This is a genomic window from Proteiniphilum sp. X52, from assembly GCF_003712195.1.
Classification (GTDB): Bacteria; Bacteroidota; Bacteroidia; order Bacteroidales; family Dysgonomonadaceae; genus Proteiniphilum.
The window spans coordinates 1-42,193 of sequence record NZ_RDSD01000030.1; the positions used below are offsets into that span (position 1 = coordinate 1).

The following is a 42,193-nucleotide window of genomic DNA, read 5'->3' on the forward strand; positions in this document are numbered from 1 at the left end:
AGGTTCAGCATGGACGGCAAGGGCCGCGCAATCGACAATATCTTCATCGAGAGGTTCTGGCGGAGCCTCAAATACGAAAAAATCTATCTGGAACCATCCGACAATGGATTGGAGTTATATCACAAAATAAAGGATTATATGGAATTTTATAACAGGAACTATTCGAGTAAAGGGTATTAGGGTGAGGATGAAAGGTAAGTAAATGGAAATGAGAGAAATTTGCGCCATATTTCGGTGATTTGTACAGAGGGATTAAGTGCAGAAGATGTGGATTTGTGCAGAAGTTCCGTTACCAAATCGTTAGTCTATTCCTCGAATGGTAACGAAGAGGTAAGAGAAGGTAACTGACGGAAGGCTATTCGGCAACTCATCTTTCTGTAATTATGGTGCTGATGCTCTGTACCACAATGTTTTGCGTAGCTGAAAACGCTTCGGTAACGGGTAACTTTGCCCATAAAACAGAAGCGTATGCAAACAGACAAATTCAAGGTGTTGCTCTACCTGAAAAAGAGCGGATTGGACAAGTCGGGGCAAGCCCCGATAATGGGACGAATAACATACGGGCGAACGATGGCACAATTCAGTTGTAAGCTGTCGTGTGACCCTAAGTTGTGGAACGCTCGTGAGAGCAGGCTGAACGGCAAAAGCCGTGAAGCAGTGGCTACGAATGGCAAGTTGGAACGCTTGCTTCTCTCAGTGCAGTCGGCTTATAGAGTGCTTTGCGAGAGAGGTGTAGTCTTTACGGCAACAGACATCAAGGAGCAGTTCCAAGGAAGTATGCAAACTCAAATCACCTTTTTGGAGCGATACGACCGAATGGTCGAAGAGATGGAACAAAAGGTGGGCATCGAAATAAAGGCTACAACTATGAGTAGTTACCACACTGTTCGCAAGCACTTACAAGCCTTTATCCGAGAGAAGTACCGCACGGCAGATATTCCTTTCGGACAGATAGAAGAAGATTTCTTGGAATGCCTGCAACACTACTCGGTCGGGAAGCTGGGACATTCGCAAGGTCATTATCGTAAGATGGCTTTGGCGGTGAAGAAAGTCTGTCGTTTGGCGTATCGTGAAGGCTTGACAGAGCGACAATTGTTCGCTCACGTACAGATAGAACGAGGAGAGAATAAACAACCTCGTGCGTTGGATAGAGCTTCGTTGGATAAGTTGCAGGGCTTGACCTTTGAGCCGTATGAAGTGGAGTTGGAGACCGTTCGCAATCTCTTTCTATTCTCTTGTTATACGGGTGTCGCTTATTGCGATATGGTTGCCCTGAATCGGAAACATCTCTTTACGGATGATGAAGGGGCATTGTGGCTGAAGTTCCACAGACAAAAGACCGATACCCTTTGCCGTGTGAAACTCCTATCCGAAGCGGTGCGTTTGATAGAGCGGTATCAGTCTGATGAACGTAGTACGCTCTTTGCTCCCATAGCCTATTCGGCTTACCTCGTCCAACTCAAAGCCTTACAACTTCGGGCTGGTATCTCTATTCCCCTTTCGGCACACGTCGGTCGCCACACTTTTGCAACCTTGATAACCTTGGAACGTGGTGTTCCCATCGAAACGGTAAGCCGAATGCTGGGACATAGTAGCATCCAAACGACCGAGCGATACGCCCACGTCACCCCGAAGAAGCTCTTCGATGAGTTCGAGCGATTTCTCTCTTTCACCGAAGATTTACAACTCTCTTTGTGACATTCAAGAATATGCCCTCAAAAGCACCTAAGCTTTTCCGAGAAAGCATACAAGCTTTTATCCGAAAGCTTAGGAGCTTTGGGAGATAAAGTAATTACCATTCATACAGCAGACGAAAAGATTATGCGCAGTACCTTCAAAATCCTATTCTATATCAATAAGAACAAGACTAAAACGGACGGCACAACGGCAATCCTTTGTCGTATCACCATAGACGGAGCGAACGTGGTGATAACCACAGGCGAAAGCATCACTCCCCACGATTGGTGTGTGAAGCGAGGGGAGACAACGAACAAGAAGACCAATCGACGCCTGCAAACCTTTCGGGAGGAAATCGAACAGGGGTACAACACCTTGCTCTACAAATATGGAGCGGTGAGTGCCGAGCTTCTGAAGAACTATTTGCAAGGCATCGGGAGAAATCCGACGACCCTTCTTGCCCTTAGTACGGAGGAATTGAAAGCCCAACGAGAAAGCAAGAGCGAGGGAACGTATAGCAACAATCGAAGTTCCGACAGACAACTCAATTCCTTTGTGAGGAGTCGTGATGAGGAGGATATTCCTTTAACGGCTCTTACGATGGACTTTTTTGATGATTATCGTTTCTATTTGAAGAAGGAGGGCTATGCCCCTGCAACGATAAACGGGCATCTCTGTTGGTTAAGCCGATTGATGTACCGAGTCGTCAGTCAGAGAACGATTCGTTTCAATCCGTTTGAAGAAGCGAAGTACGAATCCGTGGAGCGTAAACCTCGTTTCCTAAGCAAAGGCGATGTGGCAAAGCTCTTGGCATTCCCATTGCAGGACGAAGGGGCAGAACTAAGCCGAAGAATGTTTCTTTTCTCTGTCTTCACGGGTTTGGCGTTTGCCGACTTGCAGAGCCTGCGAGCTTCGCAAATCGAAACGAACAACGAGGGGAAGCGATATATCCGCAAAGTAAGACGGAAAACGGAGGTGGAGAGTTTGATACCCTTGCATCCGATAGCGGAGCAGATACTTTCGCTTTACACAAAGGAGGAGAGCAAGGGGGATTATAAGATATTCCCCGATACGATGAGCAAGGGCAAACTACTAACCCATCTCAAAGCCGTGGGCTTGGCGTGTGGCATTCGCACTCCGCTGGGCTACCACGTCGGTCGCCACAGTTTCGGCACGCTGACTTTGGAGGCAGGTATTCCGATAGAAAGCATCGCCAAGATGATGGGACACGCCTCCATCTCCAGCACGCAAATTTATGCCCAAATCACTGACCAAAAGATTGCAATGGATATAGAAAGATTAATACGGAAAGGAGGTCTGTAAATTTAGATCAATAAAGAAGTACTGCTTCTACTTACTTAAGCATGGAACAAGCCTCTTTCTCTTATTTTGCAGTCCTTGCTTAGTAGAGACTTGAATGATTCTAAAGAAATAATTTGTTAGCATTGAAATTCCTTTTTTGTGCTAAAATTCGTATCTTTATACCCGCAAACGTAGATTGGCGACGGTGTAACACTACACCTTTGTTTTTAGAGGAAAATTTATCATTTAAGTCTAACTAATATCGCCTGACCGCTAGTAGCAATTGTAGCAAACTATTCATAGATAATGGAAAAGATGGAAATCATAAAGACAAATACTTTAACGAAACGCTTCGGTTCAACCGTTGCAACAGATAACATTTCCATTCACGTTAATCAGGGCGAGATTTACGGTTTCTTGGGACTAAACGGTGCGGGTAAGACAACCCTAATTCGTATGCTGTTAGGAATGATAAAACCCGATAGCGGAACAATCACACTTTTTGGCAACGAACTTACACCGCAATTCAGACAATGGAATGACATCGGTTATTTGGTTGAAACGCCCTATTCATATCCCAATCTTTCGGTTTACGAAAACCTGAAAGTGATTTACAAGTTGCGACAGCAGAACAACCCCAAAGTGATTGACGAGATTATTGAGAAACTAAAACTCACAAAATACAGAAACACCAAAGCCAACGCCTTATCTCTTGGCAACCAACAACGGTTAGGACTTGCAAAAGCACTCATACACAAACCTAAACTTCTGATATTGGACGAACCAATAAACGGTTTAGACCCGGAAGGAATTGTCGAAGTTCGGGAGCTTTTAATCGACCTTGCTAAAAATGGTTCAACCATTTTTCTTTCAAGTCACATACTCGGCGAAATTTCCAAAGTTGCAAACCGTATTGCCATCATTCACGAAGGAAGACTGATTAAGGAGTTGACGACAAAAGAATTATCAAGTCAAATCATCAAGAAAATTCTGGTGCAAACAACAGACAATCAAAAGGCAATTCAACATTTACAAAATGCCAATTATTCAGTTAAACCAATAGAGACAAACGAAATAGAAATTACAAATAGCGAAGCATTGGAAAAACCGGAACTCATATCAAAACTATTGACAGAAAACGGACTTCCCCCCAAACAAATTTTCCTATTTACGGAAGATTTAGAAATGTATTTTCTACGGACCATAAAAGGGAACAAACTATGAAACAGCAAATACGTGCATTACAAGCAGAACTGATAAAAATAAAATACTCGAAAATTATTTGGGCAACTTTTATCGCATTTGCATTAGCACCAATTATGGGTGCTGTTTGCATTTTTATCATTCAAGGTGGCGAAGCATTGGGAAAAACAGGCGCACTTGTTGCCAAAGCAAAAGCAATGAACTTTGAGGCAAATTGGGAATCGTATTTTGATATACTAACACAAGCCGTTAGCGTTGGCGGTATTTTGGTTTTCGGGTTCGTGGCAAGTTGGATTTTTGGTCGTGAATATTCTGACGGAACAGCTAAAGATTTGCTTTCACTCCCTACATCACGAACACAAATTCTGAACGCAAAATTTAGTCTGTTCGTACTTTGGTGTTTCCTGCTTGTGCTGTCAAATTTGTTGCTGGCATTTGTTTTCGGAGCACTTTTGCAACTCCCACCACCAGGCAGTGGTTGGCTGCTCCAATCGTTAGGCGACTATTTCTTTACGACCGTTTTGACAATTATTATTGGTTTTCCGATTGCATTTTTCGCTCTTTGGAGCAAAGGCTATCTTGCTCCTTTGGGCTTTGTTGCATTGACATTGGTATTTGCACAAGTAATTGCAGCGACAGGTTACGGCTCATATTTTCCTTGGTCAGTCCCCGCACTTTATAGTGGTGTAGGCGGCGAATACAAAATCTTACTTGACAATTACAGCTACGGAATTTTAGTACTGACGAGCATTGCAGGGTATATAGCGACAGTGATGTATTGGAACTATGCAGACCAAACGAAATAGAGAGAAACAACTATCGCCAACATGCGCTTTCCGTCAGGTGGAGTTACACGTAAACTTAAAGCTTTGTCTCCCATACCGTTGTGTATAGTGTGAATCTGCGTTACTTACATTGTCTGCTTCGATTTCGTGTCTCTGAAAATAATTCCGCGAGGTGTTGACTATACGATGTAGGCGGCATTGGATATTGTACTGGGTATAGTATTTAAGCAACAATTTGATATTCCAGATGGAATCGGCATTGCGCTTATCGTGGCAGGTGTAATAGTCATAAATCTCTTTTCAAGTACATCAGCACATTGACAGGGTGGCATTCCTATTTACAAAAGAAAAAGTCGTTTGTCAATCCTCTTGATTCTTTAAGGCACAACAAAATATCATAGCAAAAGAATAAACAGTTATCTCCGATAATTCTCTTGCAGTAATCGGTTGATGTCTGAGAGGCGGTAGAGGATTTTCCCTGCGATTTGGGTGTAGGGGATAATGCCTTTGTCCCGATAGTCCTGCAAAGTGCGAGGACTAACGAAAAGGTGTTCGCAGACCTCCCGCCCCGCAAGGTATATTTCTCCCCCGAAGAGCGGACGGTGCGTTTGGGCAATCTCCCGAATACGCTTGCTTACTTCTTGAATGCCTGAAATGACTTGTTTCATTTCGGGCGTTTCTTTGTTTACGATTTCGTGTTCCATAGTCATTGTATTTTTCGATTTGACTTGGCAAGGAGAGCTTCCACATCCTCACGCTTGTAATAGCACTTATGCCCGATTTGGATAAAGGGCAGCACGGACGTGTCCCGATAGTGTTGGAGCGTTCGCTTGCTGATGTTCAGTATTCGGCACACGTCCCCGTTGTGCAACAGGTCGGGGACTTCGGGCTTCGTCCCGAAGTGTTCTCTCATACAAAGAGCCAGTTCTTCGATGCTCTTTTTCAGTTCCTCCCAAGCGGAGGTGTCGATGGCGGTAAATCTCATATCAATATCGTTTTTAATTGTCGTTTTTCTCTTTTCGGTGCAAATGTATGCGAGCGAAATCCTTGTCCCAAGAACCGATGAAATCAAGGGAAACAGCAGGAAATCGCAGGCAAATGTACAAGCACCAACCGCCTGTTTCACTCACCTTTCTCTAAGTGCGTACTTGTGGCTCTGATATGGTGTGAAATGTCCGCACGACACAACGGGAAAAAGATACCGAGCAATCTCACGGTCGCTCGGTATCTTTTCTTTGATTACTCGGCATCTTTTGGAGGTTCTCTCACCAATGATAATTCTCGCTTGCATATCCCTCGAAGAAAAAGGGTGCAGGTATTAGCAATCCGATGAAGTCGTTTACAGAGCCTTTCTCCTCTCTGTTCTTGCTTTTTGAGCCTTTTCGTTCTGTTTTCTCCCATTTTTACTACTCATTTTCGGAGCATTTCTCTGTACCTCGAAGCAACAGACACACCAGCCTTGGGACTCTGTGTTCGCCTCTGTAACTTGGTTTCAGCATCCGTTTTCGGATGAAAGTTCAAAACCAAGCAATGAAAGGAAGAACGAACAATGAAAAGAAATAAGCGAACGAAAAATGCCATAGATACTTTCTTCTTTCACTGTGAAAGAAGATATACAGTGAAAGGGAAAAAGCAGGGAATGGCTTTTTGCTTTGCGTGCGACAAGGTGCGTCCTCCGTGAGCCGACAGCCTTTCCCTTTCACCGTTTATAACTCAAATCCCATTTATTCAATGACCACTTATGAAACCAAGATATTACGATTTAGAACATATCAAAGCGATACCGATAGCCGACTATCTGCACGCTTGTGGCATTGAGCCTGCGAAGCGTTACAATGGCTACGCCCTCTATCACGCTCCCTACCGAGAAGACCCCAATGCCAGCCTGAAAGTGGACTTTCGGCAAAACCTGTGGCACGACTATGGGACAAGCCAAGGCGGAAGCATCATCGACCTTGTGATGCGGATGCAAGGATGCAGTGCCTACAAAGCAATGGCACATCTTGCCGAAAGAAAAGCGATAACCCTCGCTTCTTCTTCCTTTCATCGTGAAACTCACACAGAGCAGATAAGAGGTGAACAGCGACCAAGTAATGTAAGGTGTATTCTCTTCATCAGCGAAGAGTTGCCCCTGTATCTGCAAAACTATCTCCGAGAGGTGCGCAAGATAGACCTTGCCGTGGCAAGTCCTTATCTCCGTCATATTCGTTACGAAGTGGGAGGACGAGAGTACTCTGCCATCGGCTTCCCAAATCGCGCAGGAGGGTATGAGCTTCGGGGCGACAAGACATTCAAGGGAACGATTGCCCCAAAGGATATATCCGTGATTGCAGGAAAAGCGAGCAACGCTCCTCTCTGTATCTTCGAGGGCTTTGTGGACTTCCTTTCCCTTCTCACGATGAAAGGGGAAGAAACCATTTCGCCTTCCATCGTTCTGAACTCCGTGAGCAATATCCATAGAGCCGTTGCCTATCTCCACGAGAACGGCATCGACTCCGTTCGGGCATTCCTCGACAACGATGAAGCAGGACGAAAAGCCCTCCAATCTCTTCGCTCAGCAGGCATCAAGGTAGAAGATATGAGCCGACACTATGCCCGATACAAAGACCTCAACGAGTACCACATTTCTCGCCAACAAGCTATGGAACAGAAACAGAAGAAACCTCAATTGGTCGTTAAGCGTGGATTTCGCAGATAAGGCAAAAGAGTGCAATCAAAACCAAATATCAACTGGGCATCCTTAGGGACTAAAAGAGAACAAAAGCAGACAGATTGCTTTGTTTCGATAGCTACGGCAGTTCATTAAACTGCAAGTTTCCTTGATGAAAAACTTAGAAACAAAGCCTTCTGAGCATTCAGAGAATGCAGCTCTCAAAGGCAAACTTCGGAAAGGGCGGAGCGGACATTTCAAGAAATGCCATAGCTCATTAGGGTATTTTCTTCACGCTGCACTCCGTTATCGCTAAAAATACCCTCCTGAGCCAAGGGAGTCCGCCCCTTTGGATACCCCTAAGTCTATTTTCAAACAATGGGCTACGCCGTATTACATATAGACAAGGCGAGAAGCAACGACTCGGGAAATACCGCTCATATAGCACGGACATATACCCCGAGTAACGTCGATCCTTCTCGCACACACCTGAACAGGGAATTGGTGCAATTCCCTGCAAATGTCACCAACCGTAGCGAAGCGATAGAGCATCGTATCGCCACGGCCGGTATCTACCGAAAGGTTGCAAAGAACCAAGTTAAAGCCTTACGCTTTATTCTGTCAAGCTCACCAAAGGATATGGCTCGTATAGAGCAGGAAGGACGCCTGTACGAGTGGTGTGATGAATCGATGGATTGGCTTCGCTCCACTTTCGGGGCGGACAACGTGGTCGCTGCCACTCTGCACGCAGATGAGGAAACGCCCCATATTCACGCTACGGTCGTCCCGATTGTCACGGGCGAAAGACGGAAAGCCAAAGAGGAAGCCGAGAATGGGAAGCGGAAGTACAAGACGAAGAAGAACAAGGTACGGCTTTGTGCCGATGATGTGCTTACGCCCAAGAAACTGGAGCAGTATCAGACGGACTATGCCAAGCGAGTGCAACGGTTCGGGTTGGAACGGGGCGTACACGGCTCGGAAGCCAAGCACCGTACCACTATGGAGTATTACAAGGAAATACTCAAATCCACGAAAGAGAAGGAAGCTCGAAAGGCGGAACTCACAGCCAAGATAAAGGAGCTGGAGAAGCAGGCAGGCAAGCTCCGAATGAAAGGCTCGCTGTACTCCCTCTTTGGGAACCCCGAACTCGACAAGGCAGAGAAGCGTATTGCAGACTTGGAGCAAGAGGCCGAACGACAACAGCATCTTTCGGAAAAGGAGAAGAATGAAATCCGAAAGGAGGTGGTACTCTTGCAGGACACGATCAAGGGAAGAGACAGAGCCATTGCCGAATTGAAAGAAACCGTGCAGGTTTATGAGGAAGAGCGGAATTGGATAAAACGTTTTTTCAATGGCTTCTATCAACTGCTGAATATTCGTCTGATGCTCCGAAAGATGAATTTCTCTGATGACAGGATAGCAGAGATGTATCGCACGGAGACGCCCCAGCGAGGTACGGCTAAAGCCTATTCGGGATTATACAAGAGAGAGTTTACGGAAGAGGACAGCGAAATCCGTATTATCAAGGATGAGAAGAAGCGACCGCTCCTCACCATCAACGGGCTTCCCATTACCGATTGGTGCGAGCAGAAATGGAAACAGCTAATCAATCGCAACCGCTCGCATCGGTTGTAAATGAATACGCATACTTTTTCCTTTCATAGTTGTATTTCAGTCCCGATAAAACTTTTTAAGAAGAAAATCACGCAAAAACGCTCACTTTCCCTCGCAAATATGTACCTTTGCAAGCAGTAAAAGTGAGCGTTCTTTGGCTATTCAAACCAATGTGCCTCAATGCACTCCGCTCATTTCTAAATCGTTACCTGTGCATCTACTCCAAAATGTTAACACTCTATTATCCAACGAGATAGTTCAGAAGCGAAAAATCTATTAGGAAAAGACCCCATCAGTCATTGGGATATAAAACCCCGGAAGAGATGTTCCGGGTGGCCGCTTAGTTTCCTGGTACCGCCCCGCGGGGCGGTACCAGGAAACTAACTTATCTGATAGTAATAACTGTCTAAGAAAGGGGAGAAGCTTACACCGCTAATAATTGCACCATTCTGGAATTGAAATCAGCAAAAGGCGCTTCATCCGTAGCCGACACACCATCTAATAATTGCACCATTCTGGAATTGAAATATGTAAACGGACTACCAGTGTCCGGGATGCGGTTCTAATAATTGCACCATTCTGGAATTGAAATACCGTCCACCAGCCGTTCCCGGATATGACCAGGTTGACTAATAATTGCACCATTCTGGAATTGAAATGCATTACTATGTCCTCTAAAAACGAACCTGACGGAACTAATAATTGCACCATTCTGGAATTGAAATTCGGGTATTCCCCCGTTTCAGGGTTCACGGGGGCCTAATAATTGCACCATTCTGGAATTGAAATTTGTTTGTTTTCACCGATGATGGTATTTGGGCATTACTAATAATTGCACCATTCTGGAATTGAAATTTTCCCTTGATTTTTGTGGCGACAATACTGTTGTCCTAATAATTGCACCATTCTGGAATTGAAATAAGTGCAAAAAGCACTCAATTTCAACTTGCGCAAACTAATAATTGCACCATTCTGGAATTGAAATACTCGTCTTCGGTTAATTCAGATAACTGCTTTTCACTAATAATTGCACCATTCTGGAATTGAAATGTTGAACGCCCGCACTGGTGCCACTGTGCCGGGCATGCTAATAATTGCACCATACTGTAAGCATTCGGTGTACCCCGTATTGTTTGTACCTTTTATAGTTTATGAAAGTGGACTTTCATAAACTTGCAAAACATTCGGAGTCGATTTGGAGTTTTTAGGAGTTTGCTTGTATCCTGTTGCGAGGTAGCAGTTCGGCCAGATCCTTCGAGTAGTCGTTATCGTAATCGTGGATATGGGTAAGGACATGCACCCTCCGTAAGCATTCGATAAACTACAGGTATTAAACCTTTATATATAACAATAGCGACTGTCACTATGAACCTAATAGTTGCAGTCGCTATTGTTTTGTTGTACCTATATCTTGCAGCTTGGGTTAGTTACCGGATTCTGCAGTTTGTCTGGTCAGCAGACTTTCCGGATGTTGCAACTTCCATTTGTGCGGAAGCAGATTCAGGAGTTCCTCATGCGTGGCCTTTTTATGATAAGGCATTCGGGCAATGATGTCATTCAGGTAATCCCTCGGATTCACATCGTGTGCCTTGCAGGTAGCCAGCAGGGAACAGATTACAGACATGTTGACAGCCGCCCCGTGGTTACCGCGGAAGAGGTAATTCTTTCGTCCCAGTGTGATGGGGCGGATGACATTTTCCGCCAGATTGTTGTCCCAAAGCAGGCGTCCGTCCTCCAGACATCTCATCATGTTGCCCCATCGGGTATAGGCATACGTGATGGCTTTGCCGGCCTGTGAGTTGGGGCTGTACCCGATGCCTTCCGTTTCCATCCATGCCTTCATGGCTTCCAGGATGGGACGGGCCAGTTCCTGACGCTTCATCTTGCGCTCATCGTACGACAAGCCCGCTTCATTGCAGCCATGCTCTATCTGATAGACGTGCTGTATCCGGGTCAGCCCATGTTCGGCCATCTCCCTGTTTTCATCAAGCGCCTGTTCAAAATGACGGCGGATATGCACCAGGCAGTTGACCGGCCGCACGTCGGGGTTGGTCTTGAAGGCTGTCTCATAGCCTGCAAAACCGTCGCATTGAAGATATCCCTTGAAGTGGTGTTGATTTGCCAGGGATTCGATGACCGCTCCGGCCCTTGACCCCTTGTCGTAATGGAAGATGACCAGTTTCTCCATGACCGACCTGACCATCCAGAGGTATTCCTTGTCGGCCTTGTGCTTTTCCCTGTTGATGACCGGAACGGTGGTCTCGTCCGCCTGCACATGGTCACAGGAAAAGACTTCTTGCTTAAGCACCTCATACAGAGGCTGCGGCAGCTCCACCGTTTTCTTGAACCATCCGTCCAGCGTGCTTTCCGTAAGTCCCTTCATGCCAAGGTGGCGGTATTGCTGTATTTGACGGTGGAACGGGACGTGATATTCATACTTCTGGAGCAGTATCTCGGCAAGCAGGGTGGCATCGGCGATGCACTTGTCGACAGGCATCGACGGCATGGGGGCAATCTCCACACCTTTCCGCCCCCCGGGAGGAAGCTGCGTGTTGTCCTTGAGCGCATATTTGGGGCGGATGATTTCCTTTACATAGAGCATCCCCGGCTTGTGTTTGACAACACGGGTTACCTCTTCACCCATTCCGCGGTATAAGGACAGGTCCACGCCATCCGGTTCAATCACCTCGGTTTCAAGCACAGGCAGGTCTTCTATCATTTTTCGGTTCTGCCGCTTCTGTTTCTTTTCCTCAGCGGATTCCTTTTCTATCTTTTCCACAGCCTCGTCGCGCTTTTCTTCCGCCTGTCGTTGTAGACCGGCAAATTCATCCGCAAAGAGATCGGGCATATTGGGATCATATACTCGAAGCTTTTCCTATTTACGCCCAAAGAGTTGACGGTTCAGCCATGCGACCCGGGCCGTCAACTCCTTGACACGTTCCTGCAGTTTCTTGATCTGTTCCGATTGATCTTTATTGGTGGCGGACAATGAGGCAATGGAGGCATTCAACCCTTCTGTCGTCTTGAGTAATATATCCTTTTCGTCCATTGCCTGTCTCTTTTTTATTGATGTAAAGATACTAAATATTAGTGGATTACACAAATATTATCCGTACTTTTGTTCAAGAAAAAAGCAGGTCACACATGGTACTCCTTACGCTCAGCCCTGAGTCGCCGGAGCCTCTGCCGCGGATTCTCCTGAATGCCCTCGACCATCATCACCAGGTCGCGCCATTCCATGGGATAGCTGTTTGATTCAGGGTCGTATTCCGGCAATTTGAAGCGCCCTGCCTCCAGCCGTTTGACGTACATCACCATGCCACCGTCTTCGGCATGAGGCAGTTTCATGAGTTTGCGCCCGGAGCCGACAAAGATGAACACGTCGCCGTTCTTCACTTCGCTCCTCATCTTCTCATGCACCAGCCCGCACAGCGAACTGATGCCCTTGCGCATATCCGTCCTGCCGGGACACAGAAAGTGGCGCATCGTGTCGTTCAGGCTAAACATGGCCGCCTTCGAGACTATGGGTTAACAGTTCCATCAACAGTTTCTCTGATCCGCTCCCGAAGTGGGCACGGAGTCCGTTGGGAAACAGTAAGGCCACACCCTGCGGCACCTGTTCACCCAAGGTCAATTCCGCGGTTGGTTGTTTGAAGCTGATGGGAGCCAATTCCTGTTTGAGACTGTCTTTTTCGGCAGAACATTTTTTACGCCAGTAGTGATAGGTTGAATAACTTACACCTATCTGTTGCAGGTACGACTTCAATGGCAGGTCGCTTTGTTGAACCTGCAGTTCCAATTCTTCAAATTCGGATCTGTTCATTACAATTAGAGTTTGATTGTTATTGCGAGTGCAAAACTACAATCAAGCCCCAGGGTGTGCAATGTGTATTTCTTCGGATGCTTACACCGAATGCTTACTATGATTTACTTTACTTGTGGAAAACCCAAGTTTGATCACCCACACTATTTCATACAGCACCATCCCAACTATTTGCCTGTGAAATAGCCGGGGCAATATTTTTATCGTATTCAGCGAAGGTGACTCACTAAAAAGTTCAGACCGGAAGTTGGTCAGAGTAATTATTTTATCAATGCGATAAATTCTTCACGCGTTCTCTGTTCGCGGAAAACACCGGTGAAATCGGAAGTAGTGGTAATGGAATTCTGTTTCTCCACACCCCGCATCTGCATGCACATGTGCTGTGCTTCGATCACCACCATCACTCCCATCGGATTCAATGTTTTCTGAATACATTCTTTGATTTGGGTAGTGAGGCGTTCCTGCACCTGCAAACGTCGGGCGAACACATCAACCACCCGGGCAATTTTACTCAGGCCGGTGATATAACCATCAGGAATGTAAGCCACATGGGCCTTACCGAAGAATGGCAGCATGTGATGTTCACACAAAGAAAAGAGATCGATATCCTTCACGATCACCATCTGCCGGTAATTTTCCCTGAATAAAGCAGAACGCAGAATCGCTTCCGGATCCTGCCAGTATCCTTTTGTGAGATATTGCATAGCCTTTGCTACCCGTTCCGGCGTTCTCATCAATCCTTCGCGGTTCCCATCCTCACCTAACAATGAGAGAATATCCCGCATATGATCAGCAATTACCAATCTGTTTTTTTCTAATTCTTCGGAAGACATTTGTTCTTTCTATTGCAGGCTATTACCACCTTAATGTTCACCATTGTATTGTTGGTTAACGGGGATCTTCACCTCATCCACTACGATATACATCTCTTTGCCGAACGAGGGAAACGATTTCACCATCTCCTTCAATGTCTCTTCGGCTTCGCTTCGGGTCTCAAAATTCCCCACTCTTAAGCGCCAGAAGGGCGATTCAAAAAGGACAACGGTTTCAAGTTGGGGATATATATTATTGATAAGCTGCTGCTTTTGGTGCGCCTCATTCTTGGAAGTACGCTGGTTATTCCCGGAAAAAGCCTGTATCTTGTATCCTCGCACCCGGTAATACTGCGTCGACCCGTCGGCATTGGTATATACCGTCCTGGGCGGGGCCATAGGGCGTCCCAGCACATGCGCGATGCTTTCATCCTCATAAACAGAAACACGCCCCTTGCCGGGCACCACGGAATTCAATTCCCGCAGTATTTCTTTCTTTTGTGATGATGACTGGGCATAGGTTCCGCCTGCAAACACAACTAATAACAGAACGAGGATTGTATAGTGAAAGAGATCATTCATTATTCAAAATTACTAATTACAAATAATTAATTACTAATTACTAATTACCAATGACTATTGACTGTTGAGTGTTGACTATTGACTATTGACTGATTAACAATTAACCCAATATTAAGCCATCAGTAAATCAGTCGCATTCTGTCAACTCGGGGATCTTCACCATGTTCCCACGGCACTACTTCCCGATATGGCTTCATTAGTCAGATTGACTTTGCAAAGATAAAGAAATACCACAGACCCGGAGCGGATCTGTGGTAAAATTCTGTTAATCGTTTCAGAATGCCTCGATAATGGGCATAAATTTATCTACTCCCAGTGAAGCACCGCCAATGAGGCCGCCATCCACATCGGGATTGGAGAAAAGTTCTTTTGCATTGCCGGCGTTGGCACTTCCACCATAGAGAATGGAGGTATTCTCGGCAATCTCCCGACCATACTTTTCAGCCAATGTTTTGCGGATAAAAGCATGTATCTCCTGTGCCTGATCGGCGGTAGCTGTCTTACCGGTACCAATTGCCCATACGGGTTCATAAGCCAGTACTATGTTAGCAAAATCTTCAGGGGAAAGTTCGAACAATGAGTTTTCAATCTGCGATTTTACCACATCGAAATGTTTACCTGCTTCTCTTTCTTCCAGCACCTCTCCGATGCAGAAGATTGGGGTGAGCCCGTTGGCAAGGGCCAACTTCACTTTTTCTTTCAGGATTTCGGGAGTTTCGTGGTAATACGCACGACGTTCGCTATGTCCCAGAATCACATACTTGGCCCCGGTAGAAGCCACCATCGCGGCGGACACTTCTCCGGTATAAGCACCCGATTCCTTATCAGCACAATTTTGCGCGGCAACGCCAATCTTGTTTGTATCCACGGCATTGGCCACACTTGCCAGATGAATAAAAGGCGTACCGATCACCACATCACAGTTCACGGTCTTATTTTTCAACGCCTCGTTCAACTCTTTTGCCAGTTCAACTCCCTCTTGCAGGTTTTTGTTCATTTTCCAGTTACCTGCTACAATGTTTTTTCTCATACAAAAAAATATATAATTAAAATTTCAAATTTAGCCTCGCTATTTCGGAATTGGCCCTCACAATTGGGTCACCGAATTGGGCGCTCAGAATTGGGTCTCAGAATTGAGCGCCTCAGAATTGGCACTCGCAATTGGGTCACCGAATTGGGCGCCTCAGAATTGGACCTCAGAATTGGGTCTGGGAATTGGGTCTGGGAATTCAAAGCTCCTCGTCTCCCAGTCTCCCACTCATTCCAGCCACTCTTCCACCATTCCCCCCAGTCAATCCAGTCTCCCGGTTTCCTCGTCAATCCAGTCTCCCCAGTCTCCCGGTCAATCCAGCCACTCTTCCACCATTCCACCCCCTGTCAATTCAATCCTGTCTGCCAGTGAATCCAGCTCTACTCTCCCATATTATCATCCAACCATCTCCTGCCAGGCACTCTGCTATCGTCCCATTTATTGATAACCGTTCCCTGTTTCAGCAACATCAATCCGGGATTTGCGCGAATCATTGTTTTCAGCACCCGCTCATCGGCATGGCAAAATTGAAAACCGGTACGGTGATGTTGTTCCCATTCCCCCACCACATCGGTCGGCGATGAAGTGAGGAAGTAAAAGGGGTATCCCTTTTCCTCAGCATAACGGCGCACTTGCCTGAATCGTTCAAGATGTCTCAGACTCATCTTATCCAACGAATAAGCAACCATCAGGAAAGTATAAGAAGGCTCGGAAAGGATGATATCGGTAATATCGCCCCCAATACCCCATGAACCGGCAGCCTCGTCACAATACAATGCTTCTACCGCAAAGTCTTCAATGGCAGGCTTCTCACCTTCTTTCACCACTTTTGTCTTCATATCCACCAATGTCCAGGTGGAATCGTTCCAGGGATAGTTTTCTTCAGTAAACTCCTTCTCTATCCCCTCTTTCCTATAGATGAAAACGGTCTCCAGCACATCTGCCTTCTCCGGGTCGACAAACATCTGCCGTGGAATATTGCTCCCGATCTTGTAAGGACGAAAATCGATGACCGGCAGCCGGTATATATTATGAAGAGAAAAGAGCACACCCAGGAGCAATGTCAAAAGCCCTGCCACAGGCGCCATTTTCTTTGACAAGAGCGGCGTGATCTGCCTCCATTTCAAGAGCAACAGCATGGCACCCGCCAGCAGTATTACGTTCTTATAGAAAGTTTGCCAATTAGTGATAGTAATTGCATCGCCAAAGCATCCACAATCTTCCACAGGGTTGGCGATGGCGATCCACAGGGTGAGTGGCGTAAAGAAAACCATGAACAGGGTGATCAGCCGGGCACTCCATTTCCTGTAAATTCCTAATAACAGAAAAACGCCCAGGGCAAATTCAGCCGTCACCATGAACACAGCCGCGGGTAAGGCCAACGGAAAAATCCCTGTAAGACCCAATTCTATCAGGTAATCTTCTATCTTATAGGTGAACCCCAGTGGATCGACCGCTTTCACGAAACCGGAGAATACAAAGGTCGTCCCCACAATAATACGTGATAATTCGAGCAATAATTTCACTATTTTGGTTTTTGAACTCATCTTTCTTCAGAATTTAAAGATTGAGTCCTCTCCGATAACTCTTTTCTGCTAAAAAGTTCCCAAAAAGCCTATTGATTTTCAACGAGTTGTAAACCGATGAAATCGGGTTTGTGGGTTTTCGGAGCAGACTCAAGATTCCAGATCGAAATTCAAGATTTCATTGTGAATTGAGTAAAATCAGCAAATCATCACATCAAATCGACTTTCTCACTTTCCCACTTTCCCACTTTCCCACCTATTCCTCTCCGAAATGCAGTTTGATCAACCCAAAAACAGCATAATTGATCATATCTTTGTAATTAGCGTCAATCCCTTCGGAAATAAGAGTCTGCCCGTCGTTGGCTTCGATCTCTTTAGTACGCTGTATCTTCATCAGGATGAGATCGGTATAGGAACTTATCCGCATACTTCTCCAGGCTTCCCCGTAATCATGATTCTTTGCCTCCATCAACGCTTTCGATTCCGCCACGAAGTGGTCGTAAAGCTCCAAGGCTTTTTCCGCCGAAATATCCACCAGATCCACATAACCCAATTCGAGTTGTATCAGCCCTACGATACCATAATTCACGATACCGACATATTCAGGGAAGACACCTTCATCCACCCTGTTATCTTTCATTGTTTCAAGCGTGCGGATCCGTTTCGCTTTGATAAAAATCTGGTCGGTCACTGAAGCGGGACGGAGTATTCGCCACGCGGCCCCGTAATCCTGTAGCTTCTTCTCGAATACTCCCCGGCAGATAGCGAGCACTTCGTCAAACTGATGATGGGTTACTTTCATTTAGTCTAATGTAATTGAACTATTTCGTTAAGCAAGAGCAGAAACAAAGCTTGCTTTGGTTATGCCGAGCGCAGAAATAGTCTAATGTAATTGAACCGAACAAAGGTAATAAAAAAAGGTACAAGTTCATTATCCTGTACCTTTTCAATCTACCTGTCCGGTTTACAATTTATGAAATGCGAATAGAATTACCTACCCGCAACGTTGTTCTGGGGGTAATATTATTTAATGAACAAATCTTATTGACAGAGGTGCCGTAGCGTTTGGCGATAGCTCCCAACGTATCACCTTTCCGGATTCTGTGGTAATTCACTTCACCTGAGACATATTTATTGGTGTTGGCATTTTTAGCGGGTGTCCTGTTGGTTGAAGCGCTGGCTGTGGCAACTGTATTGTCCATATTGCTTTTCACAACCACCCTGCTGCTGTTGGATGTCTTCCTGTAACTTGAATTTGTCACCAAATACTCCTCCTTATGGGGTGCTTTTTTCTGGAAGTCGATAATAAAATTGGGATTAATCGGTTTACCCAGGAAGCGGGTTTCAAAATGCAAGTGCGATCCGAATGAACGTCCCGTATTACCGGCCAGCCCGATCGGTTGTCCCGACTGTACAAAATCATTTTCATCCACGAGAAATTTGGAAAGATGTCCGTAAACGGTTTCCAGTCCGTTCAAATGGCGTATCACAAGATAATACCCATATCCTCTCCGCTCATATTGCTTTACCCTTATTTTACCGTCGAACGCGGCATAAATGGTATCCCCGGTCTGGGCTTTCAGGTCAACACCGTAATGGTAACGGCGACTGCCTCTCCGCCCGAAATTGGATGTCATATACCCATCCACCGGCATGGTGAAATTCTCCAGATCCACGATGAACGTATCCGGTGCATTTTTCAGGTCACCATACGTGTTGACATACCTGTTTCCCCACATCCCGCCATAAATATCGTCGGCTGGAATGGCATCGGGATCAAACTCAAAGCGGTCCTCTTCCACTTCATCCAGGACAGACAAATCCAGCTTGAGCTTCAGTCCGTCGGCAAAAAGGCCCGGCTGTTCACTCAGGGTGGAACTGTGTAATTGCTTGTATGTGAGGTCGGGTCTGGTATTTCCGTTCGATTCCGGAGACAGTTGTGAAAACGCGTTCAGTGTCACGAACATCAAGCTTGCAGATAATAGTGTGCCTGCCTTTGCTAAAAAATGATTTCTCTCCATTGTTGCTTCACTGAATTTTTTGATAATCCATAAAAAAACACTTTTGTCATTATATCTCATCATTCGCATAAAGATACGGGACGAGAAAATGGGAGTAATTAAAAATCTCGTTCTCAGAGAAGAAGCGCTTCAACTCGGCTTGCGCTGTCTCCTGAGAGTCGGATGCATGCACGATATTTTCCTGCACGCTCATACTGTAGTCACCCCTTATAGTGCCGGGTTGTGCCTCTCTACCGTTTGTAACACCAGCCATTTCGCGAACTACGTTTATCACATTCAGCCCTTTAAGGGCCATCACTACCACCGGACTTACACGCATGGCATCTTTGACGCGGCCAAAAAAAGATTTTCCTGCCAAATGGGAATAGTGTTCACTCAGAATTTCATCAGTCAATTCCACCATCTTCATACCGACAATCTGGATTCCTTTCCTTTCGAAACGGGAGATAACTTCCCCCATGATTCCGCGCTGTACAGCAGATGGTTTTAGAATTACTAATGTAAGCTCCATGAATGATAAAAATGATAAACTATAATGAAAACGACCTTTTAATTACTGATTTTTTTCCTTAAATCACCTTCAAAGTAAAGTTTTTATTATTTCCCATCCAAATAATCCATTCCTTTTTTTTAAGTGGAATTTACACATCGGAAGTAGAACAGGCTTCTATCATACAGATTTACAGAAACTTACACGAAAACATGTTTTATAACATATTTCACTGATATTAAGCGCAATAGACAATTATTAACCATTATTTGAGCCTTGGTGAGTTCAAGATCAACTTGCCTCCACTTTCCTATTTTGCTTTTTTTAATACCCTTGTAATAAAATGGAGTTTGAATCCACAGCCGGAATAAAGAGATTTAAGTATCTTTGCCCAAAATTCGCAATCAATCAGCGCGATTAGGGTTATAATTGAAACTATACATCATCAAAACAAGAATAATGATCAGGTACAAGCTTATCAATAACATTACAGGTTGGATTGTATTTGCCGTCGCAGCAGTGGTTTACCTGCTTACCATTGAGCCCACGGCCAGTTTCTGGGACTGTGGCGAGTTCATCACCCAGGCCTATAAGCTGGAAGTGGGTCATCCCCCCGGCGCACCTATTTTCATGCTGGTGGGTAATCTCTTCACGCAATTCGCCCAGGATCCGTCGCAGGTGGCCAAAATGGTCAACAGCATGTCGGCCTTGATGAGCGCGCTTACCATCCTGTTCCTTTTCTGGACCATCACCCATCTGACCCGCAAGCTCATTATGGCAAAAGAGGGAGGAGAACTCAGCATGGGGCAGACTATCGCGGTGATCGGCAGCGGCCTTGTGGGTGCGCTGGTCTACACTTTTTCCGACACATTCTGGTTCTCGGCCGTGGAGGGTGAAGTGTACGCCTTCTCCTCCATGCTCACCGCCCTGGTGTTCTGGCTGATCCTTAAATGGGAGGATAATGCCGACAAGCCCCATTCCGACAAATGGATCGTACTGATCGCCTATGTCATGGGGTTATCCATCGGCGTGCACCTGCTCAACCTGTTGTGTATCCCGGCTATTGTCCTGGTCTACTACTTCAAGAAGAATGAAAATCCCGACTGGAAAGGGGGGATCAAGGCCCTTTTGTTGTCCTTCGGGCTTATCGTCATATTAATGTGGGGGATCATCCCCGGTTTCACCAAAGTGGGAGGTTGGTTCGAACTCTTCTTTGTGAATTCTTTGGGATTTTCTTACCATACAGGATTGTTCGTTTACCTTTTTCTTCTGGTAGGCGTGATCGGATGGTCACTCTATGAGACTTTGTCTCCCAAGGGAAAAGAAAACAGAGCACGCACCTCCTTCTTCTTGAGCATGGGCATGACGGGGATCCTCTTCATCGGCGGCAATGGCTGGCTATGGGCTTTGCTCATCGCCGCGGGCGCTTACTTTGCCTTCAGATATAAAAAATTAGAGGTCAAATTCATCAATCTTGCCGTTACAAGCCTGATGGTCATTCTGGTCGGTTTCTCGGCGTACGCTTTGATCCCTATCCGGTCAAACGCCAATCCGCCACTCGACCTGAATACACCGGAGGATATCTTCTCGCTGGGGAGTTTCCTGAACCGTGAGCAATACGGACAAACCCCTCTTATCCACGGCACCACTTATGCCTCCCAGTTGGCGCGCAATGCCGACGGGTCTTTGGTCAGGAGCGGGGAAAGAATTTCTTACCAACAGGTGGTGAAAACCTCACCCGACCAGAAAGACCGGTATGAAAAAGTGGTATTGCCCAACTATAAATACACCAACACCATGCTGCTTCCCCGGATGCACTCCAACCCCAACAACCCGTCGTTCAGGAATCACAGCATGGGATACGAACAATGGGGAGGTGTGACCGACCTGAACCAAAAGCCCACCTTCTGGCAGAACCTGAAGTTCCTTTTCAGCTACCAGATCAACCACATGTACTGGCGCTATTTCATGTGGAACTTCTCCGGCAGGCAGAACGACATACAAGGGCACGGTGAAATCACCGCCGGCAACTGGATCACCGGAATCGCTTTCATCGACGAGCATGTGCTGGGATTGGGACCTCAGGATAATATCGCGCCCGATATCGTCGACAACAAGGGCCACAATAAATACTATATGCTTCCGCTGTTGCTCGGCATTATCGGTATCCTTTACCAGCTACAACTGAAAAAGAGGGGAAAACAGAGTTTCGCCATTGTCTTCATGCTCTTCTTCATGACCGGCTTGGCCATCATCCTCTACCTCAACCAGACGCCCTATGAGCCGAGGGAACGGGACTACGCCTACGCGGGCTCCTTCTATGCCTTCTCCATCTGGGTGGGGATGGGAGTGGCCGGCATCAGCTATTTCTTAAGGAAATACATAAAGAACACCACCGCCGCCACGGCGCTTGCCACAGTGGCAACCCTCTGCGTCCCTCTGCAGATGGCCTCGCAGACTTGGGACGATCACGACCGTTCGGGAAGGACCCTGGCAAGGGACACCGGCATGAATTATCTGAGCTGCGTGGGCGGGAACGCCATCCTTTTCACCAATGGAGATAACGACACCTATCCGCTCTGGTACGTGCAGGAAACCGAAGGCTTCCGTACCGACGTGCGGGTCACCAACCTCAGCTTCCTCCAAACGGAATGGTATGTGGACCAGCTGTTGCGTCAGGCATACGAGTCGGAACCGCTGCCCATCCGATGGAGTCGTCCGCAGTACTCAGGCAAGGCCGGAAGCGCGGCATACATCATCACTAAAAAGGAGATAGAAGATGTGCTCCGACATAACAACGTTCCTCCCGTTTCCTTCGGGTCGTACTACGATATGGGTGCTTTTAAAGACACGCTTTCCCTGACGCAGATTATGGAGAATTTGCGGACAGGACAGAACACCCGGCCGGCCAACCCGTTCAACACGGGAGATATGCCCGTCATTCCCGGCAATGTGCTTGCTCTCAATGTGGATACCGCGCGGGTAGACTGGAAAGGCCTGGCCGCAAAACCATCCGGCAAGATGTATTTTGACATGACCGGGAAGTCGGCCCTTTATTTTAACGAGCAAATAATCCTTGAAATGCTCGACAATATCAACGACGGACATTGGCAACGTCCCATTCATTTCGCGACCACTATCACCCCTTCCCTGTACATGAACCTGCAGAACCGTAACTTCTCGCTCAACGGACTCACCTATCAGGTAGTCCCGGGAACTCCTCTTTATGATGGAGTAAACATAGAAGCCGCGTACGACAACATGGTGAACAAATTCAGGTGGGGCGGACTCGAAAATAATCCCGATATCTATCTCGATGAAACCTGCCGAAGGATGCTTTCCACCTTCAGACTCTACTTCACCCATCTGGTCAACGCGCTGATCAACGCGGGAGAAAACGAAAAAGCGCTCACAGCTCTGGATAAAGTCACTACCATGATACCCTCGTCGGCAGTGGCTTACGGCACCGACGGGCTACTCTTCGCGAGAGCCTATTACGGCCTGGGCGAGAAAGAGAAAGCCGAAGCCCTTATCGCTGACATCAGCGACAGGGTGAACAGGAACCTCGACTGGTACGCACGGCTAAATACCGTACAGCTGTCGAATTCACTCTCTGATGTGATCTGGAACAACATCAATCCCATGATGCTTATCACAAGTATTTACCAACAATATGACAAGGAGAAGTACGGGATACTGGTAGACGACCTGCTGCAACGGGCGCGGACCTTCTATACGCTGGGTGTTCCCTACCTCGGAGATACCCTTTTGAAGGAGATCACCGACGGTTCGGTACGCGGATACTATTCCACTTCCGACGACGACACATTACACCGGGCTATGGAAGAAGAGACGATGCAGAAGGCGCTCAACATGATGCAGCAATTCAACCCCCGTTTGCTGGAACAATACCGGCAGTCAGATCAGTAACAGATAAGATAACATACGGTTGTGAGTCGCCTCACAGCCGTATCTCTTTTCAACATGCATTCACATTCATGCTAATTGAGCAACCACCCTACTTATACAGGCTCCTTTTTCCGGAAGCCCGCTGGCGGATCAGTATCCCCGGCCAAAAAACGGTATACATCACTTTCGACGACGGTCCCATACCCGAGGTGACACCCTGGGTGCTGGATCTGTTGGATCATTACGATATAAAAGCCACTTTCTTCTGCGTGGGAGACAACGTACGTAAACACCCTCACCTCTACCGCCAGCTCCTTGGAAGGGGGCACCTGGCGGGCAACCACACCTTTAATCACATACAGGGGTGGAAGAACAGGACATCCTTTCTGTTGGATAATACCAACAAAGCGGCTGAACTGATCGATTCATCCCTTTTCCGTCCCCCCCACGGCCATATGCGTATATCCCAGAATTTGGCGTTGCTACAGGCAGGATATAAAGTGGTAATGTGGGATGTGGTGACAAGGGATTACAGCCGCTTTATGAATCCACAACAGGTGCTCGAGAACGTGAAAAAGTATACGCGCGACGGTTCCATCATTGTGTTTCACGACTCCCTCAAAGCGGAGAAAAACCTGAGATACGCGCTTCCGCGTGCCATCGAATGGTTGCGGCAAGAGGGTTATACTTTCGAATTAATCCCGGCTGCGAATCCCATGCCCGCCAGCCATACCGCCTGCCTTTAATCGAAAGCTTCTCCTATCCCTGTAAAAACTCCCGACAATAAAAGCCGCTTCCGGGCCTGTGCTGATCTCTGCCTTTATACTTGTACTGCTTGCTCCTTGTTGACCTTGCGGTCCCAGAATGGAACAACTGCGTTCAGCAAATATGCTTTGTACTGTTTGCTCCTTGTTGATCGTCATTCGGGACGAAGCGGGCCTTGTGATTTTACTTCTCGTAGTCATATACTTCCGCAGGGCGAAATTTACTCGAAAAACATAAACTAAGTTAAAATTAAAAACAACACAGTATTATGTATTGCATAGTACAATGTTTTGGCATACATTTGTGCCGTTCAATTGCGTTCGTCGTTTTGAGTCGCGTTGGCTCCTCGATTTTCAAATCCGCACTCGGCAAATCAATTGGCGACAAACCGACAAATAAAATAGAGGTCACACGAAATTTCATCATATGATTAAAATCCGTCAATTACATAAATCCTACCGAACGGAAGCGTTATCGCTTCATGTCCTGAAAGGAGTCGATCTGGAAATTGGGTCGGGAGAGTATGTCTCCATCATGGGAGCCTCGGGTTCGGGAAAATCGACCCTGCTCAATATCCTGGGTATTCTCGACACCTACGATTCGGGCGAATACTTCCTGAACGGCACACTGATAAAGAATCTCAGTGAGACACAGGCTGCGCTTTACCGCAATGAGATGATCGGTTTTGTTTTCCAGTCGTTCAACCTCATCAACTTTAAAAATGCCCTGGAGAATGTGGCCCTCCCACTCTACTATAAGAAGGTGGGCCGAAAAAAACGGAATATTATCGCCTTGGAGCATCTCGACAGGATGGGACTGAAAGACTGGGCGCACCACATGCCCAATGAACTTTCCGGGGGACAGAAGCAACGCGTGGCCATTGCCCGCGCGCTGATCTCAGATCCAAAAATCATTCTGGCCGACGAACCTACCGGCGCCCTCGACAGCAAGACCACCGTGGAGGTGATGGAAGTGCTGACTGATCTCAATCGAGAAGGAATCACCACCATTATCGTGACCCACGAACCGTCGGTCGCGGATGCCACCCACCGCATCATCCACCTGAAGGACGGTATGATTGAATATGAAACAAGGAAGGACAACGGCGTGCATGTCGCCACTCATCCCCAAAAACCGCGAATGGCATGACCGACCAGCTTCATGAAATACTGGGAACGCTGAAGAAAAACAAGATGCGCACAACCCTCACCGGGCTCTCCGTCTCGTGGGGCATCTTTATCCTGATCGTCCTGCTGGGAGCGGGCAACGGGCTCAGAAACGGAGTGATGCGGAATTTCAGTTCCAGGGCGGTCAACCGCATCAGCCTGTGGCCCGGCACCACCTCTATGCCCCACAAGGGGCTGAAATCGGAGCGGAACCTCCATTTCACGGAGAGCGAAGTGGAACTGATCAGGAATGAGCTGGAGGAAAGCCGGCTCATCACCGCCCGCAGCAATACCTCACAGACCATTTCTTACGGGAGTGAATACGGTTCTTACCAGGTGAGGGGAGTGATGCCCAACTATTTTGATATCGAGAACCTGATCATCGCTCCGGAAGATGGACGTTTCATCAATCAACTCGACATGAAAGAGACCAACAAGGTGATCGTACTCGACAAGAAAGTCGCCGATCTCCTTTTCAAGGACGAATCACCGCTCGGCAAACAGGTGAAAGTGGGGCAAATCATGTTCAAGGTGGTAGGGGTCAACACAAAAAAAGAACAATGGGGAGGATCGAATACCTACATTCCTTTTACCACCGCGCAGGCCATTTTCAATCCCAACCGGAAATTCTACCAGATCACCTTTACCGTGGACGGATTGGTGACCAAAGAAGAAAATGACCGCTTCAATGAATCGCTCAGGACGTTGATGGGGCAAAGGTTGAACTTTAACCCGGAAGACAAGCAGGCCCTCTGGATATATAATGCACAGTCGGACTATGTGGAGACAATGAAGATTTTCAGCGTGATCACCTTCATTGTCGCTCTTATCGGTATCCTCACATTGATCGCGGGAATTGTGAGTGTAAGCAACATCATGCTGGTGTCGGTAAAGGAACGCACGCGGGAGATAGGGATCCGCAAAGCCATAGGCGCCACGCCGGCTTCCATCCTGAAAACCATCATCCTGGAGTCGATCATCATCACCACCATCTTCGGCTACATAGGGCTGATGATGGGCATCGGGCTGACCGAAACCATCAACTTCTTTATGGAACAGGCGGCCAACGCGCAAGCGGTGTCCGACGAACCGCAGATGTCGATATTCACCAACCCCACGGTGGAAGTGGGATACGCCCTCTTCGCGACGATCATACTGATCATCTCAGGGGTGATCGCCGGATACCTGCCCGCCCGCAAAGCGGTAAAGGTGAAACCCATTGAAGCGATGAGACAGGAATGACCGACGTGATGATTTCAGCAAATCAGTAAATTAACAAATCAGTATATATGTTTGATTTAGACAGGTGGCATGAAATATGGATCACTATCACGCACAATAAATCACGGAGTGTGCTGACCGCCTTCAGCGTTTTCTGGGGAATGCTGATGCTGGTGCTGATGGTGGGATCAGGCAACGCGCTCGAAAAAGGAATTTTTTCACAGATCGAGGGATTTGCCACCAATTCCTGTTTCTTCGAATCACAACGCACCACGCTTCCCCACAAGGGCTTCCGAAAAGGAAGGCGATGGGATATGACCAACAGCGATATTCCCGTGATCAAAGAGAAGGTGCGCGAATTGCAGCACATCTCCCCCATGCTGTTCAGCGGCGGCAATGAGAAGAATGTGGTAAGAGGCGACAAAAACGGTTCCTACCGGATCAAAGGCTGTTTTCCGGAATACGACCTGATAGAAAAAAGCAAAATGCTCCACGGACGGTATATCAACGATATCGATATCGCCGATAAGAGGAAAGTATGCGTCATCGGAGAACGCATCTATGAGGTGCTCTTCCAGAAGGGTGAAGATCCCACCGGAAAACAGATCCGCGTGAACGGCATCTATTTCCAAGTGGTGGGGGTAGCCAGAAGTTCATCGGGAGTGAATATAGGCGGCGAGACAGCCGAAACGGTAGTACTCCCTTTCTCTACCATGCAGCAGGCTTTCAACCAGGGAAATATCATCCACCTGCTGGCAGTCACCGCCAAAGAGGGTGTGCCGGTAAAAAGAGTGCAGGACCAGATCGGAGAGATACTAAGACAACAACACCAGATCTCACCCGACGACAAGGATGCGGTATGGAGCATGAATATCGAGGAGCAGTTCAAAATGTTCAACTACCTGGGTATCGGCATAGCCGCCCTGATATGGATCGTGGGACTGGGCACCCTTTTCGCGGGTGCCATCGGCGTGAGCAATATCATGCTGGTCACCGTGCGCGAGCGCACCAAGGAGATCGGCATCCGGCGAGCTTTGGGAGCCACCCCCCGGAATATCATCGGACAGATTCTCAGTGAGAGCGTGGTGCTCACCGTATTGGCAGGACTCCTCGGTATTGTGCTGGGAGTGGGGCTGCTCCGGGGAGCCGGGATCATACTCAGCCAGAGTGACCAGTTCTTCAAAGATCCCCAAGTCTCGTTCGGCATGGCTGTCGGTTCGTTCCTCATCCTCATTGTGATTGGCGCTATGGCGGGATACATACCTGCACAACGGGCTATCTTGATTAAACCTGTGGAAGCGATCAGTGAGGAGTAATAATGTGGGAAAGAGGGAAGGTCGATTTGATAGGATGATTTGCCGATTTATGAAATTTGAATTGGAAATCTGCGTAGCTAAATCTTGAATTTTGAATATGAAATTTGAAATATGAAAACTGTATGAAGAAAGTATTGCGAATTGTAGGATTGACCCTGTTAGGTCTTTTGGTAATATCCACCTTTGTGTTTCTCTGGCAGAAATCGCGCCCGAAAATTGTGACTTACAAAATAGAGGCGGCCACCAAAGGTGATATCGAAAAACGGACTGTGGCCACAGGCAAAGTGGAACCGCGCAATGAGATCCTCATCAAACCGCAGATGTCGGGCATCATTGCCGAGGTTTACAAAGAGGCGGGCGAAACCGTAAAGGCCGGAGATATCATCGCCAGGATACAGGTAGTGCCCGACATGGTGAACGAGAGCAGCGCCGAGTCGCGTGTCGAAAGGGCCCGGTTGGCTGCCAATCAAAGCCGGATCAATTATGAGCGGGATAAGAAACTCTTTGACAATGAAGTGATCTCAAGGGAAGAGTTCGAGAAGGTGGAATTACAGTACAAAAACGATCAGGAAGAACTGCGCGCCGCCAACGACAACCTGAGCTTGGTGCGCACCGGGATCACCAAGAGTTCGGCACAGACCAGCAACACGCTGGTACGCTCCACGGTAAGCGGCACTATCCTCGATGTTCCTGTCAAGGCGGGGAACTCGGTGATCCAGTCCAATAACTTCAACGATGGCACCACCGTGGCATCGGTAGCCGACCTGGGGGACATGCTTTTTGTCGGCAAGATCGACGAGACGGAAGTAGGTAAGCTCTCGGTGGAAATGCCCATGGAGATCACCATCGGCGCCATCCAGGACCTGAAGATACCCGCCTCGCTGGAGTATGTCTCGCCTAAAGGGACAGAAGAGAGCGGAGCCATCCTCTTCGAAATGAAAGCCGCCCTGCAATTGCCGCGGGATTTGTTTATCCGGGCAGGCTACAGCGCTAACGCCGATATTATTCTGGATCAGCGTAAAGATGTGGTAACCATTCCTGAGAGTTCAGTGGAATTCAGTGGCGACTCGGCTTTCGTCTATATGGTCAAGAGCGAGAAACCGCAGGAATTCGAACGGAAGCATGTGAAAATCGGCCTCTCGGACGGGATCCGTATCGAAGTGACCGAAGGACTGAAAGAGAATGACAAGATCCGTGGAACAGAGATCATTGAGGACAAGAAAAAATAACGGCTATGCATATCAGGACTATTATCATCGGCCTGTTCTTCAGCGCTTCCCTATTGCCGGCAACGGCACAACAGAAATATACGCTGGCGGAGTGCATCGATATTGCGTTGGAGAACAATCGTAACATCAAACAGCAGGAAATCGGCAGGCAACAGCGGGAGATCGCTTACAGCCAGGCACGCGCGGATCTGCTGCCCAACCTGAACGCTTCGGCGGGACAGAACTTCATATTCGGACGCTCCATCGGCCTCGATAACGTCTATCAGAACACCAACTCTTCCCAGACCACCTTCGGTGTCGGAGCCGACATCACCCTTTTCGACGGTCTGCGCATGAAGCACAACATCGACGCGCGCAAGGCCGACATGCAGGCGTCGGAAGCCGATCTGGAGAAGATGCGCGACGATGTGGTAATGAGTGTTTCCACCGCCTTCCTCCAGGCATTGCTCAACCGGGAGTTGCTGCGGATCGCGGAGAACCAGATCGAGACCACCCAGGCCAACCTGCAACGACGGGGTGAATTAGTGAAAAGCGGCAAGATGGCACCGGGAGAACTCTATGAATTAGAAGCCCAATTGGCCAAGGAAGAACTGAACCGCGTGCAGGCGGAGAGCAACCTCAAACTGGCATTGCTCGATCTGGCCCAAATCATGGAACTGGAGGAATTCAACAATTTCGATATCACGGCGCCCCCCGCGGAAACACTCATCAACGAAGCCACCCTTTTGCGGTCGGAAGCGGTATACGAAAGCGCGTTGTTGAATCGTCCGGAGATACGAGGCATGCGCTATCGGCTGGAAAGCAGTGAGAAAGAACTGTTGATGGCAAAGGCTCAATATTACCCCTCCCTCTCGTTCGGGGTGAATATGGGAACCGGCTACTACAGGATGAGCGGCAGGGACAACACCTCTTTCAGTTCGCAGTTGCGCAACAACATGAGCAATTCGCTGGGTTTCAGCCTCCGCATTCCCATCTTCAACAGGTTTCAGGTCAGGAACAGTGTCCACAAAGCAGAACTCGCCATCGCCAACTCACGACTGGAAATGGACAAAACCAAAGTCGAATTGCGCAAACGCATCGAGCAGGCTTATTACAATGCCACAGGAGCTAAAAGCCGCTGGGATGCCGCCCGGAAATCGATCCAAGCCAGCCGGGAAGCCTACCGTTTTACGGAAGAGAAATACGAGAGCGGCCGCGCCAACTCTTATGAACTGTTCCTGGCAAAAAACAACCTCGCACAAGTGCTGGGAGAAGAGGCCCAGGCCAAATATGAATACGCGTTCCGTTTGAAGATACTGGAATTGTTAAAAGATTGAACATCCGTAACCATTTCATTGATTTGATGCTCCAATGAATAAATGACACGCTCATTTGCTCAACTTATAACTTATAACTTATAACAACCCATCATTCAACATTCAACAGACATGAAAATCCCAGCAACATTAACTCTGATCGCAGTGCTATTCACAGCCTGCATTTCCGTGGGAGCGCAATCGCGCCAGGCGGCGGATGAATTTGAAGTAAGTGAATTTACGGCTATCGAATCATCGGTAATAGCCAACATTCATATCAAGCAATCCCCTATTGTCAGTGTGACCGCGGAGGGTAGTGAAGAGCTGCTCAACCTTCTCGAGGTCCGGATGGACAACGACAAACTGATCCTTACAATGGAAGACCGTCATCTGAAAAGAAATAAACGACGTTCTGAGAAGTTGCTTATTTCCATCTCCACTCCTGCCCTGACCAGGCTCGATTTCAATGGTGTGGGGAATATTGAGATCGATGGCACCTTCTCCACTCCCGAACTGACTATCGAGTCGGAAGGAGTGGGCAATCTCAGGGCGGACAGGCTCGAAGCCGGTGCCATTCACATCTCTTCCCGGGGAGTGGGTAACACCACATTAGGTGGCAAGACCGACCAATTGGAGATTCAATCCGAGGGTGTGGGAAACGTCAATACCACGAAGCTCACCTCGCGAAGCGCCGCGGTCACATCGCAGGGAGTCGGCAACATACACTGCCACGCATCGGAATATCTCAAAGTACGTTCCGAAGGCATCGGCAACGTCACCTATTATGGCAACCCGGCTAAGAAAGAACTCAACAAAGAGGGATTAGGAAAAATAAAAGCAGGGAATTGACCCCTGCTCACTCAATTAATACTCTACTTCTACTTTTAATTACAAAAAATTTCGAGGACGGAGGCTTGCGAAAGTCTCCGTTTTTATTTCACGTCTGCCTCATTTGCCTCTGCATTCTTTTCCATATATTTCAAAATATAACAACCATCTCCTTTTTTTGTATGAATGTTATATGTACAGCCCGCTTCTTTGAGACAATTTCTCAATTTACTCATTGTACTCATCAAGATTCGATTAGCTGTATAATACTTGTCAGACCAAAATTTCTCTTTAATTTCTTCTTTGAGGAGTGTATAATCATCACTTTCAAGAAACATCAAAAGTATATTTGCCGGTTGATTAGGAATTTTTGTGATCTTCTTTTGTCCGATCAATTCATTTTTACGGGTATCCAACATTGTCTTCCCGATATAATAATATCTTCCCTTTTTAACGATCTTATCCGGCCTGATCTTTCTTTTCCCGAGGTACAAATAATAAACTACCCCCAGTATCAATACTTCAAGAATAAACAGCGCGATGATCGCATTTTTAGGTATCAACCGGAATACGGTGAGCGGTGAATAGTTGACCAGCCCCTGGTAAGATATCTCACCAAATACTCCACCCTTTATGATCGGTGTCCGAGAGTTGATGCGGTATCCCATAGTGTCTTCGCTCAATTCGGTATTATTTCCATGACACACCAGTATGAGAGAGCGTGCTTTGATACCCTTTTCATCCAGCTTCTTATCGAAAAGTTGCTGTAGCGTATCCGGTTTCAACCGGTTTACATGTAAAAGATACGATTGAAAGCCTTTCAACAACTCCTTTTCCGTATTCCCGCTCACTTCAGCCACTTTTGTTATAGTGGTATCTTCTGTCACAATTTTCTGATCTCTGACTCTCTCTTTTGTTGTAAACGGATCTACGATATGTATAGATACATACTCACCCTCCATCTTTAATAGCACTTCCTCATTAATGGCATGTTCAAACAGGGGTGGAATGTCCCGTTCCATCTTCGTCTTAGCTGCGTTGTATCCATTAATCAAGACTATCGACAGCACAATTATGACCAAACCGACGATGATTAAGAGCAATGCAATTATCCTGTTGTATGTAGATCTACTGTAAATCATTGTGCTACGTTTCATCTGCAAATATAAAATAAATCGGCCAATATGCGCAATGAATTTAATTTTTATTAAGCAAACCTCATATCGTTAACACATTGAAAACATAGGAATTATAAAAAGTGAGTTATAAGTGAGTTAAAATCTTCGTATAATAACGCTCCAAATTCTATTTTTATCGGTAATATTTGAATCACTCTAAAATATAAGTCTATGAATGCAAAAAAAATTTCACAATCTGTCTTATGACGTTGTCTTTATTATTTTTTATTTGGTTAAAATCAAAAAACAGGCTCATAGAAACCGATCTGACGCTCTCAAATATCGAAGCGCTGGCATCGACCGAGGATGGGGGAAATGTTATATGCATAGGGAGCGGTTCACTCGATTGTCCGACACCGCATAGAAAAGTAGCTTTTATACGCGAATTTTGATGGAAAAGGATAAAATTATTAGCAGGTATTATATATTATATTGTCTGCTTATTATATCCATAGGATGTAATAATGCAAATAACAGCCTTTATTACGATTCCTTTACGACCGGTATTTCCCTTTCAGGAAAAAGGCTGGAAACAGATTCGGTAATGCTTCGCTATCCTTTCAGGATCAAGCATAAAGATAGTTTAGCTATTATTATGGATCTGCATCATCCCGACTATTTCTATCATGCATTTACCTATCCGCGATTTGAGTATCTCTTTTCTTTCGGGAAACGCGGGCAGGCCCCTGAAGAAATTCTATCGGCGGAAAATTTCAGGCTTACGGATAACGGGATGTGGGGGCTGGACGCCAATAAACATCTGCTTACCAAGATGTCGGTCGGAAATATTACCCAGGCGACAAACGAAAAAGAGACACCATTGGACAAAGAGATCATCCGTGCGCTGGATTTTGCCTTGTATGACGATTCTTGTTTTGTGATTCCGGATTATTCTGGTAAACACCGCTTCCATATTATGGACAAGAATGGGAATATAAAGTCCAGCCACGGAAAAATTCCCTCCCGGAAACATAAAAAGGGCGACATAGCATTGGCCCAGGCCTGGAGGAGTTTTATCGATTATAATCCCGAAAATCACACGCTCGCCATGGTAACTCAATTGGGAGAAGTATTGGAGATCTATAATTTGAGGGACAGCACCCATGTCGTAAAAATAGGATCCCACGGAGAACCGGAATATAATGAGTCGGGGGGTATGGCTATTCCTTCTGGAATCATGGGATTCAGCGACATACAAGTAACAAATGAATATATTTACACCGTTTTTCACGGAAGGAGTTTTAAAGAGATTATGCAACAGCCACAACCTACGACAATCGACGGCGGGCAATATATCTACGTTTTCTCGTTGGAAGGAGATCCGCTTTACAGATACACGCTGGATCATTTTATTTACGGCATAGATGTCAACGAAAGAACGAGGGAAATATATGCCGTAGATGTCAATTCGAATCAACCTGTTGTCAAATATCAATTAAAGCGTTGATGAGATGAAATTACATTCCTTTACACTATTGATAGGATCGTGTATCCTTTTGTTTTCCTGCAATGAGAGCAAGGAGAAAAAAGAGATCACAAAACTTGTCACAGAATGGCAGGACAAAGAGATCATTTTTCCGGAGGATTTGATTTTTACACGGTATGGGCAAGATGCCATACAGTATGAAATGCCGGAATCGGACTATAAGATTCTGTTGTATGTAGACTCCATAGGCTGTACCAGTTGCAAATTACAGCTCCACAAATGGAACGAGTTTATTGCGCAAGTGGATTCCCTGACGTCGGGAAGCGTGCCTGTATTACTCTTTTTCCACCCGAAAGACAAACGGGAATTGAGCTACCTGCTTAAACGGGATGGCATCACGATTCCGGTTTGCCTGGATGAGAACGACCGACTGAATTCCATCAACCGGTTTCCCTCCCGTGATGATTTTCAATGCTTCCTCCTGGACAAAGACAATAAAGTGGTCTATATCGGGAATCCCATCCATAATATCCGTATCAGGGAGATGTATTTATCCCGGATCGCTCCGGAAGCCCATACCCCAACAACCCCATCAAGAAGCACTATCGTCCAGGCTGATCAGACGGAATTCAACCTCGGAACGCTGAAAAGGGGCAATTCCACAACAGTAACCGCTTTGATCCGAAATATAGGAGAAGTTCCGCTCGTCGTATACGATACCAAGGTGTCCTGTGGTTGCACAAGTATAAATTACAAAAAAGAACCCGCTCTGCCCGGCTCGTCAATGGAAATAGAAATAACCTATAATGCGGAAGATCCGGGTTATTTCCATAGAACTGTTTCCATTTATGGAAACATGGATAATTCCCCCTTGATGATAAGGCTAAAAGGAAATACAAATTAAACCCTCTGCAAAGAGGTTGTTTTCTATCAATTTATTTATTAATTTTAATTTTCAAAGTATGAAGAAAAAATTATTATAGGGCATATTCGCCCCCTCGCTTCTGGCAGCCGCAGGCTACGGAGTGAGTCAAACAATGAAAAGTGAGGCAAATCTGGGTGATTTGGGATTGGCCAATGTGGAGGCATTGGCACAGGGAGAAAGTGGAGGACGCGAAGATTGTGAACCGGCCTATGACATTTGTTGTGAGTTGGTTATTTACCCTGATGGAAGTTACGGTGAAGATTGCTTATTGGATCATAAAAAAAAGCCTGGATGGCTATAAGTCAAAAATCTGATTAAATCATGGGGGTACATAAATTATTGCATATATTAATTGAGAAGTAAATTAGCATATTTACGGAGGCAAGTATATTTTATGTACCTCTGTTACTTTTATTATTCAATTGATTATGAGTATTGTATATAAAACAGTTGTCGGACTGACAATATCGATATTAGTAAGTTGTAATTCGAGCCACAAGCAGGATATGACTATAAGATTCCAGGAAGAACACTTTCTGAAACATACAGCATACGATACGGAATTATTTATTAAACAAGGACAAATCACCGTGATTGACTCTTTCTTAATTCTTGTGTCAATTCAACAAGATCCCCTATGCAAGATATATTCCATTCCCCAAAACATGAAAGAACTTTACGGTTATGGTAGTATTGGGAATGGGCCGGGGGAATTTTTACAACCCTTACTCACCTATTCACATAACAATACTTTTGGGTTAAATGAAATAAATAAAAAAGAATTGGCTGTCTTGCAATTAGTCAATGAGAATAAAAATGTATCCATTATTGAATCCCGTCGTCTAAAGGCCGTCACCAAAAATGAGAAAGAAAAAGTTTTTCGAACCGATTACTACTTCGCAAGATTAGATAATGAACATTATGTTTCTCTTTTATACGAAGGGGAGAATAAATTCTTTTCTTTATTTGACAGTACCTTAACATTAATATGCCGATTTGGAGAATCTCCTATTCCAGAAGAAGTGTCACCAATGGTAGCGGTCAATCGCCTTCAAGGACGAGTTGCCGCATCCGATGGGACAATGGTTTTTGCTACTACTTACTTACCATATCTGGCTTGTTACCAATTAAATAATGAGGCCATGGAAAAAAAGTGGAATATTTTTTACAATCAACCATATTATGCTGTAAGAAATGAAGACTTGCTTTATGATAAAGATAAATCATTTGGACAAATGATGAATCTTAAGAAGGACGACCACTTCATCTATTTGTTATACTTAGACCAATTGTTAAGTGACTATGATTTCAATGAAATCAACAAATCCATGGCCAATGTTATTTTGGTTTTTGATTATGACGGAAATGCAATCGCAAAACTGCATTTAAGTTGCAGAATAAATAGGATGGCATTGTCTAACGATGGAAAAAAACTATATGGAATAGCTCATTTACCAGAGCCTACAATTGTTGAATTCAATCTACCCCTCACCATGAAACAATAATAACACTGCAAAGTATGAAGAAAAAATTATTATCGGGCATATTCGCCCTCGCGCTTCTGGCAGCCGCAGCCTACGGAATGAGGAGTCAAACAATGAAAAGTGATTCCATCCTTTCGGATTGGGCATTGATGAATGTGGAAGCTCTTGCCAATGGAGAAGTTATTATCGGCGTACCCTGTATGCAAACATGTTCCAGGTGTTGGTGTTACTATCCGCCAATAGACGTTGATCCAAACGACTATTGGATACAAGGAGAACCTTATTATTAATTGGTTTATGAGAGGATGTATAAAATTTATCAGCAACCGTTTTATACATCCTCCCTGATAAAAATCAGAAATAATCTTTAAATAAATATAGTAAAATGATTAGTCAGATTTCTAACCAAAGGAAGTATTTATCACTTCTATTAAATCTTTTATTCCTTTTATCTTGTAATAAAACAATTAATAACCCGATGCAACATTTCGATAAAATCCCCAAAAAGGAATTAAATCATTCACACATTATTAATCTGGAGAAATTTGATATATTAAAACCGATAGATGCAATCCGGATTAATAATTCATATATGATTTGGGATAATAAAAATGAAAATATATTTAATCTTATTGATCCAATCTCAAACAAAGTGATCAAAGGAGTCAATATAGGGAATGGTCCTAATGAAATTATATCTCCTAGTAGTTTTCAAAATCAAGATGGTAAATTTTTGATTTATGATATTTCACAAAGAAGAATAAACCAAATCGACATATCATCAGATACCACTTTAATCATAAAAAAAAATCAGGAAATTAATACCAATAAAAGATTATTCGTGATAAACCGCATTGGCTCAAATATTATAGCTACCGGTATATTAGAAGATTATTGGTTGGCTAATATGACAACAGATGGGGAGATAACGTCAGGCATTGAGTTCCCTGCTTTTGAAGAAACGAATAACACCCCCAAGGTGCAATTATCCATGTTATATATAAGCACGCTAATGGCAAATACGTCAGATAATAAGAAAGTTGTTGCCGTGACTCAAAAACATGGGGTGGTATCTTTTCTCAATTATATCAACAATTCGATATTAAATGAATATAAGCAAATAAAATACTATGCGCCAAATTTCACTATAGAAGAAAGGGGAAATATCGCTTTCTCTAAAAATAATCAAGTTGGATTCTGTGGAGTGGACTGTGATAATGATTATGTTTACGCATTATACTCGGGAAAAACTTTTGCGAAAGAGGGAATGCTCAATCATCATTGTGAAAATTTATTAATCTATGATTGGAATGGCAACCCTATCAAACATTATGTGTTAGATATTCCATTGTACTCTATGAGATATAATGAAAAAAACAATTTAATATATGGAATAGCATATTATCCCGAAGGGATTTTAGTAGAATATCAATTAGATGATTGAAAGGGAAAAGGTAATACAATGTAATTAACAGTGACTAAGAAATTATTTACAGACAAGAGTGAATCACAATGAACGAAGAAATCATCGGTATATCATTCATTTAAATTTCTGTTCTATGAAGAAAAGTGTTTTATCGGGGCTGTTCGCCCTCACGCTTCTGGCAACCGCGGGTTTCGGAGTGCGCAAAAGTATGAAAAGTGATGTTAATCTGAGTGATTTGACATTGACCAATTTTATATTTCTACTAAATAAACAATTATTAAGATCATGAAAATTAATATACTATTCGTGTCACTTGTTATTCTTCTTTTTGCGTGCAGTTCTAATCAAAACCGCTATTTGGATGCCCACTTGTTTTCAGTCAAGGATTTTAAAACCGCCGAAGAATTGACGGGGAAAATACTGGAATTGAGCGATTTGACAATGCGACCGACCGATATATTGGTCTGCGACTCACTTCTAATAACCATTGAATATGGAGGGGATAAACTTTTCCATATCTATGACCTGAAAGAACAAAGACAAGTGAACCAATGCATTGTGACGGGACAGGGGCCTAATGATATGCTTCAGCCGGAATTTATGCACAGTGACGGATATTTTCTGAAGATTATTGATTTAGGTACCTCAACGGTATATGAATATGAAATTAAGGACTTCATCACTAACACTGAGCCAAAACCTATTCATCGAATTAAGCTGGAGAAACAGATATTCCTGACTGCGCAGCAAGCAGGTGACAATATAATAGGATATTCGTACGGCACTGAGAACCGGGTGTACAAATTTGACCTGACAGGTAAAAAAACAGAGGCACTCATCAACTACCCTGTTTCTTCAATCGAATACTCCGATATGGAAAAAATGGATGCTTTTTACATGAAATTTATCACTAACGGAAGTGACAAGATCGCACTGTGCCATTATATGACAGACTTAATTGAGATATATGATACAAATGGTATTTTACAAAAAAGGATGCATGGACCGGAACAATTTCTAGCTCATTTCAAACAAATACAAGACGGGCCTATGGGAGCTTCTCCTGTAAAAGGAATGAACCGGGATGCTTTTATGTGCCCACGGAATGCGGGAAATGATTTTTTTGTCTTATATAACGGCGGATATATTGACGATCCTGATCATACGACATCCTGCAGCAGGCTTTTTTCTTTCTCATGGGATGGTACTCCTCAAAAAATTTACAATCTGGATGATCCTATTTTTTCATTTACAGTCGATACACAAAACAAAAAAATATACGGTATCAGCGAAACTCCGGAATTCCATATTGTGGAATACTCATACAATTAGGAACAATAGGGTCTACCGGAACAGATTGTAATGGAAATCCTTTTGACTCTAGAGAGACAATCACTAGAAAATGCCAAATACTATTTGAGGAAGGTTGGCTGGATTCTAACCCCTTATTGCTTTATTATGAACTTAGAGAATAATTTTCTCGAAAAAACTCAATTTTCAATGAAACATATTATCCGCTTTTCACTCTTTTCTCTTATTCTGTTTTGTAGTTGCATTGGCAAAAGACAAAGTGGGTTGGAGCAAGCCTTACTATTGGCGGGAGATAACAGGCCGGAATTGGAAAAAGTACTGAAGCGTTATTCCTCTGTTCCGGCCGATAGTCTGAAATATAAAGCCGCATGCTTCCTTATAGAAAATATGCCGGGTTACCATTATTATGAAGGAGAAGCGCTGGAAAAATATACAGACTATTTCAAATTACTGGGAGAAGATAAAAAAACGCCCGATCAAATCCTCGATTCTTTACACAATGTATATGGTCCGTTTAATAGATCAACCCTTACATTAAAGTTTGACATCAAAGAGATCGACTCTGCCTATTTATGCGAAAATATTGATCTGGCTTTCAAAGTATGGACTGAAAAACCATGGGGGAAAAATGTGACCTTCGGCGACTTTTGCGAATATATCTTACCCTATCGTACAGGCAACGAAAAATTGACAAACTGGAGAGAAAACTATCTGGAAGAATATCGATCTTTCGTGGAAAGCATCACCGCAGAGGATCCGGTTGAGGCTGCTATCGCACTACGACGTAACATCATAAAAGAAATGCGGCCGGAAAGATCCACCATGACAAGTCCCCCCGGTTATCCCAGTCTTGACGCCTTTACAGCAAAATATTTAACCGGATCCTGTGATAACATCAACCAATTTGTGCTGTTCCTGTTAAGGGCAAATGGAATTCCTTGCGCCACGGATTATATGCCCCTCAAGAGTCGTGTCAACGTGGGACATTCATGGGTATCATTGAGGAACAACAAAAACGAATATTATGCAATCGATTATTTTGGAGACGTTACCTATATCTCCGGTACTGAACTCAACCGGAGAACACCCAAACCAAAAGTTTACCGCAAAACCTTTTCCATGAATACCTCCCGGTTTAATCTACTTAGGAGAAAATCAAAATCAGTCCCCAGGGAATTCTCCAAATACAATTATAGATTTTATGATGTAACGGGGTTATATTCAAACCACTTGACAGACTTACCCATACCCAAAGACCTTATATACAAGGATAAGCCGAAGCACACAAAGGTTTTCTACCTGTGCATGCTGTCAAAAATGAATTGGACTCCGGTAGACTGGACAGATATATATAAGAAAGGTGTTATTACTTTCAAAAATATCGAAGCTGGGGATATTTTCAGGGTTGCCGTCCATGAAAACGATCAATTTGTATTTATTACGGATCCGTTCAAATTGCATAACCAGACTTATAAAATTAATCTGCTCGAAAATTATGAAAGTGGCAGTGATAAGCCTTTTATTTTATATTCAAAGTATTCGTTGGAAGGAGAGACCCGTTTCAGGGAGCGGATGGTTGGCGGTGTATTTGAAGGTTCGGACAATCCAGATTTCAAAAATCCGGACACACTCCATATCATCAAGGACAGGCCGTTTCGTTTGTTCCATCACGTCACGCTATCTCCCGAAAACAGATACAGATATGTACGGTATAAAGGACCGAAAGAAAGCCATTGTAATGTCGCAGAAGTGCAGTTCCTCTCGGATTCCATCGTTTTACAGGGAAAAATCATCGGCACACCCGGAAGTTGGCAAGATAGGGGCACGCATGAGTTTACCAACGTGTTTGACGGTTCAACCGAAACATCTTTTGACCATAATACCCCAAGTGACGGATGGGCAGGACTTGATCTGGGACAACCTGAAAAAATAACGGAGATCATTTATTCACCTCGGAATTACGATAATTACATCAAAAAAGGAGACCGGTACGAATTGTTCATAAGCGACAGGGAGGGCTGGAGATCATTAGGCGTACAGGTTGCCTCTTCAGATTCGTTACTGTATGAGAATATTCCTTCGGGACGCTTGTACTATCTGAAAAATCATTCAGGGGGAATCCAGGAACGTCCGTTTACAATGGAAAAAGGTAAAGCCGTTTTTCTTTAGGCCATCGGAAAAGAATGGTCGGTCTGGAATCGGTGAACCCTCATTCAGGAACATGCTATTGAAACAAAAACCTAAGAAGATCGAATAAATAGCCGACAGAATTTGAACAGAATCTTAACAATTTATTCTTTTGTCAATTCTCATTTATTCTGTTCCTTTACAAGAAAAACAGTAATGAATATAAATAGAACACTAATATTCAACATATTAGAAAAAATGAGTTATAAGTGAGTCAAAAAAATGGTTTAAATAATGAACTTTGCCACCTTTGCGAAATGGACAAAAATGAACTTATTGAAAACGAAGAAGCAAAAACTCCTTCTCCTTCGGAGGAAGGAAGTATAAATTAATCATATCATTCATTTAAATTTCTGTTCTATGAAGAAAAGAGTTTTATCGGGGCTGTTCGCCCTCGCGCTTCTGGCAACCGCAGGTTTCGGAGTGCACAAAAGTATGAAAAGTGATGTTAATCTGAGTGATTTGGCATTGACCAATGTGGAGGCGTTGGCTAACGGGGAATATCCCGGAATTGGAGAGCCTGGAAAGGATTATAAGTATGTAATGTTATTTGAAGTATCTACAGAAAGAAGATGCATAGATGGCTACTTTTATGTCATTACATATTATGGCTCTGATTGCTATTTTGAAGGTAACGTGCCTTGTCCGGGACCTCATTATACGGTAACCCTAACAGGATACTGTGTATAAGATCAAAGATAGGGAGAGGATAAGATCCCTTAATCTTATTCTCTCTCTATAATGATTGAAATAGGAAAGGACAAAATTATACAATCATACAATCTACAGAACTTATGAATACAAAGTATTTTTATATTGCGGGGTTGGTTACGTTATTTTCTCTTACGTCTCCCACATGTGCAACCAGTATTCAGGAAAATACGAGTAATATTATTATCAACCTTCCCTCTGGTCATAATAACGATTTAATATCTGACCATCTTCAATTATCTGATATTATATACTTGGAAACAATAGACTTGTCTTTGATCAAAAGTATTAGACGGTTAAT

At 45.0% G+C, this 42,193-nt stretch carries 37 protein-coding genes, 1 pseudogene and 1 CRISPR repeat array; of the genes and pseudogenes, 25 read left to right on the forward strand and 13 right to left on the reverse strand.

All coding sequences use genetic code 11. From position 1 onward, the window contains the following. From D7D25_RS16140 to D7D25_RS16160, 5 genes are all read left to right on the forward strand, one after another. Nucleotides 1-180 (forward strand): integrase core domain-containing protein (locus D7D25_RS16140; RefSeq protein ID WP_148038965.1); only part of this gene is annotated, 180 nt, incomplete at its 5' end. A 288-nt stretch (nucleotides 181-468) separates the two neighbouring features. Continuing rightward, the gene (locus tag D7D25_RS16145; protein WP_122969994.1) at nucleotides 469-1,698 is read left to right on the forward strand and encodes a site-specific integrase; all 1,230 of its coding nucleotides are present in this window, start codon (nucleotides 469-471) and stop codon (nucleotides 1,696-1,698) included. Nucleotides 1,699-1,821: 123 nt separating this feature from the next. Continuing rightward, nucleotides 1,822-3,000 (forward strand): site-specific integrase, encoded by a 1,179-nt coding sequence (locus D7D25_RS16150; protein ID WP_122969995.1) that lies wholly within the window; start codon nucleotides 1,822-1,824, stop codon nucleotides 2,998-3,000. Nucleotides 3,001-3,285: 285 nt separating this feature from the next. Next, the gene (locus D7D25_RS16155; protein ID WP_221408021.1) at nucleotides 3,286-4,203 is read left to right on the forward strand and encodes an ABC transporter ATP-binding protein; all 918 of its coding nucleotides are present in this window, start codon (nucleotides 3,286-3,288) and stop codon (nucleotides 4,201-4,203) included. Continuing rightward, nucleotides 4,200-4,988, forward strand: coding sequence for an ABC transporter permease (locus D7D25_RS16160; protein WP_122969964.1), 789 nt, complete (start codon nucleotides 4,200-4,202; stop codon nucleotides 4,986-4,988). Before D7D25_RS16155 ends, D7D25_RS16160 begins: the two co-directional genes overlap by 4 nt. A gap of 395 nt (nucleotides 4,989-5,383) precedes the next feature. Here the strand turns inward: D7D25_RS16160 and D7D25_RS16165 are convergent, their stop codons facing one another. Together D7D25_RS16165 and D7D25_RS16170 are read right to left on the reverse strand one after the other, a co-directional pair. Next, a complete protein-coding gene (locus D7D25_RS16165) occupies nucleotides 5,384-5,671 on the reverse strand; it encodes a helix-turn-helix domain-containing protein (RefSeq protein ID WP_122969965.1) in 288 nt (95 codons plus the stop codon). 2 nt (nucleotides 5,672-5,673) lie between these two features. Beyond that, nucleotides 5,674-5,952: a helix-turn-helix domain-containing protein gene (locus D7D25_RS16170; protein ID WP_122969966.1), complete on the reverse strand. Its 279-nt coding sequence runs from the start codon at nucleotides 5,950-5,952 to the stop codon at nucleotides 5,674-5,676. A 756-nt stretch (nucleotides 5,953-6,708) separates the two neighbouring features. On the opposite strand from D7D25_RS16170, the gene D7D25_RS16180 reads away from it, so the two are divergent. Beyond that, entirely contained in the window at nucleotides 6,709-7,665 is a 957-nt protein-coding gene (locus D7D25_RS16180) for a toprim domain-containing protein (protein ID WP_122969967.1), read from the forward strand. 330 nt (nucleotides 7,666-7,995) lie between these two features. Beyond that, on the forward strand, nucleotides 7,996-9,252 hold the full coding sequence (mobV, locus tag D7D25_RS16190) for a MobV family relaxase (RefSeq protein ID WP_122969968.1): 1,257 nt from the start codon (nucleotides 7,996-7,998) through the stop codon (nucleotides 9,250-9,252). 411 nt (nucleotides 9,253-9,663) lie between these two features. After that, nucleotides 9,664-10,348: direct repeats of the CRISPR family, unit length 30 nt; unit sequence CTAATAATTGCACCATTCTGGAATTGAAAT. A 306-nt stretch (nucleotides 10,349-10,654) separates the two neighbouring features. On the opposite strand, the pseudogene D7D25_RS16195 reads toward mobV, so the two are convergent. The 10 genes and pseudogenes from D7D25_RS16195 to ndk form a co-directional block, all read right to left on the reverse strand. Then, nucleotides 10,655-12,280 (reverse strand): annotated as a pseudogene (locus tag D7D25_RS16195) (IS66 family transposase). Nucleotides 12,281-12,369: 89 nt separating this feature from the next. Further along, complete coding sequence (gene tnpB, locus D7D25_RS16200) at nucleotides 12,370-12,738, reverse strand: IS66 family insertion sequence element accessory protein TnpB (RefSeq protein WP_185140282.1); 369 nt, start codon at nucleotides 12,736-12,738, stop codon at nucleotides 12,370-12,372. Then, entirely contained in the window at nucleotides 12,731-13,054 is a 324-nt protein-coding gene (locus tag D7D25_RS16205; protein WP_122969969.1) for a hypothetical protein, read from the reverse strand. The genes tnpB and D7D25_RS16205 overlap by 8 nt, the downstream gene beginning before the upstream one ends. 260 nt (nucleotides 13,055-13,314) lie before the next feature. Next, nucleotides 13,315-13,887: a GTP cyclohydrolase I FolE gene (folE, locus tag D7D25_RS16210; protein WP_122969970.1), complete on the reverse strand. Its 573-nt coding sequence runs from the start codon at nucleotides 13,885-13,887 to the stop codon at nucleotides 13,315-13,317. A 30-nt stretch (nucleotides 13,888-13,917) separates the two neighbouring features. Continuing rightward, on the reverse strand, nucleotides 13,918-14,448 hold the full coding sequence (locus D7D25_RS16215; RefSeq protein WP_122969971.1) for an SPOR domain-containing protein: 531 nt from the start codon (nucleotides 14,446-14,448) through the stop codon (nucleotides 13,918-13,920). Between the two features lie 274 nt (nucleotides 14,449-14,722). Continuing rightward, a complete protein-coding gene (gene tpiA, locus D7D25_RS16220) occupies nucleotides 14,723-15,478 on the reverse strand; it encodes a triose-phosphate isomerase (protein ID WP_122969972.1) in 756 nt (251 codons plus the stop codon). Nucleotides 15,479-15,858: 380 nt separating this feature from the next. After that, nucleotides 15,859-17,025 (reverse strand): BT_3928 family protein, encoded by a 1,167-nt coding sequence (locus tag D7D25_RS16225; protein ID WP_122969973.1) that lies wholly within the window; start codon nucleotides 17,023-17,025, stop codon nucleotides 15,859-15,861. A gap of 235 nt (nucleotides 17,026-17,260) precedes the next feature. Continuing rightward, nucleotides 17,261-17,806 (reverse strand): DUF1599 domain-containing protein, encoded by a 546-nt coding sequence (locus D7D25_RS16230; protein ID WP_122969974.1) that lies wholly within the window; start codon nucleotides 17,804-17,806, stop codon nucleotides 17,261-17,263. A 169-nt stretch (nucleotides 17,807-17,975) separates the two neighbouring features. After that, nucleotides 17,976-19,025 (reverse strand): peptidoglycan DD-metalloendopeptidase family protein, encoded by a 1,050-nt coding sequence (locus D7D25_RS16235; protein WP_122969997.1) that lies wholly within the window; start codon nucleotides 19,023-19,025, stop codon nucleotides 17,976-17,978. A 49-nt stretch (nucleotides 19,026-19,074) separates the two neighbouring features. Further along, on the reverse strand, nucleotides 19,075-19,536 hold the full coding sequence (gene ndk / locus D7D25_RS16240; RefSeq protein WP_122969975.1) for a nucleoside-diphosphate kinase: 462 nt from the start codon (nucleotides 19,534-19,536) through the stop codon (nucleotides 19,075-19,077). Nucleotides 19,537-19,974: 438 nt separating this feature from the next. Between ndk and D7D25_RS16245 the strand changes: the two genes are divergently transcribed. The 8 genes from D7D25_RS16245 (at nucleotide 19,975) to D7D25_RS16280 (ending at nucleotide 31,265) form a co-directional block, all read left to right on the forward strand. Continuing rightward, nucleotides 19,975-23,445 (forward strand): protein O-mannosyl-transferase family, encoded by a 3,471-nt coding sequence (locus D7D25_RS16245; protein ID WP_122969976.1) that lies wholly within the window; start codon nucleotides 19,975-19,977, stop codon nucleotides 23,443-23,445. Between the two features lie 68 nt (nucleotides 23,446-23,513). Continuing rightward, the gene (locus tag D7D25_RS16250) at nucleotides 23,514-24,170 is read left to right on the forward strand and encodes a polysaccharide deacetylase family protein (protein ID WP_122969977.1); all 657 of its coding nucleotides are present in this window, start codon (nucleotides 23,514-23,516) and stop codon (nucleotides 24,168-24,170) included. Nucleotides 24,171-24,615: 445 nt separating this feature from the next. Then, the gene (locus tag D7D25_RS16255; RefSeq protein ID WP_122969978.1) at nucleotides 24,616-25,338 is read left to right on the forward strand and encodes an ABC transporter ATP-binding protein; all 723 of its coding nucleotides are present in this window, start codon (nucleotides 24,616-24,618) and stop codon (nucleotides 25,336-25,338) included. Then, a complete protein-coding gene (locus tag D7D25_RS16260; protein WP_122969979.1) occupies nucleotides 25,335-26,597 on the forward strand; it encodes an ABC transporter permease in 1,263 nt (420 codons plus the stop codon). Before D7D25_RS16255 ends, D7D25_RS16260 begins: the two co-directional genes overlap by 4 nt. A gap of 47 nt (nucleotides 26,598-26,644) precedes the next feature. After that, the gene (locus tag D7D25_RS16265) at nucleotides 26,645-27,892 is read left to right on the forward strand and encodes an ABC transporter permease (RefSeq protein ID WP_122969980.1); all 1,248 of its coding nucleotides are present in this window, start codon (nucleotides 26,645-26,647) and stop codon (nucleotides 27,890-27,892) included. Nucleotides 27,893-28,014: 122 nt separating this feature from the next. After that, on the forward strand, nucleotides 28,015-29,121 hold the full coding sequence (locus D7D25_RS16270; protein ID WP_122969981.1) for an efflux RND transporter periplasmic adaptor subunit: 1,107 nt from the start codon (nucleotides 28,015-28,017) through the stop codon (nucleotides 29,119-29,121). A 5-nt stretch (nucleotides 29,122-29,126) separates the two neighbouring features. After that, nucleotides 29,127-30,437, forward strand: coding sequence for a TolC family protein (locus D7D25_RS16275; protein WP_122969982.1), 1,311 nt, complete (start codon nucleotides 29,127-29,129; stop codon nucleotides 30,435-30,437). A 111-nt stretch (nucleotides 30,438-30,548) separates the two neighbouring features. Continuing rightward, on the forward strand, nucleotides 30,549-31,265 hold the full coding sequence (locus tag D7D25_RS16280) for a head GIN domain-containing protein (RefSeq protein WP_122969983.1): 717 nt from the start codon (nucleotides 30,549-30,551) through the stop codon (nucleotides 31,263-31,265). A gap of 83 nt (nucleotides 31,266-31,348) precedes the next feature. Here the strand turns inward: D7D25_RS16280 and D7D25_RS16285 are convergent, their stop codons facing one another. Continuing rightward, nucleotides 31,349-32,386 (reverse strand): helix-turn-helix domain-containing protein, encoded by a 1,038-nt coding sequence (locus D7D25_RS16285; RefSeq protein ID WP_158602651.1) that lies wholly within the window; start codon nucleotides 32,384-32,386, stop codon nucleotides 31,349-31,351. A 239-nt stretch (nucleotides 32,387-32,625) separates the two neighbouring features. Between D7D25_RS16285 and D7D25_RS18840 the strand changes: the two genes are divergently transcribed. The 10 genes from D7D25_RS18840 (at nucleotide 32,626) to D7D25_RS16335 (ending at nucleotide 41,871) form a co-directional block, all read left to right on the forward strand. After that, nucleotides 32,626-32,814, forward strand: coding sequence for an NVEALA domain-containing protein (locus D7D25_RS18840; RefSeq protein ID WP_122969985.1), 189 nt, complete (start codon nucleotides 32,626-32,628; stop codon nucleotides 32,812-32,814). After that, nucleotides 32,814-33,869 carry a BF3164 family lipoprotein gene (locus tag D7D25_RS16295; RefSeq protein WP_122969986.1) on the forward strand — a complete coding sequence of 352 codons (1,056 nt, stop codon included), beginning with the start codon at nucleotides 32,814-32,816 and terminating at the stop codon, nucleotides 33,867-33,869. The genes D7D25_RS18840 and D7D25_RS16295 overlap by 1 nt, the downstream gene beginning before the upstream one ends. Before the next feature lie 4 nt (nucleotides 33,870-33,873). Next, complete coding sequence (locus D7D25_RS16300) at nucleotides 33,874-34,752, forward strand: DUF1573 domain-containing protein (RefSeq protein WP_122969987.1); 879 nt, start codon at nucleotides 33,874-33,876, stop codon at nucleotides 34,750-34,752. Between the two features lie 100 nt (nucleotides 34,753-34,852). Next, on the forward strand, nucleotides 34,853-35,074 hold the full coding sequence (locus D7D25_RS16305; protein WP_255417356.1) for an NVEALA domain-containing protein: 222 nt from the start codon (nucleotides 34,853-34,855) through the stop codon (nucleotides 35,072-35,074). 205 nt (nucleotides 35,075-35,279) lie between these two features. Next, entirely contained in the window at nucleotides 35,280-36,278 is a 999-nt protein-coding gene (locus D7D25_RS16310) for a BF3164 family lipoprotein (protein WP_158602652.1), read from the forward strand. Nucleotides 36,279-36,292: 14 nt separating this feature from the next. Further along, nucleotides 36,293-36,547: an NVEALA domain-containing protein gene (locus D7D25_RS16315; RefSeq protein WP_122969989.1), complete on the forward strand. Its 255-nt coding sequence runs from the start codon at nucleotides 36,293-36,295 to the stop codon at nucleotides 36,545-36,547. A gap of 188 nt (nucleotides 36,548-36,735) precedes the next feature. After that, nucleotides 36,736-37,701, forward strand: coding sequence for a BF3164 family lipoprotein (locus D7D25_RS16320; protein WP_158602653.1), 966 nt, complete (start codon nucleotides 36,736-36,738; stop codon nucleotides 37,699-37,701). Nucleotides 37,702-37,968: 267 nt separating this feature from the next. Then, nucleotides 37,969-39,015, forward strand: coding sequence for a BF3164 family lipoprotein (locus D7D25_RS16325; protein ID WP_122969991.1), 1,047 nt, complete (start codon nucleotides 37,969-37,971; stop codon nucleotides 39,013-39,015). Nucleotides 39,016-39,183: 168 nt separating this feature from the next. After that, on the forward strand, nucleotides 39,184-41,163 hold the full coding sequence (locus D7D25_RS16330; protein WP_148038966.1) for a transglutaminase domain-containing protein: 1,980 nt from the start codon (nucleotides 39,184-39,186) through the stop codon (nucleotides 41,161-41,163). A gap of 378 nt (nucleotides 41,164-41,541) precedes the next feature. Then, the gene (locus tag D7D25_RS16335) at nucleotides 41,542-41,871 is read left to right on the forward strand and encodes an NVEALA domain-containing protein (RefSeq protein WP_122969993.1); all 330 of its coding nucleotides are present in this window, start codon (nucleotides 41,542-41,544) and stop codon (nucleotides 41,869-41,871) included. The last annotated feature ends 322 nt before the right edge of the window (nucleotides 41,872-42,193 follow it).

Coding starts and splice junctions, on each gene's coding strand:
- D7D25_RS16145 (WP_122969994.1), top strand. CDS start 469: ATGCAAACAGACAAATTCAAGGTGTTGCTCTACCTGAAAAAGAGCGGA.
- D7D25_RS16150 (WP_122969995.1), top strand. CDS start 1,822: ATGCGCAGTACCTTCAAAATCCTATTCTATATCAATAAGAACAAGACT.
- D7D25_RS16155 (WP_221408021.1), top strand. CDS start 3,286: ATGGAAAAGATGGAAATCATAAAGACAAATACTTTAACGAAACGCTTC.
- D7D25_RS16160 (WP_122969964.1), top strand. CDS start 4,200: ATGAAACAGCAAATACGTGCATTACAAGCAGAACTGATAAAAATAAAA.
- D7D25_RS16165 (WP_122969965.1), bottom strand. CDS start 5,671: ATGGAACACGAAATCGTAAACAAAGAAACGCCCGAAATGAAACAAGTC.
- D7D25_RS16170 (WP_122969966.1), bottom strand. CDS start 5,952: ATGAGATTTACCGCCATCGACACCTCCGCTTGGGAGGAACTGAAAAAG.
- D7D25_RS16180 (WP_122969967.1), top strand. CDS start 6,709: ATGAAACCAAGATATTACGATTTAGAACATATCAAAGCGATACCGATA.
- mobV (WP_122969968.1), top strand. CDS start 7,996: ATGGGCTACGCCGTATTACATATAGACAAGGCGAGAAGCAACGACTCG.
- tnpB (WP_185140282.1), bottom strand. CDS start 12,738: ATGTTTAGCCTGAACGACACGATGCGCCACTTTCTGTGTCCCGGCAGG.
- D7D25_RS16205 (WP_122969969.1), bottom strand. CDS start 13,054: ATGAACAGATCCGAATTTGAAGAATTGGAACTGCAGGTTCAACAAAGC.
- folE (WP_122969970.1), bottom strand. CDS start 13,887: ATGTCTTCCGAAGAATTAGAAAAAAACAGATTGGTAATTGCTGATCAT.
- D7D25_RS16215 (WP_122969971.1), bottom strand. CDS start 14,448: ATGAATGATCTCTTTCACTATACAATCCTCGTTCTGTTATTAGTTGTG.
- tpiA (WP_122969972.1), bottom strand. CDS start 15,478: ATGAGAAAAAACATTGTAGCAGGTAACTGGAAAATGAACAAAAACCTG.
- D7D25_RS16225 (WP_122969973.1), bottom strand. CDS start 17,025: ATGAGTTCAAAAACCAAAATAGTGAAATTATTGCTCGAATTATCACGT.
- D7D25_RS16230 (WP_122969974.1), bottom strand. CDS start 17,806: ATGAAAGTAACCCATCATCAGTTTGACGAAGTGCTCGCTATCTGCCGG.
- D7D25_RS16235 (WP_122969997.1), bottom strand. CDS start 19,025: ATGGAGAGAAATCATTTTTTAGCAAAGGCAGGCACACTATTATCTGCA.
- ndk (WP_122969975.1), bottom strand. CDS start 19,536: ATGGAGCTTACATTAGTAATTCTAAAACCATCTGCTGTACAGCGCGGA.
- D7D25_RS16245 (WP_122969976.1), top strand. CDS start 19,975: ATGATCAGGTACAAGCTTATCAATAACATTACAGGTTGGATTGTATTT.
- D7D25_RS16250 (WP_122969977.1), top strand. CDS start 23,514: ATGCTAATTGAGCAACCACCCTACTTATACAGGCTCCTTTTTCCGGAA.
- D7D25_RS16255 (WP_122969978.1), top strand. CDS start 24,616: ATGATTAAAATCCGTCAATTACATAAATCCTACCGAACGGAAGCGTTA.
- D7D25_RS16260 (WP_122969979.1), top strand. CDS start 25,335: ATGACCGACCAGCTTCATGAAATACTGGGAACGCTGAAGAAAAACAAG.
- D7D25_RS16265 (WP_122969980.1), top strand. CDS start 26,645: ATGTTTGATTTAGACAGGTGGCATGAAATATGGATCACTATCACGCAC.
- D7D25_RS16270 (WP_122969981.1), top strand. CDS start 28,015: ATGAAGAAAGTATTGCGAATTGTAGGATTGACCCTGTTAGGTCTTTTG.
- D7D25_RS16275 (WP_122969982.1), top strand. CDS start 29,127: ATGCATATCAGGACTATTATCATCGGCCTGTTCTTCAGCGCTTCCCTA.
- D7D25_RS16280 (WP_122969983.1), top strand. CDS start 30,549: ATGAAAATCCCAGCAACATTAACTCTGATCGCAGTGCTATTCACAGCC.
- D7D25_RS16285 (WP_158602651.1), bottom strand. CDS start 32,386: ATGATTTACAGTAGATCTACATACAACAGGATAATTGCATTGCTCTTA.
- D7D25_RS18840 (WP_122969985.1), top strand. CDS start 32,626: ATGACGTTGTCTTTATTATTTTTTATTTGGTTAAAATCAAAAAACAGG.
- D7D25_RS16295 (WP_122969986.1), top strand. CDS start 32,814: ATGGAAAAGGATAAAATTATTAGCAGGTATTATATATTATATTGTCTG.
- D7D25_RS16300 (WP_122969987.1), top strand. CDS start 33,874: ATGAAATTACATTCCTTTACACTATTGATAGGATCGTGTATCCTTTTG.
- D7D25_RS16310 (WP_158602652.1), top strand. CDS start 35,280: ATGACTATAAGATTCCAGGAAGAACACTTTCTGAAACATACAGCATAC.
- D7D25_RS16315 (WP_122969989.1), top strand. CDS start 36,293: ATGAAGAAAAAATTATTATCGGGCATATTCGCCCTCGCGCTTCTGGCA.
- D7D25_RS16320 (WP_158602653.1), top strand. CDS start 36,736: ATGCAACATTTCGATAAAATCCCCAAAAAGGAATTAAATCATTCACAC.
- D7D25_RS16325 (WP_122969991.1), top strand. CDS start 37,969: ATGAAAATTAATATACTATTCGTGTCACTTGTTATTCTTCTTTTTGCG.
- D7D25_RS16330 (WP_148038966.1), top strand. CDS start 39,184: ATGAAACATATTATCCGCTTTTCACTCTTTTCTCTTATTCTGTTTTGT.
- D7D25_RS16335 (WP_122969993.1), top strand. CDS start 41,542: ATGAAGAAAAGAGTTTTATCGGGGCTGTTCGCCCTCGCGCTTCTGGCA.